The following is a 46,961-nucleotide window of genomic DNA, read 5'->3' on the forward strand; positions in this document are numbered from 1 at the left end:
TTGGGGAGGTGGATACCGGGGGGGCGGGTGGGTGGGGGGTGATGGATGGGGGCGGGGGCGGAAAAGGACCCGCCAATTGAGCGTGGACCGTGGAGCGGCAGTGTGGAAGGTCCGGAGTACAACTGCGCAACGATTGGCTGGGCGCCAATGACTGTTTATCGGTGGTGCGCTCTGCAGCGCGAGCGGTTGAAACTGAGCAAAAACCGAGCGTACGTTCTCAGCTAGAGGCAGGCCCGTTGGTGCGACGGTAGACACGGTCTAGAACTGCTTACCAGCGAACTTGCGCAACTATTTGTCCGTAACAGGAACTTGCTAAGAGCGTATCGAAAGCGCTGCCAACTGCCGCTGGTATTCTTAGTTCCCTCTTAGCAAATGCTGTGGAACACAATGAGATGGGCGGAGAACGGCTGCTGATTTCGCGTAGGGCAACAGGTCTGCTGGAGGACGGCACCGCGACGACCCGGCCCATCGAGGACTGGCGAGCGGTCGACGCTTACGTGCTCTTGGCGGACCCCGGCGCCGGTAAGAGCGAGTCGCTTCGCATGGAGGCTTCTGCGAGCGGTGGTGTGTTCCGCAGTGCCAGGGACTTCATCGCTCTTGGCATCGAACCGCAGGACGCCGGCAAGACCCTGTTCATCGATGCTCTGGACGAGATGAGAGCGGGCGCAAGCGATGGACGCACAGCACTCGACCAAATTCGAGCGAAGCTGAAATATCTTGGCCGACCGCGATTCAGGCTTTCATGCCGTGAACACGACTGGCGTGCTCAGTCTGATCTAAGTGCGCTGGAACAAGTGGCGCCGCACGACACGGTCCTCGAACTACACCTCGAACCCTTATCCCGCGGCGAGCAAGAGAAAATCCTAGTCTCCCGCTCGTCGGAAGTTCCAGACCCGCAGAGTTTTCTGCGACAGGCAGACGACCACGGGCTTGCCGACCTGTTCGGCAACCCTCTGTTGCTAGATCTGGCGATTCGCGCAGTTGCGTCGAAGGGCGGTTGGCCAGACTCACGCAGTGCGATTTACGACCTTGCGTGTATCCAGCTCGCCGAGGAGCAGTCGGACGCGCATCGGGAGGTTCAAGCGCCCGGTCCTGGTGACATTGATCGCCGACTTGACGACGCTGGCATGCTGTGCGCGATCCTTCTCCTCAGCGGAAAGAGCGCCCTCACACGAGGACCATCCGCGGATAGCGACCTCTCGACGTTCGCTTGGCATGAGCTGCCGGACGCACTTCAACTTCACGACGCTAGGGCAGCGTTGGCCAGCAAGATCTTCGTAACTGTCGCTGGCGAATCAACGCCACGGCACCGCAGCATCGCGGAGTACCTTGCCGCGAAGACGATCGCTCGACGTCTTCGGTCTGGCCTGCCTCTGGGACGGGTGCTGGCGCTCATGCAGGGCGGCGACGGAATTACGGTCGAGCCTTTGCGCGGTCTGCACGGTTGGTTAACGGTCCACCATGTAGCTGATCGAAATCAACTAATTAGGCTGGACCCACTTACAACCATATTGAACGGGGACGCATCTGCGTTCACGGGTACAGACAAACGTGCACTCTTAGAAGCATTGCGTGACGCCGCTCAGGACAACCCGTGGTTCCGTAACGGGCAGTGGACAAGTTATCCGTTCGCGGCGTTGGCGTCACCTGAGATGGTTGATGCCTTAGCTGAGGTGCTTAGCGATCACTCTACGGCTGACGCCAACCAGGCGCTTGTGGATTGCGTGCTCGACGCCTTGAATCATGGTTCAGTCATGCCCGATTTGATCAACGAAATCGAGGCCTGGGTGATGGACCCCAACGCGCAGTTCCGAAACCGCATCGGTGCGTACAACGTCTGGAAGAGGATCACTCCGTTCGACGCCACGCGTGCGCGTGAGTGGCTCGACCGCCTGCATGGTGGCGAGACCCCAGACTATGACGCCAGATTGGCAAGTGCTCTGCTTCTCGACCTCTACCCAGCGCATCTGCGGCCGGAGGAAGTGTTGCGATTCTGGCCGACACCCGAAGCGATCAGCTCAACGGCGGGGCTACCTCATTTCTGGTACGTAGGCCTTATCGAGCAGACACCCCCCGAGGGGTTCGTGTTGCTAGCTGACTCTTGGCTGCAAGTTAACCCACCATCACATCACCGGCACTTCGACCACGAGGGGTACAGGCTAGCGGGACAGATCCTTGCCCGTGCGCTTGAACAGGTCGGCGAAGAGATTAGTGGTGAGCGCCTGTACGCCTGGCTTGGTATAGGCACTGACGAACACGGATTTTCGAAACTAGGAATGTACGAAGGCGCGCGAATTGCGCGGTGGTTGAGCAGTCACGCCGACCGCTTGAAAGCGGCTATGGCGTGGGGGTGGCGCCAAAGGTCTAAGGAGGCAGGGTCGAATCGGCGTCACTTCTGGGAGGCCGAGAACCGCCTGTGCGGAGCAGATCGACCAGCGGACTGGCTTTTCTGGCTCCTGGAAGTGACAGCATCGACTGCTGACGAAGAACTTGCAAAATATTGCTTCAGCCAAGTAGCAGCGCGCGCAGTCGTTGATTCACAGGAAGGCATGGTGGTGCCCAGCATGGAGTACATCATCAACTGGGTCGAAGCGAATACTGCAACTTGGCCGCAAGCGCAGGTGTGGTTGACCCAAGAGTGGACATGCGAGTTGGCAGACGACTGGCGAGCCAACCACCACCGTCAACAAATACTCCACGAGCTTGCGCGTCAAGCAAATCGGCGGAAACGTCAGGAAGGCTTCGCGCCGTACCTGGAGGCGCTTACAACTGGCACTCCTGCCCCATGGCTTCTTAACAAGATCACTTCGGCCTACTACGGTCGCTTCACCGACATTGAGGGGGACTCTCCAGAGAAGAGAGTGCAAGAGTTGCTGGTCTCCGACATCGATACCGCGAGATTGGCGGTCGCGCGCGTAGAGCAAGTCCTGAGTCGCACCGATCTGCCTTCGTCAGACGAGGTCTTTCGCATAGACGCTGCGGCACAGTACCACCACCTGCGGCCGGCAGCGCTGCTAGCTGCCAAGATGGTCGATGAGCGAAACGAACAAGCGGTGGACACTTGGCGTGAACCGCTGCTATCGACACTCGTTGCCTTCTGGTTAACTGACGGCACAGGCGAGATGCCGGGCTGGTACAAGCGTGCGGTGGAGATCAGGCCCGACGAAGTCGCGCCTTTGTACCTTCGATATGCGACGCCCAGACTTCGTCGCAAGGGTGCTCTCATGGTGACAGGGCTTTGGGCACTGTCGCGAGAGGTGGGGCATGCAGGGCTTGCGCGCTTGGTATTGCCTGACCTTTTGACAACATTCCCGCAGCGGGCGAGCGCACAGTCTACGCGCGAGCTGAATTCTTCACTTCTCAGTGCACTGCATCTTCTGGATACAGAAGTCGCGTCGAAAATCGTCTGCGGAAAGACGGAGCAAGCGTCGCTTGATTTGCCACAACGAATTTCTTGGCTAGTGGCAGGACTGGGTTTCAGCAGCGATGCTTTGGCACGATTGGTCAAGATCGTTGGAAAGAGCGAAAAACGGATCGCGTTGCTTGGCGCAGCACTGCATGAACAGGGATATCTGAAGCAGTCCCTGAAGTGGGTTGAACCTGCCGTGCTTTCCAAGCTGGTGGAGCTACTCGCTTTGATTACGCGGTCTGAGCTTCACCCCGATGGATGGGTGACTTCGGCGCACAACCGCAGCGACACCATGAAGGCACTCATCGGCTTTCTGGCCAACGATGCTCGACCTGAATCGGCCAAAGAAATCCATCGCCTTATCGAACTGCCGACGCTGCAAAACTGGAGCAACTATCTACGTTACCAATTGCTTTCTCAGCAGGCCGCCGCGCGAGAGGCCTTCTATGCCCACCCAAGCCCGGTTGCTGCAGCGATGACATTGCAGAATCTGTCGCCCGCGGGCTGCGCTGACCTTCAGGCGTTCACGATAGAGCACTTGCGAGATATTGAGCGCCACATTCGCGGCACTGAAACCTTCGCACTAAAGCAGTTCTGGGTAGCTATGGACGGCCGCCGCGTTCCCGACAGCGAAAACAACTGCCGCGACTTACTTCTGGAGCGGTTGCAGTTGCGCCTCGCTCAGACCAAAGTTACCGCGTCCTCCGAGCGACGGGCAGCCGCTGACAAACGCGCCGATATGCGGATCGAGTATGCAGCCCCAGGACGCCTGATCGCAGTGCCGATCGAGGTTAAAAAAGATAACAACGAGTCGCTTTGGGTCGCATGGCAGGTGCAACTGCAGGGGCTGTACTCGATCGATCCTGCAGCCGATGGCCATGGGATCTACCTAGTTCTTTGGTTCGGGGTTAAGACGCGTACATCGCCCGAAGGGAATGTGCCCTCGGACTCGGCAGACCTCGAGCGACTGCTAACTGCGCGAATCCCCGCGAGGGATCGTGCCAAGTTGAAGGTAGTCGTCATGGACCTGACACGCGAAAATCGAAGAACGGTATTGGTTGCATCGGATGGATCTAGGCAACCAACTCGGCGCCGCACGAACTAACGCGTTCCCACGTATTGTGGTCCGCACTCCCACGAAGCCCGTGCTCATGAGCAGGCTTACACAGACCACGTGAATCGCCTTGGGATTCGCGGAGACAGCTCGGGTTAGGTCAGGCTATTGTGGTGGGCATATAGGGCCTACTCCAAGCCATCGAGCAAGAAGTGCGTGCGCCCAGGACCGCTCACGCTCCAGCGCACTATGTGCCAGGCAACCACGTCAACAACGAAGGCGACGTATCGCAGGGCACATTTCTATGGCGATAACACGGGAAGCAGATACGGTCCAGCGCCACAGACCAAGCGCCACTCCGGACCAACGTGGCACTCACCCACAATTCCTTACTACAGATGGCAGCTTGACGGCCGGTTAAGCCCGCAACTGAAATTGCGTGCGCTCAAACGCCCCGGGCATTCACCTCAAAGCCCCAACTCCGTAAGCCCAGGGTGGTCGTCAGGTCGGCGCCCGAGCGGCCAATGAAACTTCCGGTCAGCGGCCTGAATGGGCCTATCGTTGATGCTCGCGTGGCGATGTGTCATCAGGCCCTGTTCGTCGAATTCCCAGTTCTCGTTGCCGTGGCTGCGGAACCAGTTGCCGGCGTCGTCGTGCCACTCGTACACAAAGCGCACCGCAATGCGATTGCCCTCAAAGGCCCACAGCTCCTTGATCAAGCGGTAGTCAAGCTCGCGGGCCCACTTGCGCTCCAGCAGCGCTTGCGCCTCGGCGCGGCCCACGGGGAACTCCACGCGGTTGCGCCAGACGGTGGCAGGGCTGTAGGCGAGCACGATGCGTGCGGGATCGCGGCTGTTCCAGCCGTCTTCGGCCAGGCGAATCTTCTGGATGGCGGTGTCGCGGGTGAAGGGGGGCAGCGGGGGGCGGGTGTCCATGGCAGTGGCTTTCGGTAAATGGTCGTGATGGGCCGCAGACCCACGGCATGTAGACAAGTCTGTCTACATGCGAATTGTGGCAAAAGTAGACAGGTCTGTCTATAGTGCTGCCATGAGCAAAAAACCCGACGCCAGCATCAGCGACCTGTCTGCGAAAGAACGCATCCTCCACACGGCGCATGACCTCTTCTATGCCGAGGGCCTTCGCGCCACCGGGATCGACCGGGTCATCGCAGAGGCCGGCGTGACCAAGGTGACCTTCTACAGGCACTTCCCGAGCAAGAACGATCTGATCGTGGCGTACCTGAATTTCCGCCATGAGCGCTGGATGCAGTGGTTCACCGAGGCTCTGGAACGCCACGGCGGTGCGACCAAGGGCGTGCAGGTGCTCCCGTCGGTCTTGAAGGAGTGGTTCCGCGGGAAGGCGATGGGCGATTTCCGGGGTTGTGCCTTCCTCAACAGCGTGAGCGAGATGGGCCCCGCCATGCCCGCCGTGGTCGAGGTCACCCGCCAGCACAAGCAGCAGATGGCCGAGGCCATTGAAGCGTTGCTGCCGCCTTCAGCTCAGCGAAAGCGGACGGCAGAGGCCCTGGCCTGCGCCGTGGATGGCGCCATCGTGCAGGCGCAGTACAGCGGTGATCCGGCGCCCGCGCTGCGCGCACTGGGGTTCATCGCCGACCAGCTCACCCAAAAAGCCTGAAGCACCCTTCGAGAAAACATGGCGCTGCGCGAGGAACGCACAGCACACAATCCCGTCTGACCCGCAGCGGCCACGCCGGCCTCCACTCCACCACACGCTCCCAGTCAAACCCTACCGATGGACAACGACCTCACCCAAACCCTCGCCTGGGCCGAATGGCTCGGGCGCCACGCGCTCCCCGTGCTGGCGGCGGCCTTGCTCGTGGTGCTCATCGGCTGCACCGCGGCCGTGCTGGGCGTTCACCGGTATGGCGCGCACACCGTGTGGGGCCGCGTGCCGCGCCCGTTGCTGCTGGGGGTGTGCCTTGCGCTGGGTGCGGGTGTGTTGATGGCCACCGGCTCGCTGTTTGCGGAAATGATGGAGGTGTTTGACGCGGGCGAAGAGATCGGCCAGTTCGACGTGCGCCTGACGGAAACGCTGGCTCGCGAGCTGCCCCCTGCCGCCCTGCAGTTCTTCGGCTACCTCACCCGCCTGGGCGATCCGTTGCCGCTCACCGTGCTGGTGATCGCCCTGGCCGGGGTGCTGCTGGTGCGGCGGCACACCATGCTGGCGCTGGGCTGGGTGGTGGCGTGCGCGGGCGCGGGTTTGCTCAACCAGGGGCTCAAGCGCGTGTTTGAGCGCGTGCGCCCGGTGCACGACCACGGCTTTGCGCAGGCCGACGGCTTCAGCTTTCCGAGCGGGCACACCTCGGGTTCGCTGGTGGTGTACGGCATGCTGGCGTATCTGTGTTTGCGCCTGCTGCCGGTGCGCTGGCATGTTCCCAGCGTGTTGCTGGCGGCCGCGCTGGCCTTCAGCATCGGCTGGAGCCGCGTGATCCTGCAGGTCCACTGGGCGAGCGACGTGGTGGCCGGCTTCGCGCTGGGCGTGGCCTGGCTCACCATCTGCATCGCGGCCATTGAATACGCCCGGCGCGCCAGGCGCGCCTGAGCAAGTTCAGTTCGCAGCTTTGGCGCCGCGCTGGCGGGCGGGCAGGTCTTTGTCGAGCAGGCAGTCAATGAACGCGCTCAGCGCGGGCTGCGCGTGGCGCCGGTGGGGGTAGTACAGAAACAGCCCGGGCCGTGTGATCGACCAGTCGGCCAGCACCTGCACCAGCTGTTTCCTTTGCAGCGCTTCTGCAATGCCTTCGTGGTCAAACGCATACAGCACACCCAAGCCCTGCAGCGCAGCGGCCAGGCCGGTGTGGGCGTGGTTGGTGGTGAGCGGGCCGTGCACGGCAACCTCTTGCCGCTTGCCGCGCTTTTCAAACGGCCAGCGGTAGACCCGGCCATCGGCCTGCAGGCGCCAGTTGATGCAGTGATGCTGGTGCAGATCGGCCGGGGTGCGGGGTGTGCCGTGGCTGGCGAGGTAATCGGTTGAAGCCAGGGCGATCATCTTCACGTCGGGCGTGAGGCGCACGGCGATCATGTCTTTTTCCACGCGCTCGCCCACGCGAATGCCGGCATCAAAGCGGCCGGCGACCACGTCGCTCAGGGCGTCGTCCACCACGATGTCGAGCACCACCTCGGGGTGGGCGCGGTGAAAGCGCGCGAGCCGCGGCGCGATCAACTGGCGCGCGGCCATGCCCAGGGTGTTGATGCGCAGGGTGCCGCCGGCCCGGCCGGCGGCGGCGCTGGCTTCGGCCACGGCGTCGTCCATGTCGTGCATGAGCGGCGCCATGCGTTCGTGCAGCTGCGCGCCGGCCGCCGTGGGGGCCACGCTGCGCGTGGTGCGGTTGAGCAGGCGCACGCCCAGCCGCGCTTCCAGCTGGCGAATGGTCTGGCTCAAGGCCGAGGGCGACAGGCCCAGGTGTTCGGCCGCGCGCGCAAAGCTGGCGCGCTCCACCACAGCCACAAAGGCTTTCAGCTCAGCAAATTCGGCTCCGCGCACTGTGCATCCTTTTCTACATAACCCATGAAAATTCTAGGCCATTCACTAAATTACGGTGGCGCTGCATTCTTGGGGCATCGCAACCCCCCAGGAGCTTTTGATGAACGATCTGAACCTGCCCGAGCCCATCGCCGCCTATTTCCAGGCGGACCGCCAGGACCCCGACGCCGTGGCCCGCTGCTTCACGGCGCAGGCCGTGGTGAAGGACGAGCACCGCACCCACACCGGCCTGGCTGCCATCCGCGCCTGGAAGGCAGCGGCATCGGCCGCGTACACCTACACCACCGAGCCGCAGGCGCTGGAATTCACCGACGGTGTACACACCGTCACCGGCCACGTGGTGGGCAACTTCCCCGGCAGCCCGGTGGACTTGCGCTACCGCTTCCGCCTGGAGCGCGGGCGCATTGCCTCGCTGGAGATCACGGCATGAGCGCCGCGCCCATCGCTGGCCAGGCCAGCGCTCCCGCGCATTTCGACCTTCAACTCACCGGCCTGCGCGCGCTGGTCACGGGTGGCACCAAGGGCGTGGGCGCTGCGCTGGTGCGCAGCCTGCAGGCCGCCGGTGCGCAGGTGATGACCACGGCGCGCAGCGTGCCTGCCGACGCGCTGGAAGGCGTGCACTACGTGGCGGCCGATCTGTCCACCGCCGAGGGCGCCGCACAGGCTGCGCGCGCGGCGCTGGCGCACTGGGGCGCCATCGACATTCTGGTGAACGTGGTGGGTGGCTCCAGCGCACCGGGCGGTGGCTTTGCCGCGCTGGACGACGCGCAGTGGGCTAGTGAGATCAACCTGAACCTCATGCCCGCCGTGCGCATGGACCGCGCCCTGCTGCCCGCCATGCTGGCGCAGGGCTCGGGCGTCATCGTGCATGTGAGCTCCATCCAGCGCGTGTTGCCGCTGCCCGAATCCACCATCGCCTACGCGGCGGCCAAGGCCGCACTGTCCACCTACAGCAAGGCGCTCTCCAAAGAGGTCACGCCCCGGGGCGTGCGGGTGCTGAGCGTGGCGCCCGGCTGGATCGAAACCGAAGCGGCGGTGGCCATGGCCGAACGGCTGGCCACGCAGGCCGGCACCGACTACGCGGGCGGGCAGCGCATCATCATGCAGTCGCTCGGCGGCATTCCGCTGGGCCGGCCCGCGCGCCCTGCCGAGGTGGCCGACCTCATCACTTTCCTGGTGTCGCCGCGCGCGGGCGCGGTATCGGGCGCGGAGTATGTGATTGACGGCGGGACGGTGCCCACCGTGTGAGCCCCGGGCGGCCCTGAAAACGCTTCAGAGGGGACTCGAATGCAGGCGAATCGAGTCACCCCCTTGGGGCGTGCAGCGCAGGCCCCTCAGTTGATCGCCTTCACGAACTCAGGATCGTCAAGCAGCGCCTCGATGCTCATCTTGATGTTCTCTTTCAGGACGCCCAGCGGGTTTCCGAACTTGTTGGTTTTGCGCTGGATGTTTTTGACGCCCGCATACAGCACCTTGCCAGAAGCCTTGTCCTGCACGGTGTACTTGACCCGGTAGGTCCAGTCGATGCTGTAGCCCAGGTCATCAATGAAGAACTCTTCAATGTCACCGGTCAGCAGCTTGCCATCTGGAATGACCTTCACGCCGACAAAGCGCAGCTCGGTGAAAACGGCATCGCGCACGAACTTGGCCACCTCGCGGTCCAGCTTGATTTCGCCCATGGCGGTGTTGCGGATCACGTCCTGCGGCATGGGCTTGGAGGTCTTCGGGTCCACCGCCGAGTACTTGAAGTCACCGACGTTGACGCTGCCCTGCGCGGTCTTGGTCGAGCTGGGCGAATAGTCGATGGTGATGCCGGTTGGTGATGCGCAGCCACCGAGTGCCAGAGTGACCAACGCAGTGAAAAGAACCGCAACAGCACGTCGACTGCTGTACTGAAAAACCTTCATGCTTTTTTGCCTCACGTTTGCTGAAAAGAAGGGGGGGACTAAACGGATGAATCGGGTACCTGCGGGTAGCCGTTGCCGATTCATGAACATTGCGACCGGGATCTCTCGATCGCAACCATTCGCCTGGTGCATGCAATCCGTCAATACACCGCGAAACTCAGGATGGCCGAATCGGTCCAGCTCACGCCGTTGTTCGTGATGTCCACGTTCAACGTGCAGCTGAAATACCCGGTGATCGGCGAAGTGCCGCTGACCACTCCCGTGGGTCCATCGATCGACACGCCGGGAGGCAACACACACGAGCCACTGCCCTGCGAGTAGTTCATCGTGGCACCAGGAGACAGTGGAACGCGCTGGTCAACGATCGGCACCAGGTTGAGCGGGGTGCCCTGCGGCGTGTTGCTGAAGGCATAGCGGATGTAGACCGGCGACAGAACCGACAGGTTGAGCGTGCCCTGTGTGGCCCCACTCACACCGCCCTGCGTCAATGTCGCCGTCACTGTGTGCATCTGTGCCGAAGGCAATTCAGCGGTCGGACTGCCGGAAATGACGCCGGCCGTATTCACGGAAAGACCAGGCGGCAAGGCGGGCGAGAAGGTCACGTTGGACAACGCGGCGTCCGGGAGGTGCGTTCCCTGCAACCAAGGCGTGTTGGTGTAGGGCACGCTCACGTAAGCCGTCCCAACGTTGTCGTAGCGGACCACAGGCACGTCCACATTGACGCCGTAGGAGGTGGGACTGGTCTCAAACGTGCCGAACTGCGTCTGGAGTGTCGCGACGATCAAGGCCGAGTACACACCCACCGTCTGCAGGGTGCCGCTGACCCGCCCGGTCACGGGGTCCAACGACAGCCCCGGTGCCAGACTGCCGCTCTGCACGCGGTAGCTCCACGCGATCGAAAGGTCGCCACCGGGAGTCCAGTACCTCACGGAAGGGAAATCGTTGACCACCGTTCCGAGGGGCACGTTTTGCAGCGTGCCGTTTTGGTAGTCCGTCGTGGGGCCGTTGACCTGCACAGCCTTGGGAAAATCCAGCGTGTTGCTGACACCCGATGCGGCCACACGGATGGTGATCACGCTGATGCCAGGCTGCGTGGCGCGACCCACGATGCTGCAGTCGCTGCGCAGTTGCAAGCCTGCTGGCATGGTTCCGGCGACCAACGAACAGGAAGGTATGCGGCCAGCGAATCCGCTCAATTGCGGTTGCACCAGCGCAGGCTCGTAGAGCGAAATCGCCTGGGCAGGGTAATCCACCGATACGTAGAGCGTGCCCCCACCAGATGCCCCACTGCTACCACCACCGCCACCGCCCCCACAACCCAGAAGAGCCGCAACGCTGAAGAACACGGCAAGCCAGCACCTGTACATCGACAATTCCTCCCAAGCGCGGCGTTCGCACCGCTGCATTAAATTGCGTCAAAGTGTAGCTTGGAGTAACAAGATGCTGAGCCGGCGCTTCCCTATAGCAAACCCTGATTGCGCCCTGTAACGACTCCTGTACGAGCGCATGCGCTAGGAGATTGGGAGCAAGCCATTGAACCGTTCTTTGGCGAATGACCTGGTGCCGTGACCGGCAGACCGCACGGGCCTTGCAAATTCAGTTTGCTGCGGATGCTTCGTGCGGGCTGCCCATGGCCGTGCGCCGCGCCACTTCGCGCTTGGCGTACGCCGTGGGAGACAGGCCCGCCCAGCGCCGGAAGGCGCGGGCAAACACCTTGTCCGACTCATAGCCCGCGCCCTGTGCCACCTGCGCCAGCGGCAGGTGCCCCGCTTCGAGTTGCTCGGCGGCCAGCGCCATGCGGTGGGCGCTGAGGTAGCCCATGGGCGTGTCGCCTACCAACGCCTTGAAGCGGTCGCTGAAGCGTGAGCGCGACATGGCCGCTTCACGCGCCAGGGCTTCCACCGTCCAGCTGCGCGCAGGCTCGCGGTGCATGGCGGCAATGCTGCGGGCGATGGCGGGGTCTGACAGGCCGCGCCACCAGCTGGCTTCAGCCGGCCCGGTGCCGCGCAGCAGGTGGCCGCGCAAGATGTTGATCAGCAGCAGCTCGCCCATGCGGCTGGCCGACAGCCGCCAGCCCGGGCGCTGGTCGAGCGTTTCGGTCACCAGCGTTTCCATGGACGCGGCCAGCACGAACGCCGTGGGCAGCTCGCTCGCGCGCACATGAATGAGCGGCGGCAATACGCTGAGCACCGAGTGCCGGCAATAGGCCGAGAACCACAGCAGCGCGCTGAACATGTCGCACGCCTCACCGCCGCCGCCATGGCTCAGGTCCAGCGGGGCTTCGTCGCGTGCGCCGGGGGTACGCTGGGTGAGCAGCTGGGCGAACGGCACGGTGGGTGCGCGGGGTTCGGCGCTCATGCGGTGCGCGGTGCCCAGCGGCATCATGACCAGGTCGCCGGGCTCCACGCGCAGCGGCGCGCTGCCCGCCACCTCCACCCACCACGGGGCGCCACGCGCCATGCGGATCATGGCCGCGCCCGACACGCCATTGGAGTGCAGGCCCCACGGCGCCGAGAGGTGAAAGCGCGCGGTCACCGCGCGCTCGGCGCGGCAGATGGCGAGGACGTCGCTCAATACATCCATGGGGCGCGTGGTGGGATGACCTAGGGAAAACGTGGGGCAGGTGTGGACGAATCGTACCCATTTCAGGCGTCCGTGCGGTTGAGCGCGGGCGGGGTGCGCTGAACAATGCACGCTTCGACAACGACGGAGTGCAGCCCCATGAGCAGTTTGAAGATCGGTATTGCCGGCGGTGGTGTGGGTGGCCTGGCCGCCGCCATTGCGCTCAAGGCGCAAGGGCACCAGGTGACGGTGTTCGAGCAGGCCAAGGGCTTCTCCCGCGTGGGGGCCGACATCAACCTCACGCCCAACGTGGTGCGCGCCATCGACGGTCTGGGCGCGGGTGCCGCCATTCGGCGCACGGGCGCGCAGCCCACCTTCCGCATCAGCCGCGACTGGGATACGGGCCAGGAAACCTCGCGCCTGGGCATGGGCAACGTGGCCGAAGCGCAGTACGGTGCGCCGCAGGTCACCATTCACCGCGCCGACATCCTGGCCGCGCTGGCCGAGCAGTTCCCCATCAAGCAGATCGAATTCAACAAGCGCCTGAAGACGCTGACGCAAACCGATGCCGGCGTGACATTGCAATTTGACGACGGCAGCGAAGCCACCTTCGACGTGGTGGTGGGCGCCGACGGCATTCACTCGCGCGTGCGCACCGCGCTGTTTGGCGAAGAGAGTCCGCGCTTCACGGGCGTGGTGTCGTTCCGTTCGGTGGTGCCCACCGAACGCGTGAAGCACGTGCCCGAGATCGACGCCTTCACCAAGTGGTGGGGCCCGAACCCGCAGAGCCAGATCGTGACCTTCCCGCTCAACCAGGGGCGCGAGACCTTTGTGTTTGCCACCACCGGGCAAGAGAGCTGGACGGAAGAGTCGTGGACGAGCCCGGGCGATGTGAACGAGCTGCGCGGCTTCTACAAAGACTTCCATGCCGACGCGCGCGCGCTGCTGGATGCCTGCGACACCACGCTCAAGAGCGCGCTGTACGAACGCGAGCCGCTGCCGCAGTGGTCGCAAGGCACGGTCACGCTGCTGGGCGATGCCTGCCATCCCATGCTGCCGTTCATGGCGCAGGGCGCGGGCATGGCCATTGAAGACGCGGTGGTGCTGGGCCGCGCGCTGGCCGGCGCCACGAACCGCGCGCAGGCCACCGAAGCGCTGCGCCGCTACGAGAAAACGCGCCAGGAACGCACCGCCAGGATCCAGATCGGATCGCGCGGCAACCAGTGGATGAAGGGCCAGGGCAACGCCGACTGGGTGTACGGCTACGACGCCTGGAACGTGCCACTGGCTATCGCCTGAAACCCACCACACACCCACAGCCCTCACCTTTTCTGGAGAACCGCATGACGCACCCCACACGCCGCATCACCCTGGGCCTGCTCGGCACCCTGCTGGCCATGGCCCTGCCCTTGGCGGCGGCGCAGACGTTCCCGAGCAAAACGGTCACGCTGGTGGTGCCCTTCCCGCCCGGTGGTGGCCCCGACCTGGCCGCGCGCGTGCTGGCTGAAAAGCTCGCGCCCAAACTCGGACAGCCCGTGGTGGTGGACAACCGGCCCGGTGCCGGTGCGCTGCTCGGTGCCAGCGCGGTGGCGCGCTCGGCGGCCGACGGCCACACCCTGCTGTTCACGCCCAACACCGTGGTGATCTCGCCCCACGTGCTCGCGCCCGGTGCCGGCGGTGGTGTGGACGTGCACAAAGACCTGGTGCCCGTGATCGCGCCCGCCACCACGCCCATGGTGCTCGTGGCCAACCCGCAGCTGGGCGCCACCACGCTCAAGGGGCTGGTGGAGCTGGCCCGCAAGTCGCCCGGCGTGCCCTACGGCAGCCCCGGCAACGGCTCGCCCATGCACTTCGCAGGCGAAATGCTCAAGCGCTCGGCGCAGGTGGACCTGATGCATGTGCCCTACCGCGGCGTGGGCCCGTCCATCACCGCCGCGCTCAGCGGTGAAGTCAAGCTGCTGTTCACCGGGCTGGGTGGCGCCGTGCCGCACATCAAGGCGGGCAAGCTGATTCCGCTGGCGCTCACGGAAAAGGCGCGCTCGCCCCTGCTGCCCGACGTGCCCACCGCCACCGAGCAAGGCGTGGCCGGCGTGGAGGTCAACGCGTGGTACGGCGTGCTCGCGCCCGCCGGTACGCCTGCGCCCGTGATCGCCCGGCTCAACAAGGAATTCAACGACGCGCTGAAGTTGCCCGACGTGCGCGAGCGCCTGGCCGGCGCCGGGCTGGACGTGCTGGGCGGCACACCGCAGGTGCTTGCGGACTTCATGAAAGCCGACAACGAGCGCTACGGCAAGCTGGCCAAAGAGCTCAACATCAAGGCCGACTGAGCCCGATGAAGGCCAGCGGCATGGCGCGGCGCCCCAACTTCCTGCTGTTCGTCACCGACCAGCACCGCGCCGACCACCTCGGTTGCTATGGCAACGCTGAGGTGCATACGCCGCACATCGACGCGCTGGCCGCAGACGGCTGCCGCTTTGACGACTTCCATGTCGCCACGCCGATCTGCCAGCCCAACCGCGCCTCGCTCATGACCGGGCGCCTGCCCAGCGCACACGGGGTGCAGATGAACGGACGCGAGCTCTCGCACGGCGAGCGCACGTTTGTGGACACGCTGCGCCTGGCCGGCTACCGCACGGCGCTCGTGGGCAAGTCGCACCTGCAAAACATCACCCCGGTGCCACCCGCGTGGCCGGCGGCGGGCCAGCGCCTGGCGCATGACGCGCGGCAGCCCTACCCCGGGCGCTACGGTCAGGAGGTGTGGAAGCGCTGGGAGGAAGACCCGGCCTTCGAGCTCGACCTGCCCTACTACGGCTTCGAGCGCGCCTGCCTCACCATTGGCCACGCCGACGAGCAGCACGGCCACTGGCGCCGCTGGCTGCGCGCGCAAACGGCCGACGCCGACCGCCTGATCGGCCCGGACAACGCCATCCCCACACCCGGCCTGCGGCTGGGCGCGCTGCGCCAGGCCTGGCGCACCCGCGTGCCCGAAGCGCTCTACCCCACGGCCTACATCGCGGGGCACACCTGCAACGTGCTGGAGCAACTGGCCGGCGACGCACAACCGTTCTTCATCCAGTGCTCGTTCCCCGATCCGCACCACCCGTTCACGCCACCGGGCCACTACTGGGACCTGTTCAAGCCCGAAGACGTGTCGTTGCCCGCCACCTTCCATGCCGAGCTGGTGGACCCACCGCCGCCCGTGCGCTGGCTGCGCGAACAGCGCGAGCGCCAACCCGGCTTTCGCCCGGGGTATGGCGCATTTGCCTGCAGCGAGCAGGAAGCGCGCGAAGCGCTCGCGCTCAACCACGGCAGCCTGGCGTGCATTGACGACGCGGTGGGCCGCGTGATGGCGCAACTGCGATCCCTCGGCCTGGACCGCGACACGGTGGTGATGTTCACCAGCGACCACGGCGAGCTGCTGGGCGACCGCGGGCTGATGTTCAAGGGCGGCCTGCACTACCGCGCCCTCACCCGCGTGCCCTTCATCTGGCGCGACCCGGTGCACGCGCCCGCGCAAGGCGCCACCCAGGCACTCGCGCAAACCACCGACATTGCCGCCACCGTGCTCGAACGCGCGGGCCTGCAGAGCGCGAACGGCATGCACGGGCAATCGCTGCTGCCGCTCACCACCGGGCAGGCACACGCGGTGCGCACGCACCTGCTGATTGAAGAAGAAAGCCAGCGCAGCGATTTCGGGCTGGACCGCCGCGTGCGCATGCGCACCCTGCGCGACCACGAGCACCGCCTGACCGTGTACGACGGCCAGGCATGGGGCGAGCTCTACGACCTGAAGAACGACCCGATGGAACTGCGCAACCTCTGGAACGATGGCGCTTCGCAGCCGCTGCGCGCGCGGCTCATGGAAGCGCTGGTGCAAAGCCTGATGTCGGCCGCCGACACCAGCCCTTACCCGGCGGCAGCGGCCTGAGCGAAGACGCTCAGAGGTCGAGCACCAGCCGCTCGCTCTTGCAGCCCGACACGCAGACCATCATGGCCTTGTTGGCGGCGCGCTCGGCGTCGGTCAGCACCATGTCGCGGTGGTCCGGCACGCCTTCGAGCACCTTGGTTTCGCACGAACCGCAAATGCCCTCTTCGCAGCTCCAGGGCACGTCGATGTTGAGCTCGACCAGGCGCTTGTGCAGCGAGGTCTCGGGCGTCACTTCGAAGGTCTGGCCGCTGCGTTGCAGTTGCACGGTGAAGGTCTTCCTGGCGTCCACAGCGGCAGCCACTTCCACCGCCGTGAAGCGCTCGATGTGCGCCTGGGTGTGGCCCAGCGCGGCGCAGGTCTTCTCGAAGTTGTCGAGCATGACGGCCGGACCGCAGGCGTAGAAGTGTTCGCCGGCAGCGGGCGCGCGGCGGCCCAGCAGGGCCTTGAGGTCGGGCGGGCCGCCCTTCTCGTCGTCGAAGTGCCAGGTGACGGGCACGCCCAGGGCTTCGATCTCGGCCACAAAGGCGGCGCTCTGGCGCGAGCGGGCGAAATACAGAAACTCGAAGCTGCGGCCCAGGTCCTTGAGGCGGCGCGCCATGCACAGCACCGGCGTCACGCCGATGCCACCGGCCACCAGCACCGAGTGCGTGGCGTCTTCGTGCAGCGGGAAGTTGTTGCGCGGCGCGCTGATGGTGATGCGCATGCCCACGCGCAGCTGCTCGTGCACGCACTTCGAACCGCCCCGGCTGGCGCGGTCTTTGAGCACACCCACCACATAGCGGTGGCGCTCCTGGCAGTGGTTGGACAGCGAGTAGCTGCGCACCATGCCGTTGGGCAGGTGCAGGTCGATGTGGGACCCGGCTTCGAAGGCGGGGAACACCACGCCGGGTGCGGGACGCAGGTCCACGCTGATGATGTCGTCGGCCTCGAAGCGCAGTGTGTGCACCCAGGCCTGCAAAGTGTTGGCGTTGCTCATCACGCGATTTTCACATGGCCTTGTCGAGCTGCGCCTTGGCCAGGTTTCTCAGGTGGCGGCGCAGGCGCACGATGCCCATGTCGTGCGCGTAGAGGTGCTCGCGCTTGTTGGCGTCGGGCTCCATGTTTTCCACCGCCACGCGGTCTTGTTCGAGCACGTTCCAGTGGCGCTCTTCAAGGCGGTTCTTGTAGAGGAAGCGCCAGGCATCGCGCTGCCAGCCGCTCACGCGGCGGCAACGCCAATGGAACACGCCCGAGGTGCGGTTGTTGATGGGCGTGTAGCTGCCGATGATGGTGAAGTTGCCGCCGGGGCCGCCGGTCTTGGGGTACGGGATTTCCAGGCGCATCACATGAATGCCCAGGTCCATCCACTCGGTCCAGTCGAAGTTCACACCGCGCTGGCCCTTCTTCTCGAAGCAGAAGCCGTTGGGGATGTCGCGAATCTGGAACTCGGCCTGGCTGTCGCCCTCGCTCATGGTGTGCGACTGCTTGTGCAGGTACACGCCGTGCATCGGGTCCATCACGTTGTCGACCACGTAGCGGTAGTCACCGCCCCACTCGGTGTAGCAGAGGAAGTGCGACCACTCGGGCGAGGTGAGCTCTTCGGGCAACTGCAGCGGTGGCGCGGCATCCAGGATGGGGTTGCTCGCGTTGTAGAGAAAGATGGCACCGGCCGCCTCTTCGGCATGAAACATGCGCGCCGGGCGCGAGCCTTCGAGCTTGCAGCCGGGGCTGCCGGGCACGCGGGTGACGGTGCCGTCGCAGCGCACTTCCACGCCGTGGTACGGGCAGGCCAGGCGGTCGCCCAGGTTCACGCCCAGTGAGAGCGGCGCGCCGCGGTGCGGGCAGTGATCTTCCAGCGCGTGCACCTTGCCCGAGGCGTCGCGCCAGAGCGCGATCTTGTAGCCCAAGCGGCGCAGCGAGATCGGGCTGTCCTTCACGAAGCCCGAGGGGCAGACCGGGAACCACAGGTCTTTGAGGCCGACTTCCAGCACGGCGTCGACCGGGTCAAGTTGCACGTTGATGACGGAGGTGTCCATGGGGGTTGCTCCTGGCGGGTGGGCGGGGTTCGGCGGCGCTCAGGCGCCGAGGCGGGCCATTTCCTGCTGGAAGGACTGCTCCGTCCAGCGCTGGCCGTTGGGGCCCGAGGGGCCCGCTTGGTTGAGGTACTTCACCAGGCCTTCGAGGTCGTGAATGCCTTGTGCGTAGGCGCGCTCGATCGAGTCGCCGAGCAGGCCCTCGTAAGACGTGGGGGGCGCGGTGCGCGCCTGGTGGGTTTCGTTGTAGAGGTCCGGGGTTCGCATGGCGGGGTCTCCTTCGGTGTCATTCCGTGGGCGGCTTGACCTTGTCGGTCATGAACTTGCCGCTGGGTGCGCCGGCGTTCACCTGGCGGCGCGTGTGGCCGTCGATGCCGCCCTTGATCGCCCATTCGGCAAACACCGTGGGGCCGGGTGTGAATTCGCGCGGCTCCCAGTCGGCGGTGAGTTCGTCTTCGTCGGTGTAGTACTCCACCAGCGCGCCGGCCGGGCTCTCGAAGTACCAGAACATGGCGGAAGAAATCGGGTGGCGGCCCGGGCCGAGTTCGGTGCTCCAGCCGCTGCGCGACATGTGCAGGCCACCGCCCACCACTTCGTGCAGGTCGCGCACGGAGAAGGCCACGTGGTTCAGGCCCTTGCGCGGCTCGGGTGGCTGCAGCAGAAACAGGTCGTGGTGGCCGCCTTCGGGCGCGCAGCGCAGGAACAGACCACGGCCGGGGTAGGTGTCGGACACCACGAAGCCGAGGTGCTCGGTGTAGAAGTCACCCGTGGCCTTCAGGTCGGTCACGAAGAACACGACGTGGCCCACCTCGACCGGCGTGGCGCGGTCGTAGGCCGGGCTGCGCTGGTTGCGGCGCGGGCGGTGGCTCCAAGTATTGGTGAGCGCGCTGTCGAGCTGCACCGGGCGCTTCTGGCTCACCTGCAGGCGGATCGCCAGGCCGTTGGGGTCGGTGCAGCCCACGCGGCCATCGGCGTCCACAAAGCCGGGCTGGTGCTGCAGGCGCGTGCGGTAGAGCGCCAGGCTCTCGGGCGAGTCCACCGCCCACACCACCTCGCGCAGCGTCGGGTCGGGCTCCACGCCGGGCGGCAGGCCGGGCTTGTCGGAGTGGGCCACCACCACGCGGCACCCATTGAGCGACTCGAACACCAGTTCCTGCGGGCCCTCCTGCACCAGCGAGAGGCCCCAGTCGAGGAAGAACTGGCGGCAGCGCGGCAGGTCGGCGGCTCCGTAGGTGATTTGATCGATGCCCGATACGCTCATCTGCAGTCCTTGAGGGGCTTGGCCTTGGCGAGGGTCAAGCGTTTCTTTAGTAAACCCGTGTTTCTTACTTGAAACGTGCCGAATTCTACCGGCAAACGCCAGACGTGGGAAGGGCCTTCGCAGAGTAATTTGCTCGGCTTTGCCCCGAGGCGGTGGCGCGCCTCGGGTGGCCGGGCGGCGCCGCGTCAGCCGCCGGCTTGCCAGCCACCGTCGGTCGACAGGGCTTCCTGGCGGTGCACGGGCATGAGCCAGCCGTGTTGCGGGCTGGTCTGCGCCGAGATGTCGATGCGCGGTGCGTGGGTGACCACGTTGCCAAAGATGGTGGCAAACGACGCGTCGGCCGCGTCGCGCCCGGTGCCGATGCGCACGAAGCCCATGGGGATGGCGGTGCCCGACGGGTCGAACAGGTACCAGCGGTGGCCGATGTAGGCCTCCACGTAGGCATGGAAGTCGGTGGGCCCGAGGGCCGGATCGGCGCCGAAGTCGATGCCGGTGGTGAAACGCGCGGGGATGTTGAGCGCGCGGCAGAAGGTGATCATGAGGTGCGCGAAATCGCGGCACACGCCTTTGCGGTCGTTGAGCGTGTCCAGCGCCGAGGTCATGGAGTTGCTGGTGTTGGACTCAAAGCTCACCTGGCTCTGCACCCACTGCTGGATGGCCTGCACGCGGCGGTAGCCCTGGGGCAGCTGGCCAAACAGCTCGTTGGCCATGGCGGTCACGCAGTCGGACTGGCAGTAGCGGCTGGGATAGATGTAGGTGAGCGCCTCGGGCGGCAGCTGGGCCACGGGGGTTTCGAACACGCTGTCGGGCTGGGCGACGTGGTGGTCGATGTCCAGCGTGGCGCGGTAGCGCAGCGAGAGCGGGCCGGGCACCGCCGTGAGGCGCAGCGTGCGCGAGCGCGTGGCGGCATCGGTGTGCATGAGCAGTGGCACGGGCTGGCTGACCTGCAGCTGCTCCCAGCCCACGGTCTGCTGCGGTGCATGCGCGGCCTGCACATTGAAGATGAAATCGGCGCCAGGGGGGTTGATCTCGTACTGCAGATCGATGGCGAGGTGGATGCGAACCATGGGGGAGTCACCGTGAAGGCATGTGAACCCGCCTTGCGGCGGTGGGCAGCGCTTGCGCGCTGTGTGGTCGGTGAACGCCGGAAAACCGTTGGGTCATCTTACGCAGGGCGAGGGGCTCTCGTCGGTGCGCCAGCCCACGCAGGGCGATGGGCTTAAGCTCCCAGCCCATGCGCGCGCTGCTCTCCACCTTCTCCACGCAAGAGTTGCGCCACCACCCGTGGCGCAACGCCTCGGCGGTGGTCGCGGTGATGCTGGGTGTGGCGCTGGCGTTTGCGGTGCACCTCATCAATGCGTCGGCGCTGGCCGAGTTCTCCAGCGCGGTGAGCTCGGTCAATGGCCAGCCCGACGTGGAGCTGCGTGCCCGCCAGGGCGCGCTGGACGATGCCTTGCTCGCGCGCGTGGCCGCGCACCCCGGTGTGGCGCTGGCCAGCCCCGTGCTGGAAGTGCCCGTGCAGGCCATGGCGCCAGACGGCACGCCGCTGGGCGTGAAGCTGCTGGGCGTGGACGCGCTGGTGGTGGCCGGCCTCTCGCCCGCGCTGATGCCGGTGACCGACGAGCGCCGTGGCGAACCCGACGCGCGCCGCTTCGACCTCTTCGCCCCCGACGCGGTGTTTCTGAACGCGGCGGCGCAGCAGGCGTTTGCGGGCCAGGCGCAGGTGCGCCTGCAAGGCGGCGCCACGCTGCGGGTGGCCGGCCGTGTGAACGCACCGGGCGCGCCCTTGATGGTGATGGACGTGGCCGCCCTGCAAGACCTCACGAACCGCGTGGGCCAGCTCAGCCGCATCGACCTGCGCCTGAGCCCGGGCGTGCGCGCGCCCGACGTGCTGGCGGCGCTGGCGCTGCCCGCCAACGTGATCGCGCAGCGGCCCGAGCAATCGGGCGAGCGGGTGAGCAACCTCTCTCGTGCGTACCGGGTCAACCTCACGGTGCTGGCGCTGGTGGCGCTGTTCACCGGCGCGTTCCTGGTGTTCTCGGTGCTCTCGCTCTCGGTGGCCCGGCGCCAGCCGCAGTTTGCGTTGCTGGGGGTGCTGGGCCTGTCCAGCGGCGAGCGGCTGCGCCTGGTGCTGGCGGAGTCGGCGTTGCTGGGCCTGCTGGGCAGCGTGCTCGGGGTGGCCCTGGGCACGGCACTGGCCGCCCTCGCCTTGCGTCTGCTCGGCGGTGACCTGGGGGGCGGCTACTTCTCAGGCACCACGCCGGCGCTGCTGTGGAGCCCGCTGGCGGCGCTGATCTACCTGCTGCTCGGGGTGGCCGCCTCCCTAGTGGGGGGCTGGTGGCCGGCACGCGCCACCGCGCGCATGGCCCCGGCGCTCGCGCTCAAGGGCCTGGGCACGCCGGCCCCCACCGGCGCGCGCCGCCACACGCTGGCGCGGGGCCTGGTGCTGCTGGCTGGGGCCATGGCGTTCGCGCCGCCGGTGGCGGGCATTCCGCTGGCGGCCTATGTGTCGGTAGGGTTGCTGCTGGTGGGCGGTATTGCCGCGCTGCCGCTGGGGGTGGGCTGGCTGCTCGACCGCATCGCACCGCACATCGCGCGCCACACCTTGCCGGTGCTCGCGGTGGAGCGTGCCCGGCGCCTGCGGGAAACGGCGGCGGTGGCCACCAGCGGTGTGGTCGCCAGCCTGGCGCTCTCGGTGGCGCTCACGGTCATGGTGGCGAGCTTTCGCGACTCGGTGACGCAGTGGCTCGACGCGGTGCTGCCCGCCCAGCTCTACGTGCGCAGCGTGGGCGGCGGTGGCGACAACAGCCACCTGCCTGAAGCGCTGGTGGCCGGCGTGGCCCGCGTGCAGGGTGTGGACCGCGTGGATTCGCTGCGTGCCACGCCCGTGCAGCTCGCCCCCGAGCGCCCCGCCATCACCCTGCTCACGCGCCCGCTCGACCTCAAGCCCGGGGGAGCGCTCGGCGTGCCGCTGGTGGGCAACCCGCTGCCCGCCCCGGCTGCGCCCGAGGGCGAGCGGGTGGTGTCGGTGTATGTGAGTGAGGCGATGGTGGACTTGTACGGCGCGCAGCCCGGCGGCTGGCTGCCTGCGCTGGCGCAGGCGTTTGCCGAGCCGCAGGTGCGCGGCGTGCGCTTCTTTGTGGCTGGCGTGTGGCGGGACTACGCGCGCCAGCACGGCAGCGTGGTGATGGACCGCGCCGACTTCGTGCGCCTTACGGGCGATGTGCGTGTGAACGACCTGTCCGTGCACCTGGCCGATGGCGCCGATGAAAGCGAGGTGCGCGAGCGCATCCGCGCGCTGGCCGAGTCGCAGGGTGTGGCGGGGCAGATCGAATTCGCCTCGGTGGGCCAGATACGCGCCACCTCGCTGCGCATCTTTGACCGCAGCTTCGCCGTGACCGTGTGGTTGCAGGCGGTGGCCATCGGCATTGGCCTCTTTGGCGTGGCGGCCAGCTTCAGCGCGCAGGTGCTGGCGCGGCGGCGCGAGTTCGGGCTGCTGGCGCACCTGGGCCTCACACGCCAGCAGATCCTGGGCGTGGTCGCGCTGGAAGGCCTGGCCTGGACCGTGCTCGGTGCGCTGGCAGGTCTGGCGCTCGGCCTGGCGGTGAGCCTGGTGCTGGTGCACGTGGTGAACCCGCAGAGCTTTCACTGGACCATGGAGCTTGTGCTGCCCTGGGCGCGCCTGCTGGCCTTGTGCGGCGCCGTGGTGCTGGCCGGCACGCTCACCGCCTGGCTGGCTGGCCAGGCCGCGGCCAGCCGCGACGCGGTGCGCGCCGTGAAGGAGGATTGGTGAAAAATTGTCAGATCCCCACGCCAGCGATCCCTTCGACGCACGCTGGCCAAACGGTGCGCCTCCTTCCCGCCGTTCGGGCTGAGCCTGTCGAAGCCCTCACCAACCGCCGCCGCCTTCTCATCGCCTCAGCCGCGGCGCTGGCCCTGCCGCGCACTCACGCGCAGACGCCGCACCGCCCGGGCGACGCACTCCAACCCCGCGCGCTGAGCTTCCCGCGCGACCACGGCACGCACAACGAAACCCGCACCGAGTGGTGGTACCTCACCGGTCACGCGAAGGATGCGGCGGGGCGCGACTTTGGCTTTCAGGTCACTTTCTTCCGCAGCCGTGTCGACGGCACGCAGGGCCTGCGCAGCGCGCTGACCGCGCGGCAACTGCTGTTTGCGCACGCCGCCATCACCGACGTGCAAGGCGGCCGGCTGCTGCACGACCAGCGCATCGCCCGCTGGAACGGCGAGCCACCTGCACAGACGGCGCGCAGCGTGTTCGCCAGCGCCGAAGACACCCATGTGGTGCTGCGCGACTGGTCATTGCAGCGCACGCCCGACGGCCGCTACACCACGCGCGTGACCGGCGACGAACTCGGGATCGACCTCTCCGCCGTGCCCCAACAGGCCTGGCTGCTGCAGGGCGATCAGGGCTTCTCGCGCAAGGGACCGGACCCGGCGCAGGCCAGCTTCTATGTGAGCCAGCCGCACCTGGCCGTGCAAGGCACTTTGGCGCTGCGCGGCCAGCGCTTCGAGGTGCGCGGCACCACGTGGCTCGACCACGAATGGAGCGAGGCCCTGCTGCACCCCGAGGCCGTGGGCTGGGACTGGATCGGCATGAACCTGCAAGACGGCCACAGCCTCACGGCGTTCCAGTTGCGGCGCCAGGACGGCAGCAAGCTGTGGGCGGGGGGCTCGTTCCGCGCGGCCGCCAGCGCGCAAAGCGCCACCGACATTTACCGCTTCAGCCCGGGCGAGGTCGACTTCAAACCCCAACGCTGGTGGACCAGCCCGCTCACCCGCGCACGCTACCCGGTCGAGTGGGTGGTGCGCACGCCCGGCGACTTCTACACCGTCAAGGCCGTCATCGACCCGCAGGAACTCGACAGCCGCGCCAGCACCGGCACGGTGTACTGGGAAGGCCTGTCCGACCTGTTCGACAGCAATGGCAAGGCGGTGGGTCGTGGCTACCTCGAGATGACCGGCTACGCGCAGCGCCTGGTGCTGTAGCCCCACCAAAAACCGTCACACTCTCCCCATGCCCGCACCCTCCGCCACCGAACGCCCCAAAGCCGAATCGCCCACCTCTCTCGGTGGCCTGCGCCCCTTCATGCGCCCCTACCGCACACAGATCGGCCTGGCCATGCTGTTCCTGGTGCTCGCGGCGGTGGCCACGCTGCTGTTTCCCGTGGCGCTGCGCGGGCTGATCGATGGCGGGCTGGTGGCCGGCGACCGCAGCGCGCAGGCCATGGGCTTGCGGGGCCACTTCATCGAGCTCTTCGGCGTGGCGGTGGCGCTGGGCCTTTTCTCTGCCGCGCGCTTTTACCTGGTGAGCTGGCTGGGCGAGCGCATCACCGCCGACCTGCGCAACGCCGTTTACAGCCATGTGCTGCGCCAGAGCCCGCAGTTCTTTGAAACCACGCAGACCGGCGAAGTGCTCTCGCGCCTGACCACAGACACCACGCTGGTGCAGACCGTGGTGGGGTCGTCGCTGTCGATGGGGCTTCGCAACGCGGTCATGGGCATCGGCGCGCTGATCATGCTGGTGTGGACCAACCCCTACGTGATGCTGCAGGTGCTGCTGATCATTCTGCTGGTGGTGCTGCCCAGCATGTGGTTTGGCCGGCGCGTGCGCAAGCTCTCGCGCGCCAGCCAGGACCGCGTGGCCGACTCCAGCGCCATCGCCGCCGAGGTGCTCAACGCCATCCCGATCGTGCAGAGCTACACGGCGGAAAACCGCGAAGCCGCGCGCTTTCGCGACTCCACGGAAGATGCCTTCGCCACCGCCATCCGCCGCACCCGGGCGCGCGCCGGCCTCGTGGCGTTCATCATCATCAGCACCGCGGCCCTGCTGCTCTGGGGCCTGTACCAGGGCACCCAGGCGGTGCTGGCCGGCACCATCACGCCCGGGCACCTGGGCCAGACCGTGGTCTACATCATCATCCTGGCCGGTGCCGTGGCCGTGCTCGGCGAGGTGTACGGCGACCTGCTGCGCGCAGCGGGTGCGAGCGAGCGGCTGATGGAGCTGCTCGCCAGCGAGTCGCCGGTGCAGTCGCCCGCCCAACCGCTGCAGGCGCCCACACCGCGGGGTGGCAGTGCGCTGGCGTTTGACGACGTGACCTTCCACTACCCTTCGCGTCCCACGCAGCCGGCGCTCAGCGGCTTCGCGCTGGCGGTGCAACCGGGGCAGACCGTTGCGCTGGTCGGCCCCAGTGGCGCGGGCAAGACCACCGTGTTTGGCCTGCTGTTGCGCTACTACGACCCGGCGCTCGGTCGCATCCGGCTGGATGGCGTGCCCATCGACCAGCTCAGCCTGCACGAGCTGCGCAACCGCATCGGCATCGTGCCGCAGGACCCGGTGATCTTCTCCAGCAGCGCGCTGGAAAACATTCGCTACGGCAAGCCCGGTGCGAGCGACGCAGAGGTGCGCGCCGCGGCGGCCGCGGCCTTTGCCGACGAGTTCATCGACCAGCTGCCCGAGGGCTACAACACCTTTCTGGGGGAGCGCGGGGTGCGGCTTTCTGGTGGCCAGCGCCAGCGCATCGCCATCGCGCGTGCCATGCTCAAAAACCCGCCGCTGCTGCTGCTGGACGAAGCCACCAGCGCGCTGGACGCACAAAGCGAACGCATGGTGCAGGCCGCCCTCGAATCGGCCATGAAAGACCGCACCACGCTCGTGATTGCGCACCGCCTGGCCACCGTGCAGCAAGCCGACCTGATCGTGGTGCTGGACCACGGCCGACTGGTCGAACAAGGAACACACACCCAGCTCGTGGCCCAGGGCGGGGTGTACGCCGGGCTCGCTGCGCTGCAGTTCAACGCGTAAGCCAAAAGGCCGCGTATGCATTAAATGCATGCCGCAATGGCATTGCGGCCTTGGACATCGGCGCACGCGCTCCGTAAGCTTTGCGGTGTCGACTCAGTGCATGGGTCACACACCCCAAGGAATCTTCCATGTCACACACACCGCCTCTTCCGGCCGGCAGCGCCTCCAGCGCCCCGGCCGTTTTCACGCAAGCCCTGCCCTCGTACCTCGACCCCCAGCACCTCGGGCCCTGGGGCATCTACCTGCAGCAGGTGGACCGCGTCACGCCTTACCTCGGCTCGCTTGCGCGCTGGGTCGACACCCTCAAGCGCCCCAAGCGCACGCTCATCGTGGACGTGCCGATCCACCTGGACAACGGCACCGTCGCCCACTTCGAGGGCTACCGCGTGCAGCACAACACTTCGCGCGGCCCCGGCAAGGGTGGCGTGCGTTTCCACCAGGATGTGACGCTCTCCGAAGTGATGGCGCTCTCGGCCTGGATGTCGATCAAGAACGCGGCGGTGAACGTGCCCTACGGCGGCGCCAAGGGCGGCATCCGCGTCGACCCGCGCCAGCTCACACGCGGTGAACTCGAACGCGTGACACGCCGCTACACCAGCGAGATCGGCATCATCATTGGCCCCACCAAGGACATCCCTGCGCCGGACGTGAACACGAACGAGCAGATCATGGCCTGGATGATGGACACCTACTCGATGAACGAGGGCTCCACCGCCACCGGCGTCGTCACCGGCAAGCCGGTGGACCTCGGCGGCTCACTCGGACGCCGCGAAGCCACGGGCCGTGGCGTGTTCACGGTGGGCGTGGAAGCCGCGCGCCGCATCGGGCTCGACGTGTCCACCGCCCGCGTGGCGGTGCAGGGCTTCGGCAATGTGGGTGGCGTGGCCGGCAAGTTGTTTTCCGAAGCCGGCGCGAAGGTCGTCGCGGTGCAGGACCACGGCGGCACCATCTACCGCGAAGCCGGGCTGGACGTGCCGGCGCTGCTGGCACACGTCGCACAGGTGGGCTCGGTGGCGGGCTTCGCCGGCGCCGAGGTGATCGCCAACGACGCCTTCTGGGACGTGCCTTGCGACATCCTCATTCCCGCTGCGCTCGAAGGCCAGATCAACGAAAAGAACGCGGGTCGGATTCAGGCACGCATGGTGATCGAAGGCGCCAACGGCCCCACCACACCGCAGGCCGACGACATCCTGCATGAGCGCAACGTGCTGGTGCTGCCCGACGTGATCGCCAACGCCGGCGGCGTGACGGTGAGCTACTTCGAATGGGTGCAGGACTTCTCCAGCTTCTTCTGGAGCGAAGACGAAATCAACGCGCGCCTCGTGAAGATCATGAAAGACGCGTTTGCCGCCGTGTGGCAGGTGGCCGACGAGAACAAGGTGAGCCTGCGCACGGCCACCTTCATTGTGGCTTGCAAGCGCATCCTGCACGCTCGCGATCTGCGCGGCCTGTACCCGTGAAGCCTTGCAGTGGGGCGCGCCCTACTGCAGCGTTTCCTTGACGGCAGGCACCATGGGAAGGGCAATCACCTCGATGCCCTCCTCCATCAGCTCCAGCGCTTCCTGCGGGCTGGCCTGCCCGCGGATCTGGCGGTGCTCCACCTCCCCGTGGTGCATGGCGCGGGCCTCGTCTGCAAAGCGGTCACCCACGTCTTCGGTGTTCGCCATCACTTCACGCAAGGCGTTGAGCATGCGGGCCTGCAGGGCGGCGAGCTCGGCGTTGCCCGTGTGGTTGCTCATGGGCACGGCACCCGCCGGTGCAGCAGGCGCAACGGCTTGCGGTTCTTGCCGTCCCGCGCGCAGGTTGAGTCGGGGGGCCGAGAGCTTCTTCGCAATGTGCACGTCACCACACATCGGGCACGACAGAAGACCACGCTCCAGCTGGCTCGTGTAGTCGTCCTCAGAACCGAACCAGCCTTCAAACTCGTGCTGGTGGGCGCATTGCAGGTTGAGCACCTTCATGCCACGCATTCTCCCGCATCGGCTGACCGCCAGGCCAGCGGCCAGTCGCCACGCAGCACGTTTTGCAACCACATGGCACCGATGAGCGTCTTGCAGTCGATCACGTCGCCACTGAAGCACCACGCCTGCAGCTCCTCGGGCGTTGCGGTGAAGACATCGAGAAACTCGCCATCGTCAAGCCGCCGCTCGCCCAGCGCCAGACCACGCGCAAACCAGATGTCGATGACCTCGTCGGAATACGCAATGGTGGGCGCCAGCCGGCCGGCAAACGCCCACTCGCGGGCGCTGTACCCGGTTTCTTCAAAGAGCTCGCGCTGCGCGCAGGCCAGGCTGCCTTCGCCTGCATCCAGCTTGCCCGCAGGAAATTCGATCATCACCGCCTGCATGGGGTGACGGAACTGCCGCTCCAGCACGACCTTGCCGTCGTCGAGCAGGCCGATCACCATGACCGCGCCGGGGTGGAGGACAAATTCGCGTGTGGCCTCGGCACCGTTGGGCAGGCGCACGGTGTCGCGCACCACGTGCAGGAAATGGCCGCGCAGCAGCTCGGTGCGCGCCAGCCGCGTTTCCTTGAGGTGGCTGTCGTCGGTCATGACAGCGCGGTCACCCGCGATGGCGGTAGAGGTATCGGTAAACGAAACCCGGGAACGCCAGGGTGGCGAACAACGACGCCGTGGTGGCGTAGAACTCCCACCCCTGGGGTGAGATCTGCCCGGCGTACTGTTCCAGCGCAATGCCCAGGGCACCTACCAGCGCGTACAGCACCAGCAGCTCGAGCAACCGCATCCAGAGTGTCTTGGGCGCCTGACGCGGCCAGACGGCCAGCCAGCGCTCGTTGATGAAAGGCAGGTTCGCGGCAACGAAGGCAGCGAGCAACACCAGCCAGACGGAAGAAGTGTGGGTCATGGAGACGTGTGTGAGCCAGCAAAAAGCAGCAAGTTCACTGCCACACCGACCCCGATCTTCAAGTGAAGAGTTTCGCCACAGCCTGGGCGCACAAGGTCATCAGCCCGCCGGGCACGATGCCCAGCACCAGCACCAGTGCGCCGTTGATGGAGAGCACGGAGCGCGCATCCAGCCCGGCTTCGATATCGGCGGTCTGGGTCGGCTCGTCGAAGTACATCACCTTCACCAGACGCAGGTAATAGAAGGCACCGATCAGCGACATGATCACCGCGAAAACGGCCAACCCGACGTAGAACGCACCGCTGGAAGCGAGCAGCGCCTGCAGCACCGAGAGCTTGGCGTAGAAGCCCACCAGCGGGGGCACACCGGCCAGCGAAAACATGCAGATCGCCATGACACCGGCGTACAGCGGGCTGCGCTGGTTCAGACCGGCAAGATCACTGATGTTGTCCGACTCAAAGCCGCTGCGCGAGAGCAGCAGAATGACGCCGAAGGTGCCGAGTGTGGTCAGCACATAGGTGATGACGTAGAACATGGACGAGCCGTAGGCGTTGGCCATGTTGCCGGTGTCGCCTTGCACCACACCCGCGAGCAGGCCCAGCAGCATGAAGCCCATTTGCGCGATGGTCGAGAAGGCGAGCATGCGCTTCAGGCTGGTCTGCGCGATGGCGGCGAGGTTACCCACCAGCAGCGACATGACGGCCAGTACGGCCAGCATCTGCTGCCAGTCCACCGCCAGAGGCTGCAAACCCTCAACGAGCAGACGGATGACGATGGCAAATGCCGCCAGTTTCGGTGCGCCACCAATCATCAGGGTGATGGCCGTGGGAGCGCCCTGATAAACGTCGGGCACCCACATGTGGAACGGCACCACACCCAGCTTGAAGGCCAGACCGGCGACCACAAACACCAGGCCCAGGGTGAGCACCTGCGCAGAACCCTTGAGGGTGGCCTGCCCGCCGGCGATGGCCTTGAGCACCTCGCCCACGTCCAGGGACCCGGTGGCACCGTACACCATCGACAGGCCGTACAGCAGGAAGCCACTGGCCAGCGCGCCCAGCACGAAGTACTTCATGGCCGCTTCGGTGGCCTGCAGATCGTCGCGGCGCAAGGCCACCAGCGCGTAGCTGGACAAGGTCAACAGCTCCAGGCCCAGGTAGATCACCAGGAAGTTGTGGCCCGAGATCATGACGAACATGCCCAGCAAGGCGAACATGCCCAGCGTGAACAACTCGCCACCGCGCAGCATGTCGCGCTGACCGGAATAGCCACGTCCGTAGACCAGCGTGACCATCATGGCGATGGAGGCGAAGCACTTGAGCCAGTTGCCCATGGGGTCGCTGACGATCATCCCGCCGAAGCCCACCACCGTGTTGCCCGAAGCGGCTGCCATGCCTTGCAGCAATGCAATCACGGCCAGCGTGAGCAGCGTGAGGCCGTAGGTCGCGCCGCGCAGCGGTGTCTTCACCCCGAGGTCGACCAGTGCGATCACGCAGGCCATGGTCAGCAGGAGGATTTCTGGGTAAGCCGCGACCCAGCTGAGCTTGTCAATCATGTGAGCGTTCTCTTGTGTAGCGTGTGCCCGGGTGGCTCAGTTCAATTTGGAGATGGCAACGTGGCGCAGCAGCTCGGCGACGGACGCATCCATGACGTCGGTGAAGGGTTTGGGGTAGATGCCCATGTAGAGCACGGCCACCGCGAGCACCGCCAGCACCAGGAACTCGCGTGCGTTGATGTCCAGCAAGGCTTTCACGTTGTCGTTGCCCACCGGGCCAAGGTACACGCGCTTGTACATCCACAGCGAATACGCCGCGCCGAAGATCAGCGCCGAGGCGGCCAGCAGGCCCAGCCAGAAATTCGCCTTCACGGCAGCCAGGATCACCATCCACTCGCCCACGAACCCGGCGGTACCAGGCAAGCCGCAATTAGCCATGGTGAACAACAGTGCGAACGCAGCGAAATTCGGCATGGTGTTGACCACACCACCGTAGTCGGCGATCTCACGCGAGTGCACACGGTCGTACAGCACACCAATGCCCAGGAACATCGCCGCCGAGACAAAACCGTGGGCGATCATCTGGACGATCGCACCGGAAACACCGAGGTCGCTGAAGACGAAGAAGCCGAGCGTGACGAAGCCCATGTGCGCCACAGACGAATAGGCGACCAGCTTCTTCATGTCCTGTTGCACCATCGCCACCAGGCCGACATAGATCACCGCCACGAGGGAGAGCGCGATCATCAGCCAGGCCCATTTCTGGGAGGCATCGGGCAGGATGGGCAGGGAGAAGCGCAGGAAGCCGTAGGCCCCGAGCTTGAGCATGATGGCCGCCAGCACGGCCGAACCCCCGGTAGGGGCCTCGACGTGCACGTCGGGCAGCCAGGTGTGCACGGGCCACATCGGCACCTTCACGGCGAATGCCGCAAAGAACGCAAAGAACAGCAGCGTTTGGGCCGTACCACCCAGAGGCAGCTTGTACCAGTCGGCCAGGGCAAAACTGCCGCCAGACTGCGTGTAGAGATAGATCAGCGCCACGAGCATGAGCAGCGAGCCCAGCAGCGTGTAGAGGAAAAACTTGAAGGCGGCGTAGATCTTGTTCGGGCCACCCCAGATACCGATGATCAGGTACATCGGGATCAACGTGGCTTCGAAGAACACATAGAACAGCATCGCGTCCTGCGCGCTGAACACACCGATCATGAGACCAGAGAGGATCAGGAACGCGCCCATGTACTGGTTGACGCGCGTGGTGATCGACTCCCAGCTGGCCACCACCACCACCACCGTGATGAAGGCGGTGAGCAGCACCAGCCAGAGCGAAATGCCATCCACACCGAGGTGGTAGTGAATGTTGAAGTTCTCGATCCAGACGCTCTTCTCGACGAACTGCATTGCTGCGGTGCCCAGCTCGAAGCCCGAATACAGCGGCACCGTCACGGCCAGACCAGCGACCGCGCCCACGAGCGCGATCCAGCGCACCACATGCGCCTGATCATCACGGCCCAGGGCCAGCAGCACGACACCAAAGAAGATTGGCGTCCAGATTGCAAGGCTCAGCAAACCCATCTTGTTATCCCTCTTCTTATTTCGCGAGCCAGACGAAGTACGTCATGAACAGCAGCACGCCCACGATCATCACGAGCGCGTAGTGGTAGAGGTAGCCGGTCTGCGCACGACGCACCACCGAAGACACCGCACCCACCAGTTTCCAGCTGGCGTTCACCAGACCGCCTTCGATCACACCGCGGTCGCCGCCTTTCCAGAGGCCGATGCCCAGGCCGCGTGCGCCCTTCGCGAGCACGTTTTCGTTGAACCAGTCCATGTAGTACTTGTTCTCGAGCACCACCACCAGCGGTCGCAGCGCGCGGCCGATGGCAGCAGGCACCGCCGGATTGATCAGGTACATGTACCAGGCAGCCACCGCACCGGCCAGTGCCAGGTAAAGCGGCGCGGTGGACAGCGCGTGGACCGCCATGGCCAGCGGGCCGTGGAAGATCTCACCAAACTTCACCATGGCGGGATGGGCCGCCGTGTTGATGGTGATGGCGTCCTTGAGGAAGTCGCCAAACAGCATGGGCTGGATGGTCATGAAGCCGATCACCACGGAGGGGATGGCCAGCAGCAGCAGGGGCACCGTCACGACCCAAGGGGACTCGTGCGGCTTGCCGTCGCCGTGCCCATGGTCGTCACCATGGCCGTGGTCGTCATGGTGGTCGTGGTGCGCGTCCGGGTTCTGGTCGTAGCGCTCCTTGCCATGGAACACCAGGAAGTACAGGCGGAACGAATAGAAGGAGGTGACGAACACGCCTGCGAGCACCGCAAAGTGCGCGAAGCCCGAGGCCGGCAGGTTGCTGAAATGCACCGCCTCGATGATCGAGTCCTTCGAGTAGAAGCCGGAGAACAACGGCGTGCCGATCAGCGCGAGCGTGCCGAGCAGCGAAGTGATCCAGGTGATGGGCATGTACTTGCGCACGGCGCCCATCCAGCGAATGTCCTGGTTGTGGTGCATGCCCATGATCACCGAGCCCGCCGCGAGGAACAGCAGCGCCTTGAAGAAGGCGTGGGTCATGAGGTGGAACACGGCCACCGAATAGGCCGACGCACCGAGCGCCACCGTCATGTACCCCAGCTGCGACAGCGTGGAATAGGCCACCACGCGCTTGATGTCGTTCTGGATGATGCCGAGGAAGCCCATGAACAGCGCGGTGATGGCGCCGATGACCATGATGAAGTTGAGCGCGGTGTCTGACAGCTCGAACAGGGGCGACATCCGCGCCACCATGAAAATGCCGGCCGTCACCATGGTGGCGGCATGGATCAGGGCCGAGATCGGGGTCGGGCCTTCCATCGAATCCGGCAGCCACACATGCAGCGGAAACTGGGCACTCTTGCCCATGGCGCCAATGAAGAGGCAAATGCAGATGACCGTGATCAACATCCAGTCGGTGCCGGGAAAGCCCAGCTTGCCGAGCTCCGGCGCTTTGGCAAACACCTCGGTGTAGTTCATGGTGCCGGCATAGGCCACGATCAGGCCGATGCCCAGAATGAAACCGAAATCGCCCACGCGGTTGACCAGGAAGGCCTTCATGTTGGCGAAGATCGCTGTGGGTTTGTTGAACCAGAAACCGATCAGCAGATAAGAGACCAAGCCCACCGCTTCCCAGCCAAAGAACAGCTGCAGCAGGTTGTTGCTCATCACCAGCATTAGCATGGAGAAGGTGAACAGCGAGATGTAGGCGAAGAAGCGGTTGTAGCCAGCGTCTTCTTCCATGTAGCCGATGGTGTAGAGGTGCACCATGAGCGAGACGAAGGTGACCACCACCATCATCATGGCGGTGAGGCCATCGACCAGGAAGCCGATCTCCATCTTCAGGCCACCCACCACCATCCAGGTGTAGAGCGTCTCGTTGAACCGCGCGCCATCCATGGCAACGCTCTTGAGCGTCATGGCGGACAGGATGAACGCCACCAGCACACCCAGAATGGTGAAGGTGTGGGAAGCGCGACGGCCGATCACGTTGCCGCCGAAAGTGGTGCCCAGGACGCCGGCGAGCGCCGCTCCCACCAGGGGGGCCAGCGGGACGGCGAGCAGGGTGCTTGCAGAGAGGGTGGTGCTCATGGGGTTCTTGCCTGAGTTCTCGTGAGGTGTGGCCCGGGCCTCAACCCTTGAGGGTGTTGAGTTCTTCGACGCTGATCGACGACTTGTTGCGGAACAGCAGCACGAGAATGGCCAGACCGATCGCCGATTCAGCGGCGGCCACGGTCAGGATGAAAAACACGAAGACCTGGCCGTGCATGTCGCCCAGGTAATGCGAAAACGCCACGAAGTTCATGTTCACCGCCAGGAGCATCAGCTCGATGGCCATGAGCAGCACGATCAGGTTCTTGCGGTTGAGAAAGATCCCGACGACGGAGATCGCAAACAGGATCGCACCAACGGCGAGGAAATGGCCCAGGCTGACGGTCATGGCTTCTTGCCCTCCTCGGCGGTCACCGATTCAACTGCGACAGGTGCAGCCTTCTGCGTGGCGCCCATCGGCACCACCACGAGGCGGTCGCTTGCGCGCACATGGACCTGCAGGCTGGGGTTGATCGCCTTGCTGTCCTTGCGCTGACGCAGCGTGAGGGCAATGGCGGCAATCATCGCCACCAGAAGAATCACGGCGGCCACTTCAATGGGGTAGAGGTATTCGGTGTAGAGCAACAAACCGAGTTCACGGGTGTTCGAGTAGTTGGCGGCATTGACGCCCACCCCGGCCGCGTCAGGGCTCCCGGACACGGAGGGGAAGCCAGCCCACAATACGGCGATCAATTCGGCTGCCACGAACGCGCCCAGAAGCGCGGCCAGCGGAAAGTGCTTCCAGAAACCTTGGCGCACCGAATCCATGTTGATGTCCAGCATCATCACAACGAAGAGGAACAGCACCATCACCGCGCCGAGGTACACCAGCACCAGCGTGATGCCCAGGAACTCGGCCTTGAGCAAAAGCCACAGCGCAGATGCTTGCGAAAACGCCAGCATGAGATACAGCACAGCGTGCACCGGGTTGCGCGCCGTGATCACGCGGTAGCCTGCAAACAGCAGCACCGCAGCGAACAGGTAAAAAAAGCCGGTCTGGTAGTCCATGGCGTCGTGGTTCTTGTGTCGTCTGCTCCGGCCGAATCGGGTCGGTCGTGCTCAGCGGTAAGGGGCGTCTGAGGCCCGGGCAGCGGCAATCTCGGACTCATAACGGTCGCCCACAGCCAGCAGCATTTCTTTGGTGAAGTACAGGTCGCCGCGCTTCTCGCCGTGGTACTCGAACACGTGCGTTTCAACGATCGAGTCGACCGGGCAGCTTTCTTCACAGAAGCCGCAGAAGATGCACTTGGTCAGGTCGATGTCGTAGCGGGTCGTGCGGCGCGATCCGTCGTCACGGACGTCGGATTCGATGGTGATCGCCATCGCAGGGCACACGGCTTCGCACAGCTTGCAGGCGATGCAGCGTTCTTCGCCGTTTTCATAGCGGCGCAGCGCATGCAGGCCGCGAAAGCGCGGCGACAACGGCGTCTTTTCCTCGGGAAACTGCACCGTGACCTTGCGCTTGAAGGCGTACCGGCCGGTCAGTGCCATGCCTTTGAACAGCTCCACCAGCAGAAAGCTGTTGAAGAAGTCGCGAAAGGAGAAAGGCGCTGCGAAGGCGGGCGGCGTGGAGGTGTGGGCGGTGGTGGTGGACATGGTCGTTCGTCCTGCTTATTTCCAGATGTTCCACGGCGTCTGCATGAGCGCGCCGACGAGAAGCAGCCAGATGAGGGTGACAGGAATGAAGATCTTCCAGCCCAGACGCATGATCTGGTCGTAACGGAATCGCGGGAAGGTGGCGCGGATCCAGATGAACATGGACACGACAACGAACGTCTTGATGCCCAGCCAGATCCAGCCCGGCACCCAGTTGAACAGCGCGCTGTCGATGGGGGGCAGCCAACCGCCCAGGAACATCAGCACCGCCAGCACCGACACCAGCCACATGCTGGCGTATTCGGCCAGGAAGAAGATGGCGAAGCCCATGCCCGAGTACTCGACCATGTGACCGGCCACGATTTCGGCCTCGCCTTCGACCACGTCGAAGGGGTGGCGGTTGGTCTCGGCCACACCCGAAATCAGGTAGACAAAAAAGATGGGCAGCAGCGGCAACCAGTTCCACGACAGGAAGTTCAAACCCATGCCGGCACCGATGCCGCGCGATTGCGACGCCACGATCTCACCGAGGTGCAAGCTGCCGGCCGTCATGACCACCACCAGGAAGCAGAAGCCGATGGCGATCTCGTAGCTCACCATCTGTGCCGAGGCGCGCAGCGCGCCGAGGAACGCGTACTTCGAGTTGGACGCCCAGCCCGCAATGATCACGCCGTACACCTCGATCGAGGTGATGGCCAGGATCACGAGCAGGCCCGCGTTCACGTTGGCGATGATCGCCTCCGGGCCAAACGGAACAGCCACCCAGGCGGCCAGCGCCGGCATGATGGCCATGACTGGACCCAGACGAAACAGCCCGTTGCTGGCAGCACTTGGGCGGATCAGTTCCTTGGTCAGCAACTTGAGCGCATCAGCGATCGGCTGCAAGAGACCAAATGGCCCGACGCGGTTGGGTCCGTGGCGCACCTGAATCCAGCCCAGCAGCTTGCGCTCCCAGAGCGTCAGGTAGGCCACCGCACCCATCAGCGGCGCCAGCACGACCACGATTTTCAGCAGGTTCCAGATGACAGGCCACGCGCCGGTACTCCACCAGGAGGCGGCGATGAGGCCAAGGCCGCCGTTGTACATCGCATCGATCATGCGGTGGCTCCTTCCACGGCTTGTGCAGCCCTCGCGTCTGCGGTGAGCTGCAGGGCGGTCGAGCGGCGCACGAGCCCATCGAGCTGATAGATCGACGCCACGCAGGGCACCACGTCCGCGGGCGCGGTGTCGACGGCAGCGCTGCCCGTATTCGACAGGCGGATGGCATCCACCACGCTGCCGTTGGCCACGCCAGGCAATGCGGAAGCGAGCACCGCTTGCGATGAATCGGCATCAAAGCCAGGCAAGTCGAGCAGGTTGCCCAGCACACGCAGCACCTTCCAGGCCGGACGGGTATCGCCCAAAGGACGCACGACGGCGTGGAAACCCTGCAAGCGGCCTTCCGCATTCACAAACGAGCCAGACGTTTCCGTGAATGGCGCGATGGGCAGCAGCACGTCGCTGATGTCCATATTGGTCTTGAAGGGGCTGAGCGTGACAACCATGCCCGCAGAAGCCAGGCCCTGGGCGCCGACAGCGGTGTCGAGTGCCGGTTCGTTGTTGAGCAGGATGGCGGCCTTGAGGCCCCCCACCAGCATCTGGCCAGCATTCAGACCGCCCTGCCCCGGAAGCGCCTTGACCAGTTGCGCACCCACGGTATTGGCCGCTTCGGTCAGGTAGCCCACCGTGGCACCGGTCTGTTGCCCGATCCAATTGGCCAGCGCCAACAGGCTGGAGGCCTTGGCATGGTGTGCAGCGGCGTTGCCGAGCAGCACCGCTTTCTGATCACCGCCCAGCAGGGACTTGGCGACCGCGCGGTCTGCATCGGTCACGTCAGCCGCAACAGGCGCCGTGGCACCCGTTTCGGTGGCGATGGCTGCGGCAATGCCTGCCAGCGCCGAGACCCAACTGCCGCTGTCCGCCAGCACGGTGTTCTTGATCGGCATGGCCCAGTCCTGTGCCACGGCGTTGAGCACATTCACCTGAGCGCCCTTGCGCTGCGCCTGACGAATGCGCTGTGCAAACAGCGGATGGTCCTTGCGCAGGTTCGAGCCAATCACCAGCACGCGCTGGAGCGTGGACAACGAGGCAATCGGCAAACCCAGCCAGCGAGCGACGCCGGCCGGCGCCACATTCGAAAAATCAGCCTGGCGCAGGCGCGTGTCAATGTTTTCACTGCCCAGACCGCGCACCAACGCGCCGGCGAGCGCCAACTCTTCCAGCGTGCTGTGCGGGCTGGCGAGCAGGCCCACAGCAGCGGCGCCATGTTCGGCCTTGACCTGTTTGAGCCCGTTGGCCACGTACTCCAGCGCGGTCTGCCAATCGACGGTCTTCCATTCGCCGCCTTGCTTGAGCATGGGTGCGGTGAGGCGGTCTTCGCTGTTGACGGCTTCGTACGAAAAACGGTCGCGGTCGGCGATCCAGCATTCGTTGACGGCTTCGTTCTCCAGCGGCACCACGCGCATGACCTTGTGGTTCTTCACCTGAACAATCAGGTTGGCGCCGGTGGAGTCGTGCGGGCTCACGCTCTTGCGGCGAGAGAGCTCCCAGGTGCGGGCGCTGTATCGGAATGGCTTGCTCGTGAGCGCACCCACCGGGCAGATGTCGATCATGTTGCCCGACAGCTCGGAGTCAACGGTTTCACCCACAAAGGTCTCGATCTCGGCATGTTCACCGCGATGCGACATGCCCAGCTCCATCACGCCGGCCACTTCCTGGCCAAAGCGCACACAGCGTGTGCAATGGATGCAACGGCTCATCTCTTCCATGGAGATCAGCGGGCCCACGTCCTTGTGGAAAACCACGCGCTTTTCTTCTTCGTAGCGGGAACCGGAACCACCGTAACCCACAGCCAGATCTTGCAGCTGACACTCCCCGCCCTGATCGCAGATGGGGCAGTCCAGAGGGTGGTTGATGAGCAGGAACTCCATCACCGACTGCTGGGCCTTGATCGCCTTGTCGCTCTTGGTGCGCACGATCATGCCCTGCGTGACGGGCGTGGCGCATGCCGGCATGGGCTTGGGCGCCTTTTCCACGTCGACCAGGCACATGCGGCAATTGGCCGCGATGGAGAGCTTCTTGTGGTAGCAGAAGTGCGGAATGTAGGTGCCCGCCTTCTCGGCTGCATGCATGACCATGCTGCCCGGGGGCACTTCCACCTTCTTGCCGTCGAGTTCGATTTCAACCATGGTGTTTCTCGTATCCCGCTGTTCAGGAGGCCTGGGCCGCGCTGGCCGCGTTGATCTTGGCCTCGAACTCGTGCCGGAAGTGCTTGATCATGGCGCGCACAGGCATGGCAGCGGCATCGCCCAGCGCACAGATGGTGCGGCCCATGATGTTTTCCGCCACGTTGTCCAGCAAAGCCATGTCGCTGGGTTTTCCCTGGCCGCGGTCGATGCGGTCGACCATGCGCCACAGCCAGCCCGTGCCTTCGCGGCAGGGGGTGCATTGACCGCACGATTCGTGCATGTAGAAGTAAGACAGACGCTTGAGCGATTCGACCATGCAACGGGAGTCGTCCATCACGATGACCGCGCCGGAACCCAGCATGGAGCCGGCCTTGGCGATGGAGTCGTAATCCATCGTGCACTCCATCATGATGTGCGCCGGCAGCACGGGCGCGGATGACCCGCCAGGGATCACCGCCTTGAGCGTACGCCCCTTGCGCACACCGCCCGCGAGCTCCAGCAGCTTGCTGAACGGGGTACCCAGCGGAACCTCGTAGTTGCCAGGCATCTCCACGTCGCCCGACACCGAATAAATCTTGGTTCCGCCGTTGTTCGGCTTGCCGCAGGCCAGGTAGGCCGCCCCGCCATTGCGGATGATCCAGGGCACGGCCGCGAACGTTTCGGTGTTGTTGATGGTGGTCGGCTTGCCGTACAGGCCGAAACTGGCGGGAAACGGCGGCTTGAAACGCGGCTGCCCTTTCTTGCCTTCCAGCGACTCCAGCAAAGCGGTTTCCTCGCCGCAGATGTAGGCACCAAAGCCATGCGCTGCGTGCAACTGGAAATTGAAGCCGCTGCCCATGATGCCGTCGCCCAGATAGCCGGCAGCACGCGCCTCTTCCAGTGCGGCCTCGAAGCGCTCGTAGGCTTCGAAAATTTCGCCATGGATGTAGTTGTAGCCCACGCTGATGCCCATGGCGTAAGCCGCAATCGCCATGCCCTCGATCACGATGTGCGGGTTGTAAAGCAGGATGTCGCGGTCTTTGCAGGTTCCTGGCTCACCTTCGTCGGAGTTGCACACGAGGTACTTCTGGCCCGGGAACTGACGCGGCATGAAGCTCCACTTCAGGCCGGTGGGAAACCCGGCGCCGCCCCGACCACGCAGGGCGGACTCTTTCAGTGTGGCAATGACCTGGTCCTGCGTCATCCCGACCACAGGCGGGTCGCCCGCTGGCGCCGAACCGTCCTGGCCCAGCACCTTGCGCAAGGCCTGGTAGCCACCGCGGGCCACGTAGTCTTTCAACGACCAGTTGCTGCCGTCCAGGCCGGCATAGATTTGCGGCTCAATGTGCCGGCCATGGAAGCAGGTCTGCACACCGGTGGCGCGGAACTGCGCGAGGATCTGGTCGGCGTTCATGCTTGTCCCTCCGAAGCGCGCAGGCCATCCACCAGCTGGTCGAGCTTCTCGTTGCTCATGAAACTGCACATGTGCCTGTCGTTCACCAGCATCACGGGGGAATCAGCGCAAGCGCCAAGGCATTCGCTCTGCTGCAGCGTGAACAGGCCGTCAGCCGTGGTTTCACCCATCTTGATGCCGAGCTTTTGCTCCAAGTGGTGCAAGGCCTTGTTGCCATCGCGCAGCTGGCATGGCAGGTTGGTGCACACGTTGAGCTTGAACTTGCCCAGCGGCTGCTGGTTGTACATGTTGTAGAAGGTTGTCACCTCATGCACGGCAATGGGCTCCATGCGCAGGTAGGCCGCCAGGGCCGCCTCCGCAGCAGTGCTCACGTGACCCTGCTCCTGCTGGATGATCGCCAGACAGGCCATGACGGCAGACTGCCGCTGCTCATCCGGATACTTCACGACCTCACGGTCGAAGCGCTGGATGGTCGCTTCTGAAAAAGACACAGGCGTGGCGGTGCTCATCGATCGATTTCTCCGAAAACGATGTCCATGGTGCCGATGATGGCCACGGCATCGGCCAGCATGTGCCCACGCGCCATTTCGTCCATGGTGGCAAGGTGCGCGAATCCAGGCGCACGAATCTTCAGGCGGTAGGGTTTGTTGGCCCCATCGCTCACAAGGTAGATGCCGAATTCACCCTTGGGGTGTTCAACGGCGGCGTAAGCCTCACCCTCGGGCACATGGAAGCCTTCGGTGAAGAGCTTGAAGTGGTGGATCAGCTCTTCCATGTTGGCCTTCATGGCCTCACGGGCAGGGGCTGCCACCTTGTGGTTGTCGGTGATCACCGGGCCAGGGTTGGCACGCAACCACTTCACACATTGTTCGATGATGCGGTTGGACTGCTTCATCTCCTCCATGCGGACGAGGTAACGGTCGTAGCAGTCGCCGGTCTTGCCCACCGGAATGTCGAAATCCATCTGACCGTAGACGTCATAGGGCTGCTTCTTGCGCAGGTCCCAGGCAATGCCCGAGCCACGCAGCATGGGCCCCGTCATGCCCAGGTTGAGTGCCCGCTCGGGCGTGACCACGCCAATGCCGACCGTGCGCTGCTTCCAGATGCGGTTGTCGGTCAGCAGCGTGTGGTACTCGGCCAGGTAGGTGGGGAAGCGCCGGGTGAAGTCGTCAATGAAATCCAGCAAAGAACCCTGGCGGTTCGTGTTCATCTCCGCCATGGCACGGGCATTGCGGATCTTGCTGTGCTTGTACTGCGGCATGCTGTCCGGCAGATCGCGATAGACGCCGCCGGGCCGGAAATAGGCCGCGTGCATGCGTGCGCCCGACACGGCTTCGTACATGTCGAACAGGTCTTCTCGCTCGCGGAACGCATAGATCAGGATGGTCGAGCTGCCGCAATCGTTGCCGTGCGAACCCAACCACATCAGGTGGTTCAACAGGCGCGTGATTTCGCTGAACATCACACGGATGTACTGGGCGCGAATCGGCACGTCGATACCGAGCAATTTTTCGATGGCCAGGCAATACGCGTGCTCGTTGCACATCATCGACACGTAATCCAGCCGATCCATGTAGGGCAACGACTGGATGTAGGTCTTGTGCTCGGCCAGCTTCTCGGTGGCGCGGTGCAAGAGTCCAATGTGCGGGTCAGCGCGTTGCACCACCTCGCCATCGAGCTCCAGCACGAGGCGCAACACGCCGTGCGCGGCAGGGTGCTGCGGACCGAAGTTCAGGGTGTAGTTCTTGATCTCAGCCATGTCAGTGCAGACCGCCGTAGTTGTCTTCGCGAATGATGCGCGGCGTGATTTCGCGCGGCTCGATGGTCACCGGTTCGTAGATCACGCGCTGACGCTCGGCGTCGTAGCGCATCTCGACGTGACCCGACAGCGGGAAGTCCTTGCGGAAGGGGTGACCGATGAAGCCGTAATCGGTGAGGATGCGCCGCAAGTCGTCATGCCCCTCGAACACGATGCCATACAGATCGAAAGCCTCGCGCTCGTACCAGTTGGCTGCCGCCCACAAACCGATGACCGATGGCAGCACCGGGAAGTCATCTTCCGGGCAGAACACGCGCACCCGAACGCGGTGGTTGTGGGTGACGGACAGCAAGTGCACCACGGCGGCGAAGCGCTGCCCCTCCCACAAGCCATCACCGTACGCCTGGTAGTCCATGCCACAAAGGTCAATGAGCTGCTCGAAGCGGGACGTCGGCGCATCGCGCAAGGTTCGCATCACCTCGAGATAGTCAGCGGCCGACACGGTCAGCGTCACCTCTTCACGCACCACATGAATGGAGCGAGCCTTGTCGCCCAGCAATGCGGCCAACGTGGTTTTAAGCGCCTCGGGTTCGACGGCATGAGGCGTCATGGCGGAGTCGGTCATGAACAATCTTTCAGGGCCAGTGACGTGCAACGATGTCCGAGCGCAGGCGCTTCAGGCCCGAGCAATGGTTTGGGTGCGACGGATCTTCTGCTGCAACTGGATGATCCCGTACAGCAAGGCCTCGGCCGTCGGCGGACAACCGGGCACATACACATCCACAGGCACGATGCGGTCACAACCACGCACCACGGAGTAGCTGTAGTGGTAGTAGCCGCCGCCATTCGCACAGGAGCCCATGGACAACACCCAGCGCGGCTCTGCCATCTGGTCGTAGACCTTGCGCAACGCGGGCGCCATCTTGTTGCACAAGGTGCCTGCCACGATCATCAGATCGGACTGGCGAGGACTGGCGCGAAAGACTTCAGAACCGAAACGCCCAATGTCATAACGGGCAGCAGCCGCATGCATCATCTCCACAGCGCAACAAGCCAGACCGAAGGTCATGGGCCAGAGCGAGCCAGTCTTGGCCCAGTTCACCACCGAGTCATAGCTGGTGGTGACGAAACCTTCTTTGAATACGCCTTCAATCATGAAATGCTCCGGTGCATTCGCCTGTGTGTCGCAAGATCACTCCCAGTCCAGCGCGCCTTTTTTCCACTCGTAGGCAAAGCCCACCGTGAGAATGGAAAGGAATACAACGCCCGCCAGGAAGCCCGTCATTCCGATGTCGGCAAACGCCACCGCCCATGGAATGAGAAACGCGATCTCGAGGTCAAAGAGAATGAAAAGAATGGCCACGAGGTAGTAGCGCACATCAAACTTCATGCGCGCGTCTTCGAAAGCCTCGAAGCCACACTCGTAAGGAGAGTTTTTTTCGGCGTCCGGGAGGTTCGGACCCAGGATGTAGCCAAGCACCTGGGGAATGATCCCGACGGCAATACCGACCAAGATGAACAGGAGCACAGGAAGGTATTGTTCAAGACTCATCTTGGTTCGATTCCGCTGACACGGCGTGGGGCCGTGTTGTCCAATGATTGGTGCCGACGGCGAGACTCGAACTCGCACAGCTTTCGCCACTACCCCCTCAAGATAGCGTGTCTACCAATTTCACCACGTCGGCTGGGTCTGCATTGAGTGGCTCGCGAGGAATGGTGCGAACCTTGCTGACAACCCGTAGAGTTTACCCTGAAACACCCCTGGTTTCCGGGGTGCCTCGCGGTTTTTCAGACCAAATCCAGGACCGGCTGCGGCGCCACGAAATGACGCGCTGATCCGGTCATCAACGCTTCACTTCGCAGGGATTTGCGCAGCACCCGTGCCGGCGGCCGGTGCACCTCCGGAGGCTGGCGCCGGCACGGCGGTAGCCGGCGCGGGCGCAGCCGCACTGCCCGAAGGAATTTGCTGGGCAGCGCCCGCAGGCTGTGCCGGTGCTGCACCTTCCAGCACGCTGCCCGCGCTGGGCGCTGCAGCGCGAAGGTTTCCAAAGTAGGCCAGCCCCAGCGTGCAGCTCAGAAAGATGGCGGCCAGCACCGCTGTGGTTCTTGAAAGGAAGTTGGCACCGCCCGACGCACCAAACAGGCTGGCAGATCCGGCCCCCCCGCCGAAAGCCGCGCCGGCATCGGCACCCTTGCCGTGCTGCATGAGGATGAGGCCGATCATGCCCAGGGCAGACAGGATCTGCACCGCGAGCAAGAGGGTCAAAAGAACGTTCATGAAAATCTCCGGAGTATCGGTTGTCAACGCACCACGACGGATGCGGGGAAGGATTAAGGGGCTGAGGCCACGATCTGAAGGAAGTCAGCCGCTTTGAGCGACGCACCGCCAATCAGGCCGCCGTCAATATCCGGCTGCGCCAGCAGACTCGCGGCATTGGTGGCATTCATGCTGCCGCCATACAGAATGTGCACGCGCTCTCCGTGCGCCGTGGCAGCGGAGAGCTGCGCGCGCAGGACCGCATGCACCTGCTGAGCCTGTTCAGGCGACGCCGTCTTGCCCGTGCCAATGGCCCACACGGGCTCATAAGCCACCACGATTTCGCTGGTGCAGTGCGCGACGGTATGAATGACCGCCGCCAATTGACGCTTGACGACCAACTCGGTCTGCCCAGCCTCTCGCTCGGCCAGCGTTTCGCCAACGCAGACGATGGGTGTCACACCCGCACTCAGTGCACGTTGCGCCTTCGCAGCGACCAGCGCGTCGGACTCACCGTGGTACTGGCGACGCTCCGAATGCCCCACGATCACATAGCGGCACGCAAAGTCCTTGAGCATCGATGCCGACACCTCCCCGGTGTAGGCGCCATGCTCATGGATGGACACATCCTGAGCACCCCAGGCGATCGGACTGCCATTGAGCAAGCCCCCGAGCTGGGCGAGGTAAGGCGCCGGGGCGCACAGCGCCATGTCGGATTGGGGCGCCCGCCCGGCCAGACCTTCCAGCATGCCCTTGACCAGCGCCGCATTGGCCGCCAGGGAGCCATTCATCTTCCAGTTGCCTGCAATCAGTTTTCTCATGGATGTCGTTCTTTCGGATCGGCTCAGGCCCAGCTGAGCACGAGCTTGCCGATGTGCTGGTTGGACTCCATCAGCGTGTGCGCGAGCGCTGCTTCGCTGGCGGGAAACACCCGATGGACCACAGGCTGAATGCTTCCGCTCTGCAGCAAGGGCCAGACGCGCGCTCGCAGTGAGGCGGCGATGGCTGCCTTGAATGCCACAGGTCGGGGCCGAAGCGTGGAGCCTGTGATGGTCAGTCGGCGCCGCAGCACCAGACCCGCATTGAACCCCGCCTTGACTCCGCCCTGCACCGCGATGATGACGAGCCTGCCGTCTTCAGCAAGACATTCGATTTCGCGCGCAACGTAGTCGCCCGCCACCATGTCGAGAACCACGTTGACACCCTGGCCAGCCGTGAGTTCTGCCACGGCAGCCACAAAGTCTTGCGTCTTGTAGTTGATGGCGTGGTCAGCGCCCAGCTTGAGACAGGCGGCGCACTTGTCGTCGCTGCCGGCTGTCGCAATCACGCGGGCACCCAGTGCCTTGGCCATCTGGATCGCCGTGACGCCAATGCCGCTGGTACCACCCTGCACCAGCAGCGTTTCGCCGGCCTGCAGGCGCCCGCGATCGAACACATTGCTCCAAACGGTAAAGAAGGTCTCTGGCAACGAGGCGGCCGCGATGTCATCCAGTCCGTCAGGCACCGGCAGGCACTGCCCCACCGGCGCGACACACCACTGGGCATAACCGCCGCCAGCCACGAGTGCACACACCCGATCACCAACCTTCAAGCCCGCCGCTGACATGGCAACCGCATCACCCGACTCGATCACGCCGGCCACTTCGAGACCAGGAATATCGGACGCGCCCGGGGGAACCGGATAGTTGCCGGTGCGCTGCAACACGTCCGGGCGGTTCACGCCGGACGCGCTGACGCGAATCAACAACTCGGCTGCCCCTGCCACAGGCATTGGACGCTCGCCCAACCGAAGAACGTCCGGGGCGCCAAAGGCGGTGATTTCAACGGCTTGCATACAGCGCTTGGTGGGCCATCAGGCCTGGGGTTGCTGCGCAGGCTGCTCGCCGGTGTTGCGTTCTGCAAGCGCCTTCATGGACAGCTTGACACGACCCTTTTCGTCGGTCTCGAGCACCTTCACGCGCACGATCTGGCCTTCGGTCAGGTAGTCGGTGACCTTTTCAACGCGTTCGTGAGCGATCTGGCTGATGTGCAGCAGGCCGTCCTTGCCGGGCAGCAGGTTGATCAGTGCACCAAAGTCCAGGATCTTCGTGACCGGGCCTTCGTAGACCTTGCCCACTTCCACTTCGGCGGTGATCTGCTCGATGCGGCGCTTGGCCTCGTCGGCCTTCGCCGAGTCGGTCGAAGCGATGGTGATCGTGCCGTCTTCGTCGATGTTGATCTGCGTGCCGGTCTCTTCGGTCAGCGCGCGAATCACGGCGCCGCCCTTGCCGATCACGTCGCGG

Annotated in this window: 43 protein-coding genes and 1 tRNA gene; 12 read left to right on the plus strand and 32 right to left on the minus strand. The window is 64.9% G+C overall.

The features are described from left to right. Positions 1-542 precede the first annotated feature (542 nt). On the plus strand, positions 543-4,514 hold the full coding sequence (locus KXJ60_RS20365) for a hypothetical protein (protein WP_291131968.1): 3,972 nt from the start codon (positions 543-545) through the stop codon (positions 4,512-4,514). A 416-nt stretch (positions 4,515-4,930) separates the two neighbouring features. Here the strand turns inward: KXJ60_RS20365 and KXJ60_RS20370 are convergent, their stop codons facing one another. Next, positions 4,931-5,398 (minus strand): nuclear transport factor 2 family protein, encoded by a 468-nt coding sequence (locus tag KXJ60_RS20370; RefSeq protein ID WP_291131969.1) that lies wholly within the window; start codon positions 5,396-5,398, stop codon positions 4,931-4,933. Positions 5,399-5,510: 112 nt separating this feature from the next. Between KXJ60_RS20370 and KXJ60_RS20375 the strand changes: the two genes are divergently transcribed. Both KXJ60_RS20375 and KXJ60_RS20380 read left to right on the plus strand, forming a co-directional pair. Then, a complete protein-coding gene (locus KXJ60_RS20375) occupies positions 5,511-6,098 on the plus strand; it encodes a TetR/AcrR family transcriptional regulator (RefSeq protein ID WP_291131970.1) in 588 nt (195 codons plus the stop codon). 117 nt (positions 6,099-6,215) lie between these two features. Further along, positions 6,216-7,025 carry a phosphatase PAP2 family protein gene (locus tag KXJ60_RS20380; protein ID WP_291131971.1) on the plus strand — a complete coding sequence of 270 codons (810 nt, stop codon included), beginning with the start codon at positions 6,216-6,218 and terminating at the stop codon, positions 7,023-7,025. A gap of 6 nt (positions 7,026-7,031) precedes the next feature. Here the strand turns inward: KXJ60_RS20380 and KXJ60_RS20385 are convergent, their stop codons facing one another. After that, a complete protein-coding gene (locus KXJ60_RS20385; protein WP_291131973.1) occupies positions 7,032-7,964 on the minus strand; it encodes a LysR family transcriptional regulator in 933 nt (310 codons plus the stop codon). Between the two features lie 100 nt (positions 7,965-8,064). Between KXJ60_RS20385 and KXJ60_RS20390 the strand changes: the two genes are divergently transcribed. Both KXJ60_RS20390 and KXJ60_RS20395 read left to right on the plus strand, forming a co-directional pair. Further along, positions 8,065-8,394: a nuclear transport factor 2 family protein gene (locus KXJ60_RS20390; RefSeq protein ID WP_291131975.1), complete on the plus strand. Its 330-nt coding sequence runs from the start codon at positions 8,065-8,067 to the stop codon at positions 8,392-8,394. Next, complete coding sequence (locus tag KXJ60_RS20395; protein WP_291131977.1) at positions 8,391-9,212, plus strand: SDR family oxidoreductase; 822 nt, start codon at positions 8,391-8,393, stop codon at positions 9,210-9,212. The genes KXJ60_RS20390 and KXJ60_RS20395 overlap by 4 nt, the downstream gene beginning before the upstream one ends. A gap of 86 nt (positions 9,213-9,298) precedes the next feature. Here KXJ60_RS20395 and KXJ60_RS20400 read toward each other — a convergent pair whose 3' ends face one another. The 3 genes from KXJ60_RS20400 to KXJ60_RS20410 form a co-directional block, all read right to left on the minus strand. Further along, on the minus strand, positions 9,299-9,871 hold the full coding sequence (locus KXJ60_RS20400; protein ID WP_291131979.1) for a hypothetical protein: 573 nt from the start codon (positions 9,869-9,871) through the stop codon (positions 9,299-9,301). Between the two features lie 140 nt (positions 9,872-10,011). Continuing rightward, on the minus strand, positions 10,012-11,004 hold the full coding sequence (locus tag KXJ60_RS20405) for a putative Ig domain-containing protein (protein ID WP_291131981.1): 993 nt from the start codon (positions 11,002-11,004) through the stop codon (positions 10,012-10,014). 463 nt (positions 11,005-11,467) lie between these two features. Next, positions 11,468-12,454, minus strand: a complete 987-nt coding sequence (locus tag KXJ60_RS20410; RefSeq protein WP_291131982.1) for an AraC family transcriptional regulator — start codon at positions 12,452-12,454, stop codon at positions 11,468-11,470. Positions 12,455-12,592: 138 nt separating this feature from the next. Between KXJ60_RS20410 and KXJ60_RS20415 the strand changes: the two genes are divergently transcribed. The 3 genes from KXJ60_RS20415 to KXJ60_RS20425 are packed head-to-tail and all read left to right on the plus strand — an operon-like array spanning position 12,593 to position 16,361. Further along, a complete protein-coding gene (locus KXJ60_RS20415) occupies positions 12,593-13,732 on the plus strand; it encodes an FAD-dependent monooxygenase (RefSeq protein WP_291131983.1) in 1,140 nt (379 codons plus the stop codon). A 44-nt stretch (positions 13,733-13,776) separates the two neighbouring features. After that, complete coding sequence (locus KXJ60_RS20420) at positions 13,777-14,760, plus strand: tripartite tricarboxylate transporter substrate binding protein (protein ID WP_291131985.1); 984 nt, start codon at positions 13,777-13,779, stop codon at positions 14,758-14,760. A 5-nt stretch (positions 14,761-14,765) separates the two neighbouring features. Continuing rightward, positions 14,766-16,361, plus strand: a complete 1,596-nt coding sequence (locus KXJ60_RS20425; protein ID WP_291131987.1) for a sulfatase-like hydrolase/transferase — start codon at positions 14,766-14,768, stop codon at positions 16,359-16,361. Between the two features lie 10 nt (positions 16,362-16,371). On the opposite strand, the gene KXJ60_RS20430 is transcribed toward KXJ60_RS20425, so the two are convergent. From KXJ60_RS20430 to KXJ60_RS20450, 5 genes are all read right to left on the minus strand, one after another. Then, positions 16,372-17,337, minus strand: a complete 966-nt coding sequence (locus tag KXJ60_RS20430) for a PDR/VanB family oxidoreductase (protein WP_291131988.1) — start codon at positions 17,335-17,337, stop codon at positions 16,372-16,374. A 10-nt stretch (positions 17,338-17,347) separates the two neighbouring features. Beyond that, on the minus strand, positions 17,348-18,376 hold the full coding sequence (locus KXJ60_RS20435; RefSeq protein ID WP_291131990.1) for an aromatic ring-hydroxylating dioxygenase subunit alpha: 1,029 nt from the start codon (positions 18,374-18,376) through the stop codon (positions 17,348-17,350). 39 nt (positions 18,377-18,415) lie between these two features. After that, positions 18,416-18,640: a recombinase-like helix-turn-helix domain-containing protein gene (locus KXJ60_RS20440; RefSeq protein WP_291131992.1), complete on the minus strand. Its 225-nt coding sequence runs from the start codon at positions 18,638-18,640 to the stop codon at positions 18,416-18,418. A 19-nt stretch (positions 18,641-18,659) separates the two neighbouring features. Further along, entirely contained in the window at positions 18,660-19,634 is a 975-nt protein-coding gene (locus KXJ60_RS20445) for a VOC family protein (protein ID WP_291131994.1), read from the minus strand. A 185-nt stretch (positions 19,635-19,819) separates the two neighbouring features. After that, positions 19,820-20,701, minus strand: a complete 882-nt coding sequence (locus KXJ60_RS20450; RefSeq protein ID WP_291131996.1) for a transglutaminase family protein — start codon at positions 20,699-20,701, stop codon at positions 19,820-19,822. A gap of 167 nt (positions 20,702-20,868) precedes the next feature. On the opposite strand from KXJ60_RS20450, the gene KXJ60_RS20455 reads away from it, so the two are divergent. From KXJ60_RS20455 to KXJ60_RS20470, 4 genes are all read left to right on the plus strand, one after another. After that, the gene (locus KXJ60_RS20455) at positions 20,869-23,427 is read left to right on the plus strand and encodes an ABC transporter permease (protein WP_291131998.1); all 2,559 of its coding nucleotides are present in this window, start codon (positions 20,869-20,871) and stop codon (positions 23,425-23,427) included. A 137-nt stretch (positions 23,428-23,564) separates the two neighbouring features. Next, positions 23,565-24,644 carry a carotenoid 1,2-hydratase gene (locus tag KXJ60_RS20460; protein WP_291132030.1) on the plus strand — a complete coding sequence of 360 codons (1,080 nt, stop codon included), beginning with the start codon at positions 23,565-23,567 and terminating at the stop codon, positions 24,642-24,644. Between the two features lie 28 nt (positions 24,645-24,672). After that, positions 24,673-26,460, plus strand: coding sequence for an ABC transporter transmembrane domain-containing protein (locus tag KXJ60_RS20465; RefSeq protein WP_291132000.1), 1,788 nt, complete (start codon positions 24,673-24,675; stop codon positions 26,458-26,460). 128 nt (positions 26,461-26,588) lie between these two features. Beyond that, positions 26,589-27,920, plus strand: coding sequence for a Glu/Leu/Phe/Val dehydrogenase (locus tag KXJ60_RS20470; protein WP_291132002.1), 1,332 nt, complete (start codon positions 26,589-26,591; stop codon positions 27,918-27,920). Between the two features lie 21 nt (positions 27,921-27,941). On the opposite strand, the gene KXJ60_RS20475 is transcribed toward KXJ60_RS20470, so the two are convergent. From KXJ60_RS20475 to KXJ60_RS20580, 22 genes are all read right to left on the minus strand, one after another. After that, a complete protein-coding gene (locus KXJ60_RS20475; protein WP_291132004.1) occupies positions 27,942-28,421 on the minus strand; it encodes a DUF1178 family protein in 480 nt (159 codons plus the stop codon). Then, on the minus strand, positions 28,418-29,014 hold the full coding sequence (locus KXJ60_RS20480; protein ID WP_291132006.1) for an NUDIX hydrolase: 597 nt from the start codon (positions 29,012-29,014) through the stop codon (positions 28,418-28,420). Before KXJ60_RS20480 ends, KXJ60_RS20475 begins: the two co-directional genes overlap by 4 nt. 10 nt (positions 29,015-29,024) lie before the next feature. Further along, entirely contained in the window at positions 29,025-29,327 is a 303-nt protein-coding gene (locus KXJ60_RS20485; protein ID WP_291132007.1) for a DUF2818 family protein, read from the minus strand. Between the two features lie 58 nt (positions 29,328-29,385). Then, the gene (gene nuoN, locus KXJ60_RS20490; protein WP_291132009.1) at positions 29,386-30,882 is read right to left on the minus strand and encodes an NADH-quinone oxidoreductase subunit NuoN; all 1,497 of its coding nucleotides are present in this window, start codon (positions 30,880-30,882) and stop codon (positions 29,386-29,388) included. 36 nt (positions 30,883-30,918) lie between these two features. Next, on the minus strand, positions 30,919-32,394 hold the full coding sequence (locus KXJ60_RS20495) for an NADH-quinone oxidoreductase subunit M (protein WP_291132011.1): 1,476 nt from the start codon (positions 32,392-32,394) through the stop codon (positions 30,919-30,921). A gap of 16 nt (positions 32,395-32,410) precedes the next feature. Next, the gene (nuoL, locus tag KXJ60_RS20500) at positions 32,411-34,447 is read right to left on the minus strand and encodes an NADH-quinone oxidoreductase subunit L (RefSeq protein ID WP_291132013.1); all 2,037 of its coding nucleotides are present in this window, start codon (positions 34,445-34,447) and stop codon (positions 32,411-32,413) included. Between the two features lie 40 nt (positions 34,448-34,487). Further along, positions 34,488-34,796 carry an NADH-quinone oxidoreductase subunit NuoK gene (nuoK, locus tag KXJ60_RS20505; protein WP_291132014.1) on the minus strand — a complete coding sequence of 103 codons (309 nt, stop codon included), beginning with the start codon at positions 34,794-34,796 and terminating at the stop codon, positions 34,488-34,490. Next, positions 34,793-35,455, minus strand: coding sequence for an NADH-quinone oxidoreductase subunit J (locus KXJ60_RS20510; RefSeq protein ID WP_291132016.1), 663 nt, complete (start codon positions 35,453-35,455; stop codon positions 34,793-34,795). The genes nuoK and KXJ60_RS20510 overlap by 4 nt, the downstream gene beginning before the upstream one ends. Positions 35,456-35,506: 51 nt before the next feature. Next, entirely contained in the window at positions 35,507-36,043 is a 537-nt protein-coding gene (gene nuoI / locus KXJ60_RS20515; protein ID WP_291132017.1) for an NADH-quinone oxidoreductase subunit NuoI, read from the minus strand. 15 nt (positions 36,044-36,058) lie between these two features. Next, positions 36,059-37,141, minus strand: coding sequence for an NADH-quinone oxidoreductase subunit NuoH (nuoH, locus tag KXJ60_RS20520; protein WP_291132019.1), 1,083 nt, complete (start codon positions 37,139-37,141; stop codon positions 36,059-36,061). After that, positions 37,138-39,270: an NADH-quinone oxidoreductase subunit NuoG gene (gene nuoG / locus KXJ60_RS20525; RefSeq protein ID WP_291132021.1), complete on the minus strand. Its 2,133-nt coding sequence runs from the start codon at positions 39,268-39,270 to the stop codon at positions 37,138-37,140. The genes nuoH and nuoG overlap by 4 nt, the downstream gene beginning before the upstream one ends. 22 nt (positions 39,271-39,292) lie before the next feature. Beyond that, positions 39,293-40,663, minus strand: a complete 1,371-nt coding sequence (gene nuoF / locus KXJ60_RS20530; protein ID WP_291132022.1) for an NADH-quinone oxidoreductase subunit NuoF — start codon at positions 40,661-40,663, stop codon at positions 39,293-39,295. Then, positions 40,660-41,172 (minus strand): NADH-quinone oxidoreductase subunit NuoE, encoded by a 513-nt coding sequence (gene nuoE, locus KXJ60_RS20535; protein ID WP_291132023.1) that lies wholly within the window; start codon positions 41,170-41,172, stop codon positions 40,660-40,662. The genes nuoF and nuoE overlap by 4 nt, the downstream gene beginning before the upstream one ends. Further along, positions 41,169-42,422, minus strand: coding sequence for an NADH-quinone oxidoreductase subunit D (locus tag KXJ60_RS20540; RefSeq protein WP_291132024.1), 1,254 nt, complete (start codon positions 42,420-42,422; stop codon positions 41,169-41,171). Before KXJ60_RS20540 ends, nuoE begins: the two co-directional genes overlap by 4 nt. A gap of 1 nt (position 42,423) precedes the next feature. Then, entirely contained in the window at positions 42,424-43,032 is a 609-nt protein-coding gene (locus tag KXJ60_RS20545; RefSeq protein WP_291132031.1) for an NADH-quinone oxidoreductase subunit C, read from the minus strand. A gap of 66 nt (positions 43,033-43,098) precedes the next feature. Further along, positions 43,099-43,578 (minus strand): NADH-quinone oxidoreductase subunit B, encoded by a 480-nt coding sequence (locus tag KXJ60_RS20550; RefSeq protein ID WP_056273769.1) that lies wholly within the window; start codon positions 43,576-43,578, stop codon positions 43,099-43,101. 36 nt (positions 43,579-43,614) lie between these two features. After that, positions 43,615-43,974: an NADH-quinone oxidoreductase subunit A gene (locus tag KXJ60_RS20555; protein ID WP_291132025.1), complete on the minus strand. Its 360-nt coding sequence runs from the start codon at positions 43,972-43,974 to the stop codon at positions 43,615-43,617. A gap of 48 nt (positions 43,975-44,022) precedes the next feature. Next, a tRNA-Leu gene (locus KXJ60_RS20560) sits at positions 44,023-44,107 on the minus strand. A gap of 167 nt (positions 44,108-44,274) precedes the next feature. Beyond that, positions 44,275-44,700, minus strand: coding sequence for a preprotein translocase subunit SecG (gene secG, locus KXJ60_RS20565; RefSeq protein ID WP_291132026.1), 426 nt, complete (start codon positions 44,698-44,700; stop codon positions 44,275-44,277). A 53-nt stretch (positions 44,701-44,753) separates the two neighbouring features. Then, a complete protein-coding gene (gene tpiA / locus KXJ60_RS20570) occupies positions 44,754-45,500 on the minus strand; it encodes a triose-phosphate isomerase (RefSeq protein WP_291132027.1) in 747 nt (248 codons plus the stop codon). A gap of 23 nt (positions 45,501-45,523) precedes the next feature. Beyond that, positions 45,524-46,513, minus strand: a complete 990-nt coding sequence (locus KXJ60_RS20575) for an NAD(P)H-quinone oxidoreductase (protein ID WP_291132028.1) — start codon at positions 46,511-46,513, stop codon at positions 45,524-45,526. 18 nt (positions 46,514-46,531) lie between these two features. Further along, on the minus strand, positions 46,532-46,961 hold a 430-nt coding region (locus KXJ60_RS20580; RefSeq protein WP_291132029.1), incomplete at its 5' end, for a S1 RNA-binding domain-containing protein.

It is taken from the genome of Hydrogenophaga sp., from assembly GCF_019264445.1.
GTDB lineage: Bacteria > Pseudomonadota > Gammaproteobacteria > Burkholderiales > Burkholderiaceae_C > Hydrogenophaga.

Coding starts and splice junctions, on each gene's coding strand:
- KXJ60_RS20370 (WP_291131969.1), bottom strand. CDS start 5,398: ATGGACACCCGCCCCCCGCTGCCCCCCTTCACCCGCGACACCGCCATC.
- KXJ60_RS20545 (WP_291132031.1), bottom strand. CDS start 43,032: ATGACGCCTCATGCCGTCGAACCCGAGGCGCTTAAAACCACGTTGGCC.
- KXJ60_RS20395 (WP_291131977.1), top strand. CDS start 8,391: ATGAGCGCCGCGCCCATCGCTGGCCAGGCCAGCGCTCCCGCGCATTTC.
- KXJ60_RS20450 (WP_291131996.1), bottom strand. CDS start 20,701: ATGGTTCGCATCCACCTCGCCATCGATCTGCAGTACGAGATCAACCCC.
- nuoG (WP_291132021.1), bottom strand. CDS start 39,270: ATGGTTGAAATCGAACTCGACGGCAAGAAGGTGGAAGTGCCCCCGGGC.
- nuoE (WP_291132023.1), bottom strand. CDS start 41,172: ATGAGCACCGCCACGCCTGTGTCTTTTTCAGAAGCGACCATCCAGCGC.
- KXJ60_RS20470 (WP_291132002.1), top strand. CDS start 26,589: ATGTCACACACACCGCCTCTTCCGGCCGGCAGCGCCTCCAGCGCCCCG.
- tpiA (WP_291132027.1), bottom strand. CDS start 45,500: ATGAGAAAACTGATTGCAGGCAACTGGAAGATGAATGGCTCCCTGGCG.
- KXJ60_RS20510 (WP_291132016.1), bottom strand. CDS start 35,455: ATGGACTACCAGACCGGCTTTTTTTACCTGTTCGCTGCGGTGCTGCTG.
- KXJ60_RS20440 (WP_291131992.1), bottom strand. CDS start 18,640: ATGCGAACCCCGGACCTCTACAACGAAACCCACCAGGCGCGCACCGCG.
- KXJ60_RS20575 (WP_291132028.1), bottom strand. CDS start 46,513: ATGCAAGCCGTTGAAATCACCGCCTTTGGCGCCCCGGACGTTCTTCGG.
- KXJ60_RS20540 (WP_291132024.1), bottom strand. CDS start 42,422: ATGGCTGAGATCAAGAACTACACCCTGAACTTCGGTCCGCAGCACCCT.
- KXJ60_RS20475 (WP_291132004.1), bottom strand. CDS start 28,421: ATGAAGGTGCTCAACCTGCAATGCGCCCACCAGCACGAGTTTGAAGGC.
- KXJ60_RS20555 (WP_291132025.1), bottom strand. CDS start 43,974: ATGAGTCTTGAACAATACCTTCCTGTGCTCCTGTTCATCTTGGTCGGT.
- nuoN (WP_291132009.1), bottom strand. CDS start 30,882: ATGATTGACAAGCTCAGCTGGGTCGCGGCTTACCCAGAAATCCTCCTG.
- KXJ60_RS20445 (WP_291131994.1), bottom strand. CDS start 19,634: ATGAGCGTATCGGGCATCGATCAAATCACCTACGGAGCCGCCGACCTG.
- KXJ60_RS20495 (WP_291132011.1), bottom strand. CDS start 32,394: ATGGGTTTGCTGAGCCTTGCAATCTGGACGCCAATCTTCTTTGGTGTC.
- KXJ60_RS20435 (WP_291131990.1), bottom strand. CDS start 18,376: ATGGACACCTCCGTCATCAACGTGCAACTTGACCCGGTCGACGCCGTG.
- KXJ60_RS20455 (WP_291131998.1), top strand. CDS start 20,869: ATGCGCGCGCTGCTCTCCACCTTCTCCACGCAAGAGTTGCGCCACCAC.
- KXJ60_RS20390 (WP_291131975.1), top strand. CDS start 8,065: ATGAACGATCTGAACCTGCCCGAGCCCATCGCCGCCTATTTCCAGGCG.
- KXJ60_RS20410 (WP_291131982.1), bottom strand. CDS start 12,454: ATGGATGTATTGAGCGACGTCCTCGCCATCTGCCGCGCCGAGCGCGCG.
- nuoL (WP_291132013.1), bottom strand. CDS start 34,447: ATGAGCACCACCCTCTCTGCAAGCACCCTGCTCGCCGTCCCGCTGGCC.
- nuoF (WP_291132022.1), bottom strand. CDS start 40,663: ATGAACGCCGACCAGATCCTCGCGCAGTTCCGCGCCACCGGTGTGCAG.
- KXJ60_RS20375 (WP_291131970.1), top strand. CDS start 5,511: ATGAGCAAAAAACCCGACGCCAGCATCAGCGACCTGTCTGCGAAAGAA.
- KXJ60_RS20400 (WP_291131979.1), bottom strand. CDS start 9,871: ATGAAGGTTTTTCAGTACAGCAGTCGACGTGCTGTTGCGGTTCTTTTC.
- KXJ60_RS20430 (WP_291131988.1), bottom strand. CDS start 17,337: ATGAGCAACGCCAACACTTTGCAGGCCTGGGTGCACACACTGCGCTTC.
- nuoI (WP_291132017.1), bottom strand. CDS start 36,043: ATGTCCACCACCACCGCCCACACCTCCACGCCGCCCGCCTTCGCAGCG.
- KXJ60_RS20425 (WP_291131987.1), top strand. CDS start 14,766: ATGAAGGCCAGCGGCATGGCGCGGCGCCCCAACTTCCTGCTGTTCGTC.
- KXJ60_RS20480 (WP_291132006.1), bottom strand. CDS start 29,014: ATGACCGACGACAGCCACCTCAAGGAAACGCGGCTGGCGCGCACCGAG.
- nuoH (WP_291132019.1), bottom strand. CDS start 37,141: ATGATCGATGCGATGTACAACGGCGGCCTTGGCCTCATCGCCGCCTCC.
- KXJ60_RS20485 (WP_291132007.1), bottom strand. CDS start 29,327: ATGACCCACACTTCTTCCGTCTGGCTGGTGTTGCTCGCTGCCTTCGTT.
- KXJ60_RS20420 (WP_291131985.1), top strand. CDS start 13,777: ATGACGCACCCCACACGCCGCATCACCCTGGGCCTGCTCGGCACCCTG.
- secG (WP_291132026.1), bottom strand. CDS start 44,700: ATGAACGTTCTTTTGACCCTCTTGCTCGCGGTGCAGATCCTGTCTGCC.
- KXJ60_RS20550 (WP_056273769.1), bottom strand. CDS start 43,578: ATGATTGAAGGCGTATTCAAAGAAGGTTTCGTCACCACCAGCTATGAC.
- nuoK (WP_291132014.1), bottom strand. CDS start 34,796: ATGACCGTCAGCCTGGGCCATTTCCTCGCCGTTGGTGCGATCCTGTTT.
- KXJ60_RS20465 (WP_291132000.1), top strand. CDS start 24,673: ATGCCCGCACCCTCCGCCACCGAACGCCCCAAAGCCGAATCGCCCACC.
- KXJ60_RS20365 (WP_291131968.1), top strand. CDS start 543: ATGGAGGCTTCTGCGAGCGGTGGTGTGTTCCGCAGTGCCAGGGACTTC.
- KXJ60_RS20380 (WP_291131971.1), top strand. CDS start 6,216: ATGGACAACGACCTCACCCAAACCCTCGCCTGGGCCGAATGGCTCGGG.
- KXJ60_RS20415 (WP_291131983.1), top strand. CDS start 12,593: ATGAGCAGTTTGAAGATCGGTATTGCCGGCGGTGGTGTGGGTGGCCTG.